The sequence below is a fragment of the Enterococcus gallinarum genome (assembly GCF_021496385.1).
Lineage (GTDB): Bacteria > Bacillota > Bacilli > Lactobacillales > Enterococcaceae > Enterococcus_D > Enterococcus_D gallinarum.
In genome coordinates this window covers 952,048-1,009,718 of sequence record NZ_CP050816.1, presented here as the reverse complement: position 1 = coordinate 1,009,718, position 57,671 = coordinate 952,048, and the positions used below count along the sequence as shown (strand labels likewise).

The 57,671-nt window shown below is 42.4% G+C and carries 46 protein-coding genes, 1 pseudogene, 1 riboswitch and 2 other annotated features; of the genes and pseudogenes, 7 read left to right on the top strand and 40 right to left on the bottom strand.

Translation table 11 applies throughout. The features are described from left to right. Positions 1–160: 160 nt before the first annotated feature. The 11 genes and pseudogenes from argB to HED61_RS04895 all read right to left on the bottom strand — a co-directional run bounded on the left by argB (position 161) and on the right by HED61_RS04895 (position 14,445). Complete coding sequence (gene argB, locus HED61_RS04950; protein WP_003128151.1) at positions 161–919, bottom strand: acetylglutamate kinase; 759 nt, start codon at positions 917–919, stop codon at positions 161–163. A gap of 94 nt (positions 920–1,013) precedes the next feature. Next, on the bottom strand, positions 1,014–2,204 hold the full coding sequence (gene argJ / locus HED61_RS04945; RefSeq protein ID WP_003128150.1) for a bifunctional glutamate N-acetyltransferase/amino-acid acetyltransferase ArgJ: 1,191 nt from the start codon (positions 2,202–2,204) through the stop codon (positions 1,014–1,016). Positions 2,205–2,248: 44 nt separating this feature from the next. Then, positions 2,249–3,271: an N-acetyl-gamma-glutamyl-phosphate reductase gene (argC, locus tag HED61_RS04940; protein WP_003128149.1), complete on the bottom strand. Its 1,023-nt coding sequence runs from the start codon at positions 3,269–3,271 to the stop codon at positions 2,249–2,251. A gap of 82 nt (positions 3,272–3,353) precedes the next feature. Further along, a complete protein-coding gene (locus HED61_RS04935; RefSeq protein WP_003128147.1) occupies positions 3,354–4,502 on the bottom strand; it encodes an acetylornithine transaminase in 1,149 nt (382 codons plus the stop codon). Between the two features lie 182 nt (positions 4,503–4,684). Beyond that, positions 4,685–6,565 (bottom strand): ABC transporter ATP-binding protein, encoded by a 1,881-nt coding sequence (locus HED61_RS04930; protein WP_021150566.1) that lies wholly within the window; start codon positions 6,563–6,565, stop codon positions 4,685–4,687. After that, entirely contained in the window at positions 6,562–8,289 is a 1,728-nt protein-coding gene (locus HED61_RS04925; RefSeq protein ID WP_003128145.1) for an ABC transporter ATP-binding protein, read from the bottom strand. Before HED61_RS04925 ends, HED61_RS04930 begins: the two co-directional genes overlap by 4 nt. Beyond that, a complete protein-coding gene (locus HED61_RS04920; RefSeq protein WP_003128144.1) occupies positions 8,273–8,962 on the bottom strand; it encodes a TetR/AcrR family transcriptional regulator in 690 nt (229 codons plus the stop codon). Before HED61_RS04920 ends, HED61_RS04925 begins: the two co-directional genes overlap by 17 nt. Positions 8,963–9,241: 279 nt before the next feature. Further along, positions 9,242–10,222, bottom strand: a complete 981-nt coding sequence (locus HED61_RS04915; protein WP_003128143.1) for an LPXTG cell wall anchor domain-containing protein — start codon at positions 10,220–10,222, stop codon at positions 9,242–9,244. Positions 10,223–10,512: 290 nt separating this feature from the next. After that, a pseudogene (locus HED61_RS16965) lies at positions 10,513–12,469 on the bottom strand (glucose PTS transporter subunit IIA). 13 nt (positions 12,470–12,482) lie between these two features. Next, entirely contained in the window at positions 12,483–13,385 is a 903-nt protein-coding gene (gene murQ, locus HED61_RS04900) for an N-acetylmuramic acid 6-phosphate etherase (protein ID WP_005470111.1), read from the bottom strand. After that, positions 13,372–14,445 (bottom strand): DUF871 domain-containing protein, encoded by a 1,074-nt coding sequence (locus HED61_RS04895; protein WP_021150573.1) that lies wholly within the window; start codon positions 14,443–14,445, stop codon positions 13,372–13,374. The genes murQ and HED61_RS04895 overlap by 14 nt, the downstream gene beginning before the upstream one ends. Positions 14,446–14,686: 241 nt before the next feature. On the opposite strand from HED61_RS04895, the gene def reads away from it, so the two are divergent. After that, positions 14,687–15,250, top strand: a complete 564-nt coding sequence (gene def, locus HED61_RS04890; RefSeq protein ID WP_219645203.1) for a peptide deformylase — start codon at positions 14,687–14,689, stop codon at positions 15,248–15,250. Between the two features lie 71 nt (positions 15,251–15,321). Here the strand turns inward: def and HED61_RS04885 are convergent, their stop codons facing one another. From HED61_RS04885 to HED61_RS04850, 8 genes are all read right to left on the bottom strand, one after another. Next, positions 15,322–16,524: a M20 family metallopeptidase gene (locus HED61_RS04885; protein ID WP_003128138.1), complete on the bottom strand. Its 1,203-nt coding sequence runs from the start codon at positions 16,522–16,524 to the stop codon at positions 15,322–15,324. Positions 16,525–16,623: 99 nt separating this feature from the next. Continuing rightward, positions 16,624–17,457, bottom strand: coding sequence for a MetQ/NlpA family ABC transporter substrate-binding protein (locus tag HED61_RS04880; protein ID WP_219645204.1), 834 nt, complete (start codon positions 17,455–17,457; stop codon positions 16,624–16,626). 51 nt (positions 17,458–17,508) lie between these two features. After that, the gene (locus tag HED61_RS04875) at positions 17,509–18,189 is read right to left on the bottom strand and encodes a methionine ABC transporter permease (protein ID WP_003128135.1); all 681 of its coding nucleotides are present in this window, start codon (positions 18,187–18,189) and stop codon (positions 17,509–17,511) included. Next, positions 18,190–19,266, bottom strand: coding sequence for a methionine ABC transporter ATP-binding protein (locus HED61_RS04870; RefSeq protein WP_005470105.1), 1,077 nt, complete (start codon positions 19,264–19,266; stop codon positions 18,190–18,192). Between the two features lie 303 nt (positions 19,267–19,569). Then, positions 19,570–19,808, bottom strand: a binding site (T-box leader). A gap of 75 nt (positions 19,809–19,883) precedes the next feature. Next, positions 19,884–20,132, bottom strand: a binding site (T-box leader). Between the two features lie 19 nt (positions 20,133–20,151). Next, entirely contained in the window at positions 20,152–20,706 is a 555-nt protein-coding gene (locus HED61_RS04865) for an isochorismatase family protein (protein ID WP_060813228.1), read from the bottom strand. Positions 20,707–20,717: 11 nt separating this feature from the next. Next, positions 20,718–21,236, bottom strand: coding sequence for a transcription repressor NadR (locus tag HED61_RS04860; RefSeq protein ID WP_003128132.1), 519 nt, complete (start codon positions 21,234–21,236; stop codon positions 20,718–20,720). Beyond that, a complete protein-coding gene (locus tag HED61_RS04855) occupies positions 21,236–22,129 on the bottom strand; it encodes a chorismate mutase (protein WP_219645205.1) in 894 nt (297 codons plus the stop codon). Before HED61_RS04855 ends, HED61_RS04860 begins: the two co-directional genes overlap by 1 nt. Positions 22,130–22,156: 27 nt before the next feature. After that, the gene (locus HED61_RS04850) at positions 22,157–22,855 is read right to left on the bottom strand and encodes an NAD-dependent protein deacylase (protein WP_219645206.1); all 699 of its coding nucleotides are present in this window, start codon (positions 22,853–22,855) and stop codon (positions 22,157–22,159) included. Between the two features lie 222 nt (positions 22,856–23,077). On the opposite strand from HED61_RS04850, the gene HED61_RS04845 reads away from it, so the two are divergent. From HED61_RS04845 to HED61_RS04820, 6 genes are all read left to right on the top strand, one after another. Further along, positions 23,078–23,380 carry a hypothetical protein gene (locus HED61_RS04845; protein ID WP_003128127.1) on the top strand — a complete coding sequence of 101 codons (303 nt, stop codon included), beginning with the start codon at positions 23,078–23,080 and terminating at the stop codon, positions 23,378–23,380. Positions 23,381–23,516: 136 nt separating this feature from the next. Beyond that, positions 23,517–23,689, top strand: a riboswitch (Lysine riboswitch). Positions 23,690–23,798: 109 nt separating this feature from the next. Then, positions 23,799–25,385: an ABC transporter permease subunit gene (locus tag HED61_RS04840; RefSeq protein ID WP_003128126.1), complete on the top strand. Its 1,587-nt coding sequence runs from the start codon at positions 23,799–23,801 to the stop codon at positions 25,383–25,385. Positions 25,386–25,397: 12 nt separating this feature from the next. After that, positions 25,398–26,132, top strand: a complete 735-nt coding sequence (locus tag HED61_RS04835; RefSeq protein ID WP_003128125.1) for an amino acid ABC transporter ATP-binding protein — start codon at positions 25,398–25,400, stop codon at positions 26,130–26,132. Positions 26,133–26,350: 218 nt separating this feature from the next. Then, complete coding sequence (gene brnQ, locus HED61_RS04830; RefSeq protein WP_003128124.1) at positions 26,351–27,712, top strand: branched-chain amino acid transport system II carrier protein; 1,362 nt, start codon at positions 26,351–26,353, stop codon at positions 27,710–27,712. 108 nt (positions 27,713–27,820) lie between these two features. After that, on the top strand, positions 27,821–29,326 hold the full coding sequence (locus HED61_RS04825; protein ID WP_003128122.1) for a helix-turn-helix domain-containing protein: 1,506 nt from the start codon (positions 27,821–27,823) through the stop codon (positions 29,324–29,326). 365 nt (positions 29,327–29,691) lie between these two features. Next, the gene (locus HED61_RS04820; protein ID WP_003128121.1) at positions 29,692–30,054 is read left to right on the top strand and encodes an iron chaperone; all 363 of its coding nucleotides are present in this window, start codon (positions 29,692–29,694) and stop codon (positions 30,052–30,054) included. Positions 30,055–30,187: 133 nt separating this feature from the next. Here HED61_RS04820 and HED61_RS04815 read toward each other — a convergent pair whose 3' ends face one another. The 21 genes from HED61_RS04815 to msrB form a co-directional block, all read right to left on the bottom strand. Continuing rightward, the gene (locus tag HED61_RS04815; RefSeq protein ID WP_005470095.1) at positions 30,188–30,550 is read right to left on the bottom strand and encodes a hypothetical protein; all 363 of its coding nucleotides are present in this window, start codon (positions 30,548–30,550) and stop codon (positions 30,188–30,190) included. A gap of 111 nt (positions 30,551–30,661) precedes the next feature. Further along, complete coding sequence (locus HED61_RS04810; protein WP_005470093.1) at positions 30,662–31,120, bottom strand: low molecular weight protein-tyrosine-phosphatase; 459 nt, start codon at positions 31,118–31,120, stop codon at positions 30,662–30,664. A gap of 2 nt (positions 31,121–31,122) precedes the next feature. Continuing rightward, positions 31,123–31,692: a TetR/AcrR family transcriptional regulator gene (locus HED61_RS04805; protein ID WP_005470091.1), complete on the bottom strand. Its 570-nt coding sequence runs from the start codon at positions 31,690–31,692 to the stop codon at positions 31,123–31,125. A gap of 174 nt (positions 31,693–31,866) precedes the next feature. Continuing rightward, positions 31,867–33,324 (bottom strand): helix-turn-helix domain-containing protein, encoded by a 1,458-nt coding sequence (locus tag HED61_RS04800; protein WP_219645207.1) that lies wholly within the window; start codon positions 33,322–33,324, stop codon positions 31,867–31,869. Next, complete coding sequence (locus tag HED61_RS04795; RefSeq protein ID WP_219645208.1) at positions 33,302–33,793, bottom strand: hypothetical protein; 492 nt, start codon at positions 33,791–33,793, stop codon at positions 33,302–33,304. The genes HED61_RS04800 and HED61_RS04795 overlap by 23 nt, the downstream gene beginning before the upstream one ends. A gap of 254 nt (positions 33,794–34,047) precedes the next feature. Beyond that, positions 34,048–35,109 carry a DUF916 and DUF3324 domain-containing protein gene (locus tag HED61_RS04790; protein ID WP_029486287.1) on the bottom strand — a complete coding sequence of 354 codons (1,062 nt, stop codon included), beginning with the start codon at positions 35,107–35,109 and terminating at the stop codon, positions 34,048–34,050. A gap of 70 nt (positions 35,110–35,179) precedes the next feature. Continuing rightward, positions 35,180–35,881 carry a WxL domain-containing protein gene (locus tag HED61_RS04785; protein WP_096710914.1) on the bottom strand — a complete coding sequence of 234 codons (702 nt, stop codon included), beginning with the start codon at positions 35,879–35,881 and terminating at the stop codon, positions 35,180–35,182. A gap of 56 nt (positions 35,882–35,937) precedes the next feature. Further along, positions 35,938–36,651 (bottom strand): WxL domain-containing protein, encoded by a 714-nt coding sequence (locus HED61_RS04780; protein ID WP_021150589.1) that lies wholly within the window; start codon positions 36,649–36,651, stop codon positions 35,938–35,940. Positions 36,652–36,959: 308 nt separating this feature from the next. Continuing rightward, positions 36,960–41,888 (bottom strand): hypothetical protein, encoded by a 4,929-nt coding sequence (locus tag HED61_RS04775; RefSeq protein ID WP_021150590.1) that lies wholly within the window; start codon positions 41,886–41,888, stop codon positions 36,960–36,962. A gap of 622 nt (positions 41,889–42,510) precedes the next feature. After that, complete coding sequence (locus HED61_RS04770) at positions 42,511–43,476, bottom strand: LacI family DNA-binding transcriptional regulator (RefSeq protein ID WP_003128108.1); 966 nt, start codon at positions 43,474–43,476, stop codon at positions 42,511–42,513. A gap of 12 nt (positions 43,477–43,488) precedes the next feature. Continuing rightward, positions 43,489–46,770: a GH36-type glycosyl hydrolase domain-containing protein gene (locus tag HED61_RS04765; protein WP_021150591.1), complete on the bottom strand. Its 3,282-nt coding sequence runs from the start codon at positions 46,768–46,770 to the stop codon at positions 43,489–43,491. Between the two features lie 16 nt (positions 46,771–46,786). Continuing rightward, complete coding sequence (locus HED61_RS04760) at positions 46,787–48,937, bottom strand: glycoside hydrolase family 3 N-terminal domain-containing protein (protein ID WP_219645209.1); 2,151 nt, start codon at positions 48,935–48,937, stop codon at positions 46,787–46,789. Between the two features lie 13 nt (positions 48,938–48,950). Beyond that, positions 48,951–49,718: an endonuclease/exonuclease/phosphatase family protein gene (locus HED61_RS04755; protein ID WP_003128105.1), complete on the bottom strand. Its 768-nt coding sequence runs from the start codon at positions 49,716–49,718 to the stop codon at positions 48,951–48,953. Positions 49,719–49,722: 4 nt separating this feature from the next. Further along, entirely contained in the window at positions 49,723–50,646 is a 924-nt protein-coding gene (locus HED61_RS04750) for an acetylxylan esterase (RefSeq protein WP_005470078.1), read from the bottom strand. Then, positions 50,633–51,241, bottom strand: a complete 609-nt coding sequence (locus HED61_RS04745) for a DUF624 domain-containing protein (protein WP_003128102.1) — start codon at positions 51,239–51,241, stop codon at positions 50,633–50,635. Before HED61_RS04745 ends, HED61_RS04750 begins: the two co-directional genes overlap by 14 nt. 361 nt (positions 51,242–51,602) lie before the next feature. Next, complete coding sequence (locus HED61_RS04740; RefSeq protein WP_003128100.1) at positions 51,603–53,204, bottom strand: type 2 periplasmic-binding domain-containing protein; 1,602 nt, start codon at positions 53,202–53,204, stop codon at positions 51,603–51,605. Between the two features lie 14 nt (positions 53,205–53,218). Beyond that, complete coding sequence (locus tag HED61_RS04735) at positions 53,219–54,100, bottom strand: carbohydrate ABC transporter permease (protein WP_021150594.1); 882 nt, start codon at positions 54,098–54,100, stop codon at positions 53,219–53,221. A gap of 13 nt (positions 54,101–54,113) precedes the next feature. Continuing rightward, positions 54,114–55,025 (bottom strand): ABC transporter permease, encoded by a 912-nt coding sequence (locus HED61_RS04730; protein WP_005470074.1) that lies wholly within the window; start codon positions 55,023–55,025, stop codon positions 54,114–54,116. Positions 55,026–55,375: 350 nt separating this feature from the next. After that, positions 55,376–56,386: a Holliday junction branch migration DNA helicase RuvB gene (gene ruvB, locus HED61_RS04725; protein WP_003128097.1), complete on the bottom strand. Its 1,011-nt coding sequence runs from the start codon at positions 56,384–56,386 to the stop codon at positions 55,376–55,378. Positions 56,387–56,398: 12 nt separating this feature from the next. Continuing rightward, positions 56,399–56,989 carry a Holliday junction branch migration protein RuvA gene (ruvA, locus tag HED61_RS04720; protein WP_003128096.1) on the bottom strand — a complete coding sequence of 197 codons (591 nt, stop codon included), beginning with the start codon at positions 56,987–56,989 and terminating at the stop codon, positions 56,399–56,401. Positions 56,990–57,083: 94 nt separating this feature from the next. Next, entirely contained in the window at positions 57,084–57,518 is a 435-nt protein-coding gene (gene msrB / locus HED61_RS04715) for a peptide-methionine (R)-S-oxide reductase MsrB (RefSeq protein WP_003128095.1), read from the bottom strand. Positions 57,519–57,671: the final 153 nt, after the last annotated feature.

Below are 57,671 nucleotides of genomic sequence, written 5' to 3'. Positions count from 1 at the left end.
ATCTATGCATTTGTCCTTATTGTACTGATAAACCGTTATACTAGCAAATGAAATCCTTTATCATTCTACCATTATCAAGCATTTTTTTTTGACAAAAAAATAGATTTAACGACAAAAAAGGTCACTGAACTTCTTTTTTTGTGGTTAAATCTACCTTTATTCATTGAAGGAAGGCTGTTTCTTTCATTCTTCTGATCTGAGTACCGTTTTTTTCTAATCGGTCGGTGATACTGACAGTTGCTACTCCGCTCATAAGCGCTTTTTTAGCACTGACTAACTTTGGCAACATCCCGCCAGTGATCACCTTCTCATTGATCAATGTTTTTATGTCAGTCAATGAGACTTGCTGCAGCCACTGGGAGTCTTTCTTGATTCCCGGTACATCTGTCAGCAGAATCAATCGTTCTGCTCTCAGACTGCTGGCAACTTTACAAGCGACTTCGTCCGCATTGATATTCAGCCACTGGCCTTCGGCTGTGATCCCAAGTGGGGCAAGGATCGGTATATGATTGCCTTTGATCAGCAGCTGAAGCAACTGCTGATTAATAGTCTTAGCCTTCCCAACATAGCCAAGTGTGGCGTGATTGATCATTTCCCCTTGGATCAACTGATCACAGCCAGCATTTAAGCCGATTGCCTGAAATCCAGCTTGCTGAAAATAAGTCGTGATCATTGGCTGGACTTGTCCCAGCAAAACCATGCGAGTGATCTCAAGAGTTTGCGCATCCGTTACCCTCAAGCCTTCTTTGATCTGAATCGGCAGTGACAATTTCTGCAGCATTTCCGAGATATAATGGCCGCCACCATGAACAATCACGATTTTCTTTCCTAGAGCTTGCCATTGTGCGACTTGTTCAAAAAAAACGGGGGTCAGATTATCTGAAGCAACACCACCCATCTTGATGACAATGATTTCCATATGTTCTTCCTCCTGTTGGATCTTGTGGCGATTTTTTGATTCTTACAGCCAATGATTCCGATTCTATTCGTTTGATACCTCCATGAGATAGGCATTACGTATGATAGAGTGCATTGATTTTGACATAATCATACGTAAGATCACAGCCCCAAGCTTTCCCGCGACCGGCCCCTTCTTGTAAAATGACATTGATTTTTACTTCTGAGGCTGTCAAGCGTTCTTCCATCAGTGTTTCATCGTAGTCAAGGGGGGATCCTCCTGCAAAAACCGGGATCGCCGCTAATTCGATCGCCACATTGGCAGGATCGATTCTTTGTCCGCTATACCCAATTGCACAAAGGATCCGGCCCCAATTGGGGTCTTTTCCATAGATTGCTGTTTTCACGAGTGGTGAACCTACGATCGTTTTACTGATCATGCGGGCAGCTAAGTCGGTGGGAGCCCCTTTTGTTTCAGCTTCAATCAGTTTTGTCGCTCCTTCACCGTCTTTAGCGATGGCTTTGGCCAATGTCGTTAAGACTGTCTGTAGCATTTTTTGAAATTGCTTATAAGCAAATGTATTTTCTTCAATCGGCGGATTGCCCGCTTGCCCATTTGCCAGCACCAATACCATGTCATTGGTGGAGGTATCGCCATCTACTGTGATTTGATTAAAAGTGACTTCCGTGAGTTTTCGCAGCAATGACTGCAGAAGGGACGGTGCAATAGCGACATCGGTAGTGACGAATGCCAACATTGTCGCCATGTTTGGATGAATCATCCCTGAGCCTTTGGCGCAACCTGCCATGGTGACAGTGTGGCCCGCAATCTCCGTCTGAATCACTTGATTTTTTTCAACAAGGTCTGTCGTTAAAATGGCCTTCTGAAATCCGGTAGGACTGCCAGAATGACTTAATTGACGAATCCCAGCAGCAATCGTTGCCATCGGTAGTGGTCGACCAATGATTCCCGTAGATGCCACCGCCACCTCTTCTGAGGCCACTCCGGCTTGTGCTGCAGCCAAAGCGATCATTTCTCTGGCATCTGCTATTCCTTGTTCTCCAGTACAAGCATTCGCATTCCCGGAATTCACGATCACTCCCCGAAGCTTTCCTGTTTTCAACTGTTCTCTTGTTACTAGGACGGGGGCCGCTTGTACTTGATTGGTTGTGAAAACTGCGGCGGCACTTGCCGGAACTTCAGAGAACAACCAGCCAAGATCGGCTTTTCTTTTTTTCACCCCACAATGGATGCCATCTGCATAAAAACCTTTTGGTGAAACAATTGTCCCTATAATTTCTTTCATGTTACACGCTCCTTATTCTGAACTAATCGAATTCCCAAGTATCGTTAAGGATACCAAGGGATCTGTCGTAATCCAGCTGTTTCCTCCAGCCCAGCCCATTTATTGACGTTCTGGATTGCTTGTCCGGCAGCCCCTTTTACTAAATTATCGATCACCGCAATGACTGTCACGATGTGGGTCATCGGATTTAAGACCAACCCAATGTCACAAAAGTTGGTTCCTGTCACCTGCCGCAGTTCTGGCAGCTTTCCTAACGGCTGCAAGCGAATAAATGGTTGTTCTTGATAGTCTTCTTGATACCTCTGATAAATATCTTCCGCTGTTCTTTCTGGCGCTACAGGCACATAAAGGGTCATCATGATCCCTCTGTTAACCGGAATCAAACTAGTGGAAAATTGGATGGCCGTCAATTCTGGATCCCATTGTTGAAACTGCTGGACAATTTCTGGGATATGCTGATGCTGATTCAATTTATATGTCTGCATATTTTCTGAAATTGTCACAAAATGACTGGTATCTGACAGTTTTTTCCCCGCACCAGAAAGCCCAGATTTGCCGTCAAAAATGGGAATGCCTGCCAACCATTTTCTTCTGACTAAAGGCGCAGCGGCTAAAATTGCGGCAGTGGCATAGCAGCCTGGATTGGCCATTAAATTTCCGTGGGACGTCTGAAACTCTGGCAATGCATATGTTGCAGCATGCAATAAACGATCCGCAGCTGGCGTCTGCTGATACCATTGCTGATAAACACCTGCTTCTTTCAAACGCAGATCTCCGGATAAATCCATCACAGGAAAGTCTTGTTCGACAAATGGCGAGACCAAATCTTTGCTAATACCAGCCGGTGTCGCAAAAAAGACCAATTCATTTTCTTGCATAATCTGCAGCGGATCAAACGGGTAAATCCTTTGGTTGACCAGTTGCTGCAGATGGGGATAAACATTGACTGAATTTTCTTGGACTGAATGACTATGTAACGTTCCTATCTCCAAGACAGGATGCAAGTGGATCAAACGAACCAATTCCAATCCTGTATAGCCGGTAAACCCGACGATTGCTGCTTTCACTTACTACACCCCTTTTTCACTTGTTCTCAAATTCTTTTTCAACAACCTTTCAACAACCAAAGCAGCTCTTCTTTCTTCATTCTCACCTTTCAGTGGTTTCTTCTTTCGTTCCTAAAACATGACGTAGAACAGCGAGTCCTTCAGCCATTTCTGCTTCCGTTATGGTCAATGCTGGCAGCAGACGCAGGACATTCGTTCCAGCTTTCAACACCAGTAACCCTGCTTGACGCAATTCTGTCATCGCCTGTTGGAGAGCAGTGCTATCCTTCAACTCTAAGCCAATCATTAGGCCCTGCCCTCGAATAGCCACGATCTGTGCCAGATCCGTTAAGCCTGCCATAAGCTGCTGATGTCTGGCAGCAACATTTACTAACACAGGGGAATCGGTTAGGACCGTACATACGGCATTTGCTGCAGCCATCGCTAACAAATTACCACCAAAAGTTGAACCGTGACTTCCAGGGCCAAACCCCTGCTGTAAATCAGTTTTTCCTAGCATGGCACCAACCGGCAGCCCATTGCCCAACCCTTTTGCTAATGTAAAAATATCAGGTTCGATCCCATATTGCTCAAAAGCATAAAAACTCCCCGTGCGTCCCATTCCTGTTTGAATTTCGTCTATGATCAGCAGTGCACCTGCTTCTTGACATAACGCGGCCACCTTTTGGACCCATTCTTTTTCAGCTGGGATCACGCCGCCTTCTCCTTGGACCAGTTCCATCATCACCGCAGCTGTTTCCTCATCCAACGCTGCTTGCAGCGGGGAAAATTCATTGAAGGGCAAATACTCAAAATCTGGTACGAGCGGACCAAAATCCTGATGGATGCTTTCTTGAGCCGTTGCTGTCATGGCACCAAATGTTCGTCCGTGAAACGAGCCCTCAAAAGTTAAAATCTTTGTCCGACCCGTTGCTTTTCGAGCTAGTTTTAAGGCTGCTTCATTTGCTTCAGCCCCACTATTGCAAAAATAGGCAAGATATGGACCTTTTGTTAGTTTTTGCGCGACTGTCTCTTGTAACGAATTGGTGTAGAGGTTGGGCGCATGCCATAATTTGTCCGCTTGCTGCAGCATTGCCTGCTGGATTTCAGGCTGCCCATAGCCAAGGTTGGCGACCCCAATACCGCTTGTAAAATCTAAATATCTCCGACCTTGAGTATCTGTTACATAGCTGCCCTTTCCTGCAGCAATCTCTAATGGCAAACGTGTATAATTGGGAAACAACTGACTCATCCATCAACGACCTCCTATGAATATTTATGTATTAATATACATTTTTAGCGAATAAATTGCAATATTTATTTATTTTATAACGAAAATATTCATTCCAACAAAAAAAAGAGAAGCTTAACGCTTCTCTTCATTCTTGTTTATATTCACAAAAATCGATTGAATAAAATCGTTGTCTTCTTGTATCAGGCCGCATCTTCTGAAAATTGGCTGTTATACAAGTCCGCATAAAAACCATTCTTAGCCATCAATGTGTCATGGTTTCCGGTTTCGACAATCGAACCATGATTCATCACAATAATATTGTCGGCATCCCGAATGGTAGATAAGCGGTGAGCAACGACAAAACTTGTCCGATTTTCCAACAATTTGTTCATGGCTTTTTGGATGAGAATCTCGGTCCGAGTATCCACACTAGATGTTGCTTCATCCAAGATCAACACATCTGGATCAGCTAAGAAGGCGCGCGCGATCGTAATCAATTGTCGTTGTCCTTGAGAGATATTGCTAGCTTCTTCATTGAGGACCGTATCATATCCGTCCGGCAGCTTGCGAACAAAGTCATCCACGTGAGCAGCTTTAGCGGCTTCGATTACTTGTTCTTTCGTCGCTTTGTCATTGCCGTAATGGATATTGTCATAGATTGATCCTGTAAATAGCCATGTATCTTGTAGAACCATTGATATGTTGCTACGAAGTTCATCACGGGTCAGATCTCTTGTGTCCCGACCGTCGTAGCGAATACTACCGCCGGAAACATCATAGAATCGTTCCAACAGATTAATCAATGTCGTTTTACCGGCACCGGTAGGTCCAACGATAGCTACCATTTCCCCAGCTTTGACGTCTAGATTAAAATCGGTCATCAATAAGTTGTCTGGTGTATAACCGAATTGAACATGGTCAAAACGAACTTTATAGTCGCTTTCTTCCACGGGTAATCCAGAAGGTTCATCTGACATTTCTTCTTCATCCAAGACCTCAAAGACCCGTTCTGCTGATGCAACAGTTGATTGGATCGTATTCAATAAACTAGCAATTTGAGTGATCGGTTGTGAGAATTGGTTCGTGTATTGCAAGAATGCTTGCACATCCCCCAAAGTCATGTTCCCATTCGCTACTTTGATCCCACCCAGAACTGCGACAAAGACATAGCCCAAGTTCTTGATGAAGTTCATCAATGGCATAATGATTGCGGAAATGAATTGTGCTTTCCAACCAGCACTATACAGACGATCGTTTTCTTCTTCAAATACTATTTGATCAGCCGCTTCATGGTTAAAGGTTTTGACAACGGTATGGCCGCCATAGGTTTCTTCAACCTGATTATTCAGTAATCCCAAGCTCTTTTGTTGCGCAGCAAAGAATTTTTGTGATTTTGGTGCGACGATCATTACGACGATCAAGCTTAGCGGCACCGTTGCTAATGCAACCAATGTCAACTGCCAGCTAATCGTTAGCATCATCCACAACACTCCGACTAAAGTAACAATACTGGTAATAAATTGGGTCAAGTTTTGTTGGAGGGTGCTGGCGATATTATCCATATCATTGATTGCCCGTGACATGATATCTCCGTTTGAATGGGTATCATAGTAAGAAATCGGCAAGCGATTCATTTTTTCTTCTAAATCACGACGCAGTTCATAGACGGTCCGTTGTGATACACGGGTCATGATGAATTGTTGCAAGAAATTGAAAATAGCAGAAATAACATACATACCGATAGCGATCATAATGATTTGTCCTACTTTATCAAAATCGATCGGAAATTCGGTGACAGTTTTTCCAGCTTTCATTTGCTCTGCACCAATCATAACACCTTTAAAGATTTCGGTTGTTGCTTCCCCTAAGATCTTTGGTGTTTGAATCTGGAAGATTACGGCGGCAATCGCTAAAACAAATACCGAAATGATTGCGATAGAACGTTTCGACATATAACCGAAAAGTCGTTTTACCGTTCCCCAGAAATTTTTTGCTTTTGGTCCTTTCGCTCCAATGTTGCGCCCTGGACCGCCACCCATCGGTCCACCGCCGCGAGGTGCTTGGTTTTTCCGTTCACTCATGCCACATCCTCCTCTCTCAATTGAGATGATACGATTTCTTGATACGTTTGGTTTGAGGCCATCAATTCTTCATGGGTTCCTTTACCCACCAATTGACCTTCGTCAAGGACAAGGATCGTGTCTGCATCCATTACTGTACTTACCCGTTGTGCGACTACAACCATAATGCTGTTCTTCATGTCTTTTTTCAATGCCGCTCGCAGTTGTGCATCTGTCTTAAAGTCCAGCGCTGAGAAAGAATCATCAAACACATACACATCGGCTTGTTTCACTAATGCCCGAGCGATCGCTAACCGTTGACGTTGGCCGCCGGAGAAATTTCCGCCGCCTTGTTCTACATGACTGTCTAAGCCTTCGCTCAATTCTGAAACAAACTCTTTGGCTTGTGCGATTTCCAGTGCTTTCCAGATTTCTTCATCTGTCGCATCTGGTCTACCGTATTTCATGTTTTCTCGAATCGTACCAGTAAATAAAACCGCTTTTTGTGGGACGAAACCAACTGAGTCCCGCAAATTATGCTGTGTTACTTCAGCGATATTCACTCCATTGATGCGGATCGCTCCTGATTCGATATCATAGAGCCGAGGCAGCAAATTGACCAATGTCGTCTTCCCAGAACCCGTACCACCAATGATTGCCACAAAATCACCCGATTTTGCTTGAAAATCAATGTCTTGCAGTGCTAATTTTTCTGCACCGTGGTAACGATAGTTGACGTGATCAAAAGCAAGTGTGGCTTGATCACCTTTTAATTGAATCATCTTAGGTGCTTTATCATCAACGATCTCTTCTTCTTCGTCTAATACTTCATTGATCCGATCTGCAGAGGCTTGTGCTCTTGGGACCATCACAAAGATCATTGACAGCATCATAAAACTGATCAAGATTTGCATGGCATACGTCATGAATGCAATCAGATTCCCAACTTCTAATGTCATTTCAGCAATATAATGTCCACCAAACCAAGTGATGGCAATATTGGTCCCACTCATAATCAATGTCATCAAAGGCATCATAAGTGCCACGATAGTATTTACTTTGATGGCCGTGTGGGTATAGTCTTTATTGGCTTCATCAAAGCGATTGGCTTCATACCCGGTCTTATCGAAAGCTCGAATGACCCGCACTCCAGTCAATCCTTCACGGAAGACCAAATTCAGACGGTCAGTTTTTTTCTGCATGCTTTTGAAAAGTGGCACAGCAAAATACATGATTCCACCAACCAAAACGATCATAATTGGAATAACGACTAAAAAGATTTTGGTTAACTGAGCGTCTTTTTGATAGGCCAAGAAGCTTGCTCCGATCAAAGTGATTGGTGCATTGATCATCATCCGCAAGAACATTTGTGCCACCATTTGAATTTGGTTGACGTCATTAGTCGTACGAGTGATCAAAGAGGCAGTTCCGAATTTATCAAAAGAACGTGCGGAGAAATTTTCTACTTTTTCATAAATATCTGTCCGTAATTTTTGCCCCAATTTTTGTGATTCTCTAGTAGCAAAGAATGTATTGCCTAATGCAGCCAGAATACTGATCAGTGAAAAACCGATCATTAAAAAGCCGGTACGCCAGATATAATCAATGTCTCCAGTTGCAACGCCATTATTAATGATATTCGACGTTAATGTCGGTAAATAGAGATCTGCTATTACTTGTACAACCATAAAGGCAACGGCCATCAGTGCCGAAACGAGTGAAACTCGTTTAATCAACTTTGTCATTCTTTTCCCCTCTTTCTTTTTGTGCGCCATCTCTTAGCCAGCTGATTTTGTTATTGAAATCAGTCGTTGCTAGCGAAGGATCATAGGCATGATTTTCTGCTAACTCTCGGTATGCTTCAGCAATCGTAGAAAAAACGGTGTGCATCAACAGTTGGACGAGCATTTTCAATTCATGATCATCCTTGACCCGTAATAAGTCTTTGTCGATCTCAGCAAAAAATTCTTCTTCCCACTTCTGTCTCGCTTCTTGATGCTCTTTGTGAGAGCCGTAGAGTGGTTTTTTGTGGATATCCGGCATCACTTTTCGCAAAGAACGATAATCCATACTCATGAAGAGATTGCGATAAAATTTTGCATTTTTTCCTTCTAACACTTCTTCGATCATCCGAGAAAAATACCATTCAAAGCCAGCAAACAGATCGCCCTTTTCGTGTTGAATGGAACGAATCAAATCCCGCTGACTGTTTTTTTTCAACGTATGAAAATAGTAGTAGTATAAGTCTTCCTTATTTTCAAAATACTGATAAAAACTTCCCCGAGGGATTTCTGCGTCTTTGATGATATTGGCAATCGAAGCATCCTTCAATGGGACCCGAGAAAATTCTTTCTTAGCAGCGCTTAAAATGCGTTTTTGCTTATCTAATGGCAAATGGAAAAACGTATCCGTTGGCATCGTCATCTCTCCTTTCAGTTCAAATGATAAATGACAACAATTATTATGACAGGTTGTCATATGACACTGTGTCATTATACACCCCTCATGAGAGAATGCAAGTAAAAAAGTTTGAATATTTTATGAAAGTCATTTTCTTTATAAAAAGGAAATTCGCTTAGTGATTTCATTTCATTGAAAATAGATTCATTGTCTTTTTCTGAAAACAAAAAAAGCAGCGGCTATTCCTTAAGAAAGGAAGCCACTGCACAACAGCCGTTTTTCGATTTTAAATAACATCTATTTTTTCTTTCTAACCCACAGGACACAGCCTACTCCGACTAACAAAACGACTCCAACGACTGGCAAAAACCAATTGACGGTCTCTCCCGTTTTTGGCAATGCTCGACTGTCCGAAGTAGCACTAGCTACTTCTGTTTTGCTAGTTGTTGTTTGTTCCGACGAAGTGTTGGCAGCAGACGTATCAGAAGATTCGGTATTCCCCGTTACTTCAGAAGCTGCTGGGAGATAATGACCTTGATTCACAGCGTAAATGATCCAGCCAATCCGACCTGGAAACAATGTTTCTGAACCACTGGTAGCTACTTCTTCATCTAAGTGTGACAAAATCGATGTCAACCATTCATCTGAAATTGGCTGTTCCGGGGAAATATAAACACCATTTGTTGGGTAAACAACTTGCAGATATGTTTTTAAGCGATCCAGTTCTGGAATCAACGCTGCAAAAGAAGAGTAGCTGCTTGGATCAAAGGCTAGCTGCGGTTCAATCTTCTCCCAAGATAAGAGATGATCGATAAAAAGAGCGCGAACGATCCGAGCAAAATAGCCGATATCCATTCCCATCACATCTTGGCTATATCGTAATGCTAGTGTCTCTGCATCTTTTAATTGCTGATCGGTCAATTGATCCAACTCATCTTGCGTGAAAGCTGTCACACTTCCATCAGTGATGCCTCTAGTAAAAGCAGAGCGCAAATCACTTTGTTCTGTAATGGTTTCTGACTCAGGACTTGCTTGAACGCCTGTTTGAGCGACAATGGCTTCTACCACATCCTCGGGCTGTGTCGTCACGGATTCACTACTTTGTGCAGTGTCAGCGGTTGATTCCATTTCAGTATTCGAAACCGTCGCTTCTGTCGAAATGATTTCTTCAGTTGATTGCGTAGATTGAATCGTTTCTGATGATTCCGTTGTTTCCTCTGCAATGGCAGTAATTGGTAAAAATAATAGACAGCTCATGAACCAGATACTCTTTTTCATTCCTTTACCTCCTCAGGATTCTCAGGATTTCTTTGTAACACGAATGTAACACAATAGTAAATTATTCGCAATGTAAAAAGGCACTTCCTTAAGAAATTTAAAAGATATTCAATGTCTTCCGATGCACTCCGCTTCTTCCCTAACAAAAAATCCCGAACCACTTCAGATGATTCACATTAACAGAAGCATTAACGAGATCATCATTCAGCAGTACGGGACGAAGCGTTCTTAATCACCGAATGACACATGGGTAGAAAAAATTGTACCATTCGAATCTAGCTGTTTTTTAACTATTTGACTTGTACAGTCATCACAGGACTAGCACTTGTGACAGTTCCTTTAGCAGTCATGGTTTCTGAGATAACTTGTTCCATATTGGTGAGTACCACAAGCATATCAGTTGCTTTATTGCTAGCTGCCAATTCTGCCAGATCAACTTCAGCAACTTGTGTAGCGGCAGTCACTTGTTGCCCTTCTTGGACGAGGATATTGAAAGGCTTGCCTTGTAGCTCAACGGTATCGACACCCATATGCAGCAGAATCTCAAGTCCATTTGGTGTCGTGATTCCAATGGCATGTTTGGTTGGGAAGATCGTTGTTACAGTTCCTGCAGCTGGTGCATAGATTTTTCCATTTGCAGGAGCTACATAATATCCGTCACCCATCATTTTTTGAGAAAAAACAGGATCCTTTGACTCTGTAATCGCATGAACGGTTCCTTCAGCAACTGCATATAGTTCAATGGTTTCAGGTGCTGCAGACGTTGCTGGTGTTGTAGCCGTCGTTGAAGTAGCCGCCGGTACTTCTTCATCAACAGCATTGACAGCAGCTAAACGGTCTTTAGGAATCCCAAAGAAGTAAGTAGCCACAAAGCCACCTGCATATCCTGCTAATAAACCAAAGACATAGCCTAACCAATGACCGTTCGCAATCAACGGAATCAAAGCTACTCCAGAAGGTCCAATGGCGGTAGCGCCGATATTCGACAATGCGCCGATAACCGCCCCACCGATTCCGCCTCCGATACATGCCGTAATAAATGGTCGGCCTAATGGCAGTGTTACACCGTAGATCAATGGTTCTCCAATACCTAAAATCCCTACTGGCAAAGCGCCTTTGATCATTTCAGAAAGTTCTTTATCTTTTCGCAGACGAATCCACAGGGCTAATGCCGCCCCTACTTGACCAGCGCCAGCCATTGCTAAGATTGGCAATAACTGTGTGCTGCCAGTTGCTTCGATCATTTGAATGTGGATCGGTGTCAAGATTTGATGTAGACCAAACATGACCATTGGCAAGAAGGTTGCTCCGAGAACAAAACCTGAGAATGCGCAATACCCAATTGATTGAGCCAACCAAACTGTCTGAAATAAACCCAGCTAATGGCATGATCAAAAAGATCTCTGCCAAACCGATCGCTAACAAACACAAAGTTGGGGTAACGATGATATCAATGGCTTCAGGAATCACTCGGTGCAAAACAGTTTCCAGTTTAGCCAGCAACCAGACTGCAAAGATCACACCGATGATCCCTCCTTGTCCAGCTGCCAGAGGATCTCCTGTAAAGAGGTTGGTGATTGGGGCTTCTGGATTCATTCCAGTCAATAAGACGACCGACCCAATGACACCACCTAGCGTTGGGTTCGCTTTAAATACTTGAGCTGCATTGACACCTGTGAAGATCACTAAATAAGAAAACATCCCGTTTTTTAAGATATTTAAAATCATGACATAATAATTCCACGTGTCGCCATCGATTTTTCCTGCAGTGATCAAGTTCGTCATAACAGAAGCAATACCAGCAACGAGACCAGCACCGACAAACGCTGGGATCATTGGGACAAAAATATTCGAAATATCTTTCAATAATGACTTGATTGGTGATTGTTTTTGTTTCGCTTTTTGAGCAGCTTTCATTTCTGCTGCTTTCGCATTCACAGCCTCTTTTCCACTGGTAGCTGCCACAGGAATTTCTTGCCCTAGATCAACACCCGCTTGTGCCGCCATGGCATTTGCTACTTTATTGACTTTTCCAGGACCGATGATCACTTGCAGTTGTTCATCATCCACTACTCCTAAGACTCCGGGAATGTTTTGTAACCCTTGCTTGCTGACCTTGTTGTGATCTCGAACCGTCATCCGTACTCGAGTCATACAATGAGTGACAGAGGCAACATTCTCGATACCGCCTGATTCTTGAAATATTTTTTCTGCTAGTTGTGTAACTGTCAGTTCTTCTTTTGCCATTGATTTTTTCCTCCTATCCTTCTAACGTTCCTTTAACGAACCCTTCTGATTGTACCAGCTTTGCAGCAGCTTCTTCTTTTTCACTATTGGTAAGCAGCATAACGATCGCTAACTTCACATTTTGATCGGCTTTTTCAAAGTAGTCTGCCGCCGTTTCATAATCTGCTTCGGTGGCTTGCATGATGATTCTCTTGGCCCGTTCAACGAGTTTGTCGTTCGTTGGTTTAACATCGACCATTAAATTATTGTACACTTTTCCGATGCCTACCATCGAAATCGTGGAAATCATGTTCAAAATCAATTTTTGAGCAGTCCCTGATTTCAATCGGGTAGAACCTGTCAGAAATTCTGGTCCGCAATCCACTTCGATCGGGAAGCTGGCATGTTTTGAAATTTCTGCTTGTTTGTTGCAGGCGATCGTTCCTGTGGTAGCCCCGATTTCATTTGCATAGTCTAGTGCTCCAATGACATAAGGTGTGCGGCCGCTGGCTGCGATCCCAATGACCATATCATTTTCCGTCAGCTTCAGGTCAATCAAGTCTTGACGCCCTAATTCAACAGAATCTTCTGCCCCCTCAACCGCTACAGTCATTGCTTCTTCACCGCCAGCAATCAAACCGATCACCATATCCGGTGAGACCCCAAAAGTAGGGACACATTCAGCGGCATCTAAAACTCCTAGTCGTCCGCTGGTACCAGCACCGAGATAGATCAATCGTCCCCCTTTTTTGAAAGATTGAATCGTTTGCTGAATTACTTTTTCAATGCTTGGCAATTCCTTTTCAACGGATTGAGCAACTTTCTGGTCTTCGGCATTCATTTTCTGACAAGCCTCTGCCACAGTCATTTCATCCAAGCCAAATGTTGCTTGATTTCGTCTTTCAGTCGTTAAGTTTTCTAAATTAATCATTGTCATTTCTCTCATCTCTTTCTATTTTGAATCGCATTCCTGCTTTGATTTGTTGGAGCAAGGGGAGATCTTCTTCAATCACTTGCGCAGCGACATTGACTTTGTCATCTGCGGGCAGGATTCGCTTACAAATTTGGATTTCCCCCATATAGCGCAAGTAATCTTGATTATCGATAGTCACAGCTCCGACAACCCGTTTTTGAGCAGTTTCTGGGGAAATCAATGGGACTTCAGCAAATCGGGCATTTGCACTGCGAATCACATCTCTTGCCTCATCTTGCCGGCTCTCATGCTCTCCTAAAATATGTTGATAATAGGCAGAACCAATATCCTTTGTGCGAAGAAGGACGGTCTGATCGGCTAGATAAGAACTGAATTGCTTCAAAGAAGCAGGGGTCACGATACCATCACCAATGTAGACAGCATCAACGGCACAATCCCTCAACAACTCCAGTGCTGCTGCGAAGGGGCTCATGCTGCGATGCGCTTCCAGTGTCGGCAATCCTTGGTAAAGAGGACCTCTTTTATTCGCATCCCCAGCAACAAAGGCCTGTACAAGAAAACCTTGTTGTTTCAACCACTGATTTTTGGCCTGAAACCATTCTTTGTCTAATCCCGTCTCCGGACGCGGATAGTAATTGTGCCACGCCTCTAGATTAGAAAAATCTGCCTGATAGGTGTTCAACTCGTTAATATCTTTTTCAGTCAATGTACTCGCATTTAAACTAATAGTTATTTTACGAGATAATTGAGCAATGGTCTGATTGTCGATCGCGTAATCCATTCGCAGCCCAGTGACTCCCCGATCCGTCAGTTCATTTAACTCTTTATAGGAAAATCCTGCTTTAGCCAATGCCTCTCCTGAAATATCTACCATTAATGACAACCGATTCTTTTTTGCTATTTCACCAAGTGTTGTCAATCGTTGGCGATAACTGGCGGCATCATCTTCTGGTATATGCATGGATGTAAAAATCCCAGAAAAACCTTGAAGCGCCATTTCTTCGATGGCATCGATGTCTGTGGTAGTCAAATCGGCATTCATAAATACTGAAAACCCAAACATTGTTGATTCCTCCTTGCTGGTACCGTTTTCTACAAAATGATTATACAACGGCCTGTTTGTTTTTGCAACTATATTTCGTAATATATAATTATAAAAAGAAATATAATTTCATAACGGTGTATTTTTTAAGAAAAAGTTGTCCCTTAAACTTTCTAATGCGGTTCGGCCATTAGTTGTGGTACACTTTATAAGGAGTCAACGAGCGCGTAATTTTTACATAGTAGGAGGAATCACATCATCAATGATTACAATGGATGATATTATTCGCGAAGGCAACCCAACTTTGCGGGAAGTAGCAAAAGAAGTCCCCTTTCCATTAAGTGAAGCGGACATTCAATTAGGGAAAGACATGATGGAGTTTCTAGAAAATAGCCAAGACCCAGTGAAAGCCGAAGAATTGAATTTACGAGGCGGAGTCGGTTTAGCAGCACCTCAACTAGATATTTCTAAAAGAATCACTGCTGTTTTAGTTCCTAGTAGCGATCCTGAAAATCCAGAACCTGAATTTAAAGATGTGTTGTACAATCCTAAAATCTTAAGCCACTCCGTACAAGAGGCATGTTTAGGTGAAGGCGAAGGCTGTCTGTCTGTAGACCGGGAAGTACCAGGCTATGTCGTACGTCACGCCCGAATCACGATCAGCTATTATGACATGCAAGGCAAGAAGCAAAAAGTTCGTTTGAAGAACTATGCAGCTATCGTCGTGCAACATGAAATCGACCATTTGAATGGTGTCATGTTCTATGATCACATCAATGAAAAAAATCCTTTCTCATTAAAAGAAGGAGTTTTAGTGATCGATTAACGATTAGCAAACAAGAGCGCACTCCCAAGTGGGAATGCGCTCTTGTTTACTTTAGTCGTCATTCATTAGGATTAATTTCCCTTTGCCAAGCTGGCTTGATGGTCCGCTTTGATTTGAGACAACAATTCTGGCTTTTGATAAAGATCTAATGCAGTCAATGCGAGTAATTCCGCTGCGATCGCAATCGAGTTCAGTCCTTTGGTACTACGAGCAGCCGCTTTAAATTCCTCGGAGTGACCAGCAATGTATTCATCCGAAATTGAGACAGTTGGCTGGATCGTGGGGATCACTTGGCTGACGTTTCCTACATCTGAAGAGCCTAAACTTGCTTTTGTTTCCACATCGATCTCTGCTTGGGGAACGCCAACTTCCTGAGTATGGGCAAAGAATAGTTCATCAAAACTTGGTGTTACGATCACATCGTCGACTGAATTCTGGAAGAGTCCAAATTCATAAGTCGTTCCTGTTGCTAAAGCTGCTCCTTTAACGATATTCTCCACTTTCTCATAGACTTCATCTAGTGTCGCCCGATTGGCTGCTCGTAAATAAAAACGTCCAGCTGCATATTCTGGAACAACATTCGCTGCCACACCACCATCAGTGATCACGCCATGAATGTTGACATCTTTCGGCAAATGAAGACGCAACCCATTGATCCCATTAAAAACTTGGATCAATGCCTCTAACGCATTAATGCCTTTCTCTGGTGCCGCTGCCGCATGGGATGCCCGACCATAAAATTTGATATCGACAGGATCATTAGCCAAAGATGCGGTGGTTTTGCCATAGCGATAAGCTGGATGCACGCACAATGCAGCATCGACATCCTCAAAAAAACCTTCACGCACAAAACTGCCCTTTGCTGAGCCATTTTCGCCCCCCTCTTCACCAGGAGTACCATAAACGCGGATTTCTCCTCCTAGTTCATCTACATAAGGTTGCAACGCACTAGCAGCCAATACAGAATAAGTTCCAAAGAGATTGTGCCCACAGGCATGACCGATGCCGGGCAGCGCATCATATTCTGCCAAAAAAGCTAATGTTGGTCCAGGTTTGCCGCTTTGATAACGGGCATCGAACCCTGTACGATGACCAGCCACTTCTTTTTCCACGGTGAATCCTTCTTTTTCTAATTGGGCAATCAGCGCATCTGCAGAATAAAATTCATAGTTGCTGACTTCTGGATGATCATGAATATCCAAAGCTAGTTCTTGGTATTCCGGTAAGCGTTGTGCGATAAATTCTTTAATAGAAGTTTTTACAGTTGTTGTCATATGATTTTCTCTCCCTTTAATATGGATAAATAAGTATGAATAGTCAGTGGTCTCACAGCTCCTGCCTCAGAAAGGTAGGCATTCTTGCTATACTCTTCTTTACTTCGCGCCAAATGTCTCCCAGGCTGGAACGCTAGAACCTTTCGATGTTTCTTCGATAACTTTCTTTGTTTCGTCCGTTTGATAAGCAGCAACAACTTTTTGATACACTTCGTTGTCTTGATCTTCTTTACGCGCAGCAATGATGTTCACGTATGGGCGAGCCGTTTCATCTACAGGCTCTAAGAAGATCGCATCTTCTGTCGGAACAAAGCCAGCATCCACAGCCATTCCGCTATTGATTACTGAAATATCAACATCTGATAATGCGCGGGCAGTTTGGGCAGCATCTAACTCAGAGATTTTCAACTTTTGATTGTTTTCAGTGATATCCGAAACGGTCGGCGTCTGGCCTGCTGCTTCATCAACTTTGATCAAGCCAGCGCTTTGTAGTAACAACAACGCACGGCCGCCATTGGTGACGTCATTTGGAATTGCTACTGTCGCGCCTTCTTTCAATTCCTTGATATCTTTCACCTTGTCTGAATAAATCCCTAGCGGCGCATTGACTGTATTGCCGATAGAAACAAGATCCGTTCCAAACTCTTTATTGTAATTGTCTAAAAAGAACTGGTGTTGAAAAGAATTTATATCGATAGAACCATCTGCCAACGACGCATTCGGTTGATTATAATCAGAAAATTGAACATATTCTAAGTTGATACCTTCATCTTTCAAACGATCTTTGACATCATCCCAAACATCCGTGTCGGCACCGATCACTCCAAGTTTGACGGTTACTTCTTTCTCTTTTGTTCCAGCATTGCTATTGCTGCACCCAGTAATAAATAATAATGCCGCACCTACCACGATTGCTTTAAGTAATTTTTTCATTTTCTTCCTCCAATAGTTTCTACTTAATTTTATTTGTTTTTTTTGTCCTTTTTAGTGGCTGACTTTTTTAACCAACAGATTGCTGACAAATTGACTAAAAAAGACCAAAATTAAAATGATCAGTGTCGCCATGATGGTGACGTCGTTTTGGAAACGATTATAGCCGCGAGTGATCGCCAAGTTCCCTAAACCGCCAGCACCAACTGCACCAGCCATTGCGGTCAGTCCAATCACATTGATGATCGTTAAAGCAGAGACGCGAATGATCCCAGCCAACCCTTCGGGTAAATAGACCCGCACAATAATTCCCAATGGACTGGTTCCCATTGCTTCTGCCGCTTCAATAACCCCAGGATCAACTTCTAATAGGGCAATTTCGATTTGACGAGCAAAGAAAGGAATGATCCCTGCAATCAATGGAACCAAAGCAGCTGTTTCCCCAATCGTTGTTCCTACGATCAAACGAGTCGTCGTTCCTAACAAAGCCAATAGGATAATAAAAGGAATGGAACGTACGATGTTGATGATTTTATCCAAAAGTTCAAATAATCCGCGGCTTTCCAAAATACCTCCTGGTCGGGTCACGACAAGAACAATGCCCAAAATGATTCCTAAAATCCCTGCAATCAGTGCTGTCCAAAAGGTCATGTATAATGTTTGGATCGTTGCTTCTACAAATTCATCAGAGATAGCAACGACATTGGGAAAATACCGTTCAAAAAAAGTGCTCATCTAAAATCCTCCTTCAATCACGTTATTCAATGGTTCCGCGTGATTTTGCTTAATGATATTCGTGTAAACACCTTGATCCGCGAGAAAATCTAATGCTCGTTTACGCTGCCCATATTCCCCTGATAAACTAACGATCAAACTACCGATGGGAACATCTTGCAGAATCTCTACGTTTCCGTAGAGGATATTCGTCGTAACTTGATAACGACTAAACAATTGTGCGATCAATGGTTCATTGGTCTGATCCCCAACATAAGACAGTTCCACCAGCCATTCGTTGGCAGCCAATGAGGAGAATTTCGCACTGCCGAGAATCGTTTCCAGCGCTTGATCAATATGAGTAGCAGTCCGAATAAAGTCTTTTGTCAGCGGTTTTGCCGGCTGGCTAAAAATTTGAACACTCTTTCCTTGTTCAATGATCTCGCCATTTTCCATTACAGCGACTTTATTACAGATTTCTTTCACCACTTGCATCTCATGAGTGATAATGACGATCGTCAACCCTAATTTACGATTGAGTTTTTTCAATAATGCAAGTATCTGTAATGTTGTCTTAGGATCAAGTGCGCTAGTCGCCTCATCGCAGAGCAAGATCTCTGGGTCGTTGGCTAATGCTCGTGCGATGGCGACTCGCTGCTTTTGTCCCCCTGAAAGTTGACTAGGAAACGACCTTGCCTTTTCTTCCAGTCCAACCAAGGACAGCAATTCTGTCACTTTTTGACGACGTTCCTGTTTGGAGATTCCTGCATATTTCAAGGAAAAATCCACGTTGTCAAAGACATTCCGGCTATCCATCAAATTGAAATGCTGAAAGATCATTCCGATCGTTTTCCTTTTTTCTCTTAATGCTTTAGCCGGTAATGCGGTCAATTCAGTCTGATTGACTACGACACTCCCTGACGTTGGCCGCTGCAATAAATTGATTACGCGTACCAGGGTACTTTTACCCGCGCCGGAATAGCCGACGATCCCATAAACATCGCCTTTATCTACTTCTAGTGACACATTTTTGACCGCTTGGATCGTCTCCTTGTTTGGTTGTGTAAATGTCACCGATACATCCTTTAATGAAATCATTTTTTTCCTCCTTATTATCGCCGATTGATTAACTAGTTGATTTTTTGGGGATGATCAACTACGCTTCCTCCGGTCACCTACTACTGCTCATCATCTGCTCGTCTACTCTATGCTTCGCCTACAGTTGCTTCTAAGCTGACGCTAAGAAGAACTTGCATGGTCTTTGACCAATCGCAGTGATTCGGGGTGAGGTTACTACGCTCCCTCCGGTCGCCTAGTACTGTTCATCATCTGCTCGGGTCTTTGACCAATCGCAGTGATTCACAGCAAAAAGGCGTCCTCAAGCAAGCCATAACTGGCTTGCTTGAGGACGCCTTTTTGCGTGTTACCACCTCAGTTTAAGCTATATTCACATATAGCTCCTCTTCGAGTACGATCATACTCTAGCAAGATAACGGATGCTGCCGTCGCCGCCTTGCATCATTGCTCGGGACGAATCACTCCTTGGCCATTTTCCAAAATTCGTTTCCTGCTTCTTTTCAGCTACCGAAGCTCTCTGTTTAGGAACATTCCTTTTGTACTTACCAATTCATCGTGTTGACTCTATTTTTTTATGCCGCTTTTTATTTTCAAAGATCGATGAAAACAAAAAAAGTCCTTTTACCAGCATCTGCTGATAAAAGGACGATCACTCGTGTTACCACCTTTTGTTCAGAAGGTTTCCCTTCCCTCAACCCAACGTCTATCAAGAAAATTCCATCAAGTGATTGGTGCTCCTTTTAACGGTAGAGCAGATTCCGTGATTGCCTACTTATCGACAATCAATCCTCCAAGGCCATTTTTCAACGTTTCAGACTTAACTCTTTCCACCAACCAGAGTCTCTCTTTAAAGTATCTACGATTACTTTCCTTATCAACGGATAGTTATTCTTGTTGAAATGTACTTTACCGGAAAAAGGATACCTTGTCAATCAGAAAACTATTTTTTTCAGAATTTTTTGGCAATGCTAGAATCTGGGCATAGCGATCTTGCCAGATCCGCTCATACCAATGAATGATTTCAGCAGCTGACCAGCCTTCGGATGCATAAGTAGTCGTTGCTTGCTGATACAACACATTCTGATACCCTAATCCATGGGCAAATTTGATCGTGCCATCCATACAAAATTCAGTTTGCGCACCGATCCATTCGATGCTGCGAACATGGTGCTTTGTCAACAAGGACTGTAAGGAGGTATTGAAAAAGCTATTCGCATGAGTCTTGCGCAAAAACAAGTCGGTTGCTTGCACAGCCAAATCTGGATGTAAGAGCCATTCATCTGTTTGGTAGCCGAGTTCTTCTTCCTCATGCTGCACAAATAAAACGGGGCGTTGTGCATGACGGTAAGTTTGGATCCGCTGGTTGGCAAACAACAGCAGCGAATCGAGATGATCCAGTTTGGTGCCATTGTTTGAACACACGCCTTTTTGTAAATCAACGATGATCAGAATATCTTGCATCCACTTCTCCTTTAGTTTTGGTATAAGATTCCTTTATCAGCCAACAATTGCTTTGCTTGCTCTAACTCTGCTGCTTCTTGGTAGCGTAACGTATGGAGATGGATCCCATTGGTCAAATCAGAAAGCAGGCGGGCTTGTGAATGCTGGTATTTCCGCATAAAGTCTGCGACATCTTGTTCCGTTTTGATCCGCAGATTCCCTGTTAATTCCCCATAAATCTCATGCTCAACGATCACATCAATCACTTCGATTCCGCAAGAGACAAATGTCAACAATTCTTCTTCTGTTTGTTCCGGACGGTGTTGCACAGCAAGTTTGCTGACATGACCTGTCTCACTTGCAGCTTCTAAGCGGTAACCGCGAGCGGTAGCCACGATAGCCTCTCCTGCTGCTCGCAACAAGGCAATGTCACCAACGATGATTTGGCGGCTGACACCTAACTTACCCGCTAATTTACTAGCACTGATCGGTTTCTCGGCGGTCTGCAACTGCTTGATGATTGCTTCCCGTCGTGTTGCTCCATCCATCATTATCCCTCCAATTGATTCTTTTGATAAGTGCGAGAATGTTCCATGATCGACTCAAAGGTTACGACAATCGTTTCTTCGAAGGCTTTATTGGAAACGGACTGGCGAACATTGTTCAAAACAGCTTCTTCCCGAGATTCATCCAGAACTGCTGTCTGTTTCTGTTTTTTCCATTGGACGATTTCACTGACTGCTGTCATGCGTTTTTCTAATAATTCTGTCAGTTCTCGATCAATCGCATCGATCGTCTCCCGTTGATGATCGATAGCAGCAACGACTTCTGTCGTGCTTTTAGTTGCGGGAACGACATCTTTTGCGATCTCTTCGATGGTTTCACCAGATTCAATGGTTTTGATGATCCGAGCTGGATTTCCAGCGATCACCACGTTATCAGGGAACGATTTAGTCACGACACTTCCCGCACCAACGACCACGTTATCGCCTAAGCGAACACCTGGAAGGATAACTGCACCGCCACCGATCCAAGCATTGTCGCCAACTGTAATTGGTGCGCCATACTCAAGGCCACTATTACGCTTGACTGGATGCAATGGATGAGAAGCTGTAAAGAGACGAACATTTGGTGCTAGCATACAGTTATCACCAAAGGTAATGGGACAAACATCTAAAAAGATACAATCATAATTGGCATAGAAATTTTTTCCAACTGAAATATTATAGCCGTAATCAAAGCGGACATTCGGTTCGATATAGATACGGCCAGCCACTTGACCAAATGTCTCTTTTAGCAGTTGTTCTTTGATCATCGGTTCGGATTCCCGATTGATCAAGTGCATTTGTTCTCTGGCAAATTTGCGATCGGCAACTAATTCTGGATCTGGTGAAAAATACAATTCACCAGCAATCATTTTTTCTTTTTCTGTACGTTCTGTCATAATGTGCCTCCATACTCCTTTTCAATTTTAGTGTGAGAGTTTTGCAAAAACTGTTTCCCCACTTGCTAAAACTTGAGGAGTCGTATTTTGTTCAAGCATTGTTTGGTTGATGATCAAGCAATTCTGGCTATTTTGATACTGCAACAAACCAGCAAAAGGATAGACTTGTAATGAGGTGCCTACCACGACCACTAGCTGTGCATTGGCCACAGCGTTGATAGCTGCAGTAATTGTTTCTTCGCTGAAACCTTCTTCATACAAGACGATCGCTGGACGAATCTGTCCACCGCAATCGGCATGATGCCAGTCTGTCAAATAGGTTTGCCAAGGAACTTCTGCACCGCATTGACGGCAGTAACAGCGGTAAAGGGTTCCGTGGAAATCAATACGCTGCTGACTCCCCGCCTGTTGATGGAGGCCATCAATGTTTTGCGAGACTACCCAAACGTTCCGTTCTTGAGCGAACTCTGCCATCGTCTGATGGATCACATTGGGCTTTGCTTCAGGATAGTAGAGATGTTTGACAAATTGATAAAATTTATCCGGCTCTCTGACCATACAAGTATGACTCAACAGATATTCTGGCGCTTCAATGCCATGATAAATCCCTTTCAAAGAGCGGTAATCCGGAATACCGGAAGGGGTTGAAACGCCCGCTCCTGTCAAAAAAGTGATAGACTCGGCAGCTTGAATCTTTTCGACAGCTGTTTCAATCGATACTAACATTTTGCTGAACTCCTTCCGTGATTGTTCTACTTTTTAATAGTATACCTAATTTCCCCATTTTTTATAACCATCATCCGCGATTTTTCACAAACCTTCCCTTGAAAAAGCCTCAACAGGAAGGAAATCTTCACTTGGAATTTTCAGCTCATTTCATTGATTCTTTCATGACATTCTACAAAAAACGTGGTAAACTATTCACGAATCAAAGTGAGGTGAAATACATTGGTAGCATCTATTATTTATTGGGCAATGATCATCATCAGTTTCGGCTGGTTGGCAGTTAGCTTATACTTCTCTATTTTCTATTTATCTCGTAAAGAAAATGGAAATCTATGGGCGTTTGCTTTCTTAAATGTCATCACAGCAATCATTCAAGCACTCGTTCTATTGGTTTATCGTACATTAGGTCAAGACTGGGGCGTTACACAATACTCAAGTCTCATTTATTTAGCTCTAGGCTTATTACTAGGTCTGACAGTTATTCAAGCTGTCTTAGGCCGCGAACCAAAAGCCAAAGTTGCTTAAAGTAGCCGAAAGTAAAGAAAAGCAGTTCCCTTTTCCAAAGAAAAGAGACTGCTTTTTTTGTTGAAAAGAATTGACAAATCCACCTTTTTCTTCTACACTCGATTAAGTATCATAATCAAATACGAGTATCCTTTAACATTTAGGTAGAGGTCGCGAGGTTCATTAATCCTGCTGAGTGAAGCAACACGTCAAAAGCAGAGCTAGGGAACATCGCCGAAACAAACTGATTCTTGCTTGAATTATTTTGTTGGGACGCAAGTGAACAACTTGCGTACTGTCTTAGCTTGGCTAAGTTGCGCTATGTTTTGTGAAAGGTTTGTCGACGAAATTGTCAACAGCCGTTTTCCAATCATGGAGTACGGCTGTTTTTTTGTTACCTTTGCCTGTCTGTAGTGCCACTCGTGAAAGGAAAGAGAAAATGAAGAAAATGAATTGGTTTTGGGCATTTTTCGCCCTCTGTTTCACACTTGTCAATGTATCGATGACTGCTCATGCAGATGATCAAACTCCAGCTGATCAGTTTCGAGTGGGGATGGAAGCGGGTTATGCCCCTTTCAACTGGACCCAAACCACCGATGCCCATGGAGCGGTACCTATTTCTGGCGAGAAAGGGTCTGCCTATGCTGGCGGTTATGACGTTCAAATCGCGAAGAAAATCGCTGATGGTCTTGGCAAAGAATTAGTGATCGTCAAAACACAATGGGATGGCCTGGCACCTGCATTACAATCAGGGACCATTGATGCGGTAATCGCTGGGATGTCCCCTACAGCCGAACGACGGGAACAAATCGATTTTACCGATCCTTACTACGAATCGAACTTAGTCGTTGTCGTTCAAAAAGATGGTAAATTCGCAAATGCGAAAAGTTTAGCTGATTTGACAGGTGCAAAAATCACCGCCCAATTAAATACATTCCATTACACAGTGATCGATCAAATTCCAGAAGTACAAAAAGAACAAGCCATGAAAGATTTTTCTTCCATGCGCGTCGCGTTGGCTTCAGGCATCATTGACGGGTACGTCAGCGAACGTCCTGAAGGCGTCACTGCTACAGGGGCAAATCCTGATCTGAAGATGATCGAATTTGCCGAAGGTCAAGGTTTTGAAACCAACCCAGAGGATGTCCAAGTTGCCGTTGGTATGCGCAAAGGTGACCCCGATGTCCAAAAGGTCAACGAGATTCTAGCGACGATCCCTCAAAGTGAACGCACGAAACTCATGGATGCGGCTATCGAAGAGCAGCCTGCGGACACCAGCGGAGATTCAGCGAATCAAGGTCTGCTGGCCGATTTCAAAAAAATCATCGATGACTATGGTTCTCTATTTTTACGAGGGGCAGGATTGACGCTTTTCATTGCGATCGTTTCTACTGTCGTCGGATTATTGATTGGTCTATTAGTCGGTGTCTTTCGGACGCTGCCAGCTGCTGAAAATCCTGTAAGTCGCTTTTTCCAAAAATTGATCAATGCATTATTGACGATCTATATTGAAGTTTTCCGTGGCACACCAATGATGGTACAAGCTATGGTCATTTTTTATGGGACTGCTCTAGCATTTGGTGTTTCCATGAATCGTACGATTGCGGCATTATTGATCGTTTCTATCAATACAGGAGCCTATATGTCTGAAATCGTCCGTGGCGGGATCTTTGCAGTGGATGATGGTCAATTTGAAGCAGCACAAGCAATTGGAATGACTCACTGGCAAACGATGTTCAAAGTTGTCTTGCCACAAGTTATGCGAAATATCTTACCAGCAACAGGTAACGAAATCATCATCAATATCAAAGATACTGCCGTGTTGAGCGTAATCAGTGTCGCCGATCTTTTCTTCCAAGGAACATCGGCTGCCGGAACAAATTATCAATACTTCCAAACATTTGCGATCATCGGTGCAATCTATCTCGTTTTGACAATCTCTGCGACTCAAATTTTACGTTTTGTTGAACGCAAAATGGATGGTCCTAGTTCTTATGTCAAACTAGAAGATATCAACCCAGAATAAGGAGGAAGACAGATGTCAGCAATTATCGAAATCGATCATTTAAAGAAAAGTTTTGGCGACAATGTCGTTTTGAAAGACATTAGTCTTTCGGTCAATAAAGGTGAAGTCGTAACGATTATCGGCTCCTCCGGTTCAGGGAAATCCACACTGCTTCGGTGTATCAATCTTTTAGAAAAGCCAACCAGTGGAAAAATCATTTATATGGGCGAAAATGTCCTAGAAAAAGGATACAGCTTACCAAACTATCGGACTCATTTAGGGATGGTGTTCCAGTCCTTCAACCTTTTTAATAACATGGATGTTCTGGAAAATTGTGTCACGGGCCAAGTCACTGTTCTAAAAAGAAATCGCGCCGAAGCAGAAAAAATTGCTCGGGAGAATTTGGAAAAAGTCGGCATGAGCCGCTACGTCAAAGCAAAACCGGCTCAATTATCTGGTGGACAAAAGCAACGGGTAGCCATTGCCCGGGCATTGTCAATGGATCCTGATGTGATGTTATTCGATGAACCAACTTCAGCTCTTGATCCAGAGATGGTCGGAGAAGTTTTGAAAACGATGAATGCGTTAGCTCATACTGGGCTGACTATGGTCATCGTGACCCATGAGATGGGCTTTGCTAAAGAAGTCTCTGACCGAGTGATCTTCATGGACAAAGGTGTGATCGCTGAAGAAGGCACACCAGAAGAAATCTTTATCCATCCAAAAGAACAGCGGACGAAAGAATTTCTATCGCGGGTACTTAATTGATCCTGTGCTGAACTAGGGTACAAGTTGCAGACAAAATGATTTAGACGAACAGTCAGTGCCTTCCTGTCTTACAAGAGGGCATTGCTTGTCCTTACCGAATCATCTTCTTGTCGCTTGTTCCCTGGTTTCTTTTTTTGGCCTTGGTCAACTAAGAGTTGCTATTTGATCATTTTTTTGTTATTTTTTTTAAAACTAGAGAACTATAGGAGTAAGTTGATATGAAGAAAAAGTTACGTATTCAAGACTATTTGTATGTTGGTTCTATGTTGTTTGGTCTATTTTTTGGTGCGGGAAATTTGATTTTCCCAGTGCATATGGGACAAGAAGCTGGTAGTAATGTAGCCCTTGCCAATTTAGGTTTCTTAGTGACCGGAATTGGGTTACCATTCTTAGGCGTTATCGCATTTGGTCTTTCCCAAAGTACGGGTGTCTTCGAATTAGCTTCACGGATCAACCGCCGTTATGCCATTATTTTCACTGTGTTGCTTTATTTAGTGATTGGTCCTTTTTTTGCACTCCCTCGGTTAGCCACAACTTCCTTTGAGATCGGACTTGTACCCTTTGTTTCCCAAGATCTCCAAGCACCCTTGTTGGCCGTATTTTCACTATTATTCTTTGGGGCTGCGTGGTGGTTCTCACGCAAGCCTAGTAAGATATTGGATTACGTAGGAAAATTCTTGAATCCCCTCTTTTTGGTATTGCTTGGCTTACTTTTAGTCTTTGCTTTTACGCAGCCAATGGGTACAATCCAAGAGGCGCCTGTTTCTCCGCTTTACCAAGAACACGCCTTCTTCACCGGCTTCACAAATGGGTACAATACGTTGGATGCACTAGCCTCATTAGCCTTTGGCATCATTATTGTGACTGCGATCCGTAACATGGGTATCACGAAACCTTCCGAAATCGCGAAAGATACGATTCTTTCTGGCTCTATCAGTATCTTTCTGATGGGGATCATCTACACATTGCTTTCCTACATGGGAGCGATGAGCCTAGGAAAATTTGCGATCAGTGCCAATGGTGGGATCGCTTTAGCACAAGTAGCCAACCATTACTTAGGCCGCTCTGGAAGTCTGCTCTTAGCATTGATCGTCATTTTAGCTTGTTTGAAAACTGCGATCGGATTGATCACCGCATTTGCCGAAACCTTTGCAGAATTGTTTCCTGCAAGAAGCTACTTGTTTTTCAGTGCTGTTGCCAGCATTCTACCGGCGATCTTTGCAAATATCGGTCTGACGAAAATCATTGAGTTTTCAACTCCTGTTCTGATGTTTGTCTATCCGCTGGCCATTACATTGATTTTGTTGGCGATTATTAGTCCATTGTTCCAGCATCGTGCCAGTGTGTACCGTATGACCACTTATTTCACCCTGGTGGCAGCCGTTATTGACGGATTAAATGCTTGCCCGGCATTGATTAGAGACACTGCTGTCGTTCAGCAGTTATTGAAATTTGCAGAGCAATACTTGCCGTTCTTCAAAATCGGCATGGGTTGGCTGGCACCTGCAATCATCGGTTTCATCATAGGTCTCGTTTGGGCTTGGTGCAAAAAAGAACCGAAATCCGTCAAAAATCATTAATTCAAAAAAAATGACCTACCATTTTTGAAAGGTAGGCCATTTTTTTTGATAAAAGACTGACAGTTGAAACAAAAACAGGTACAATAGACCCATTAAAGGAGGATATTTATGTTTTACGAAGAACTTATGATGGATCCGCAAACGTTGATCAAATTTAAATTATTCCGGCGCATGCTTACTTTACAAAATCCAAATCATCCAATCGCGCAATTAGCCAAAGAAATGGACTTGAGCTATCAGCAAACATTCATTGAGTTGACTGAGATCGATCAAGATTTACACGAGTTGACCCCGGATCACTTGTCAATACTTGGACGTGGTGGCAAGCTGCAGCCCCAAAATATTGCGGCAACGATTGATGAGTACCGGTTTTATCTTTTGAACAAGAGCGTACCATTCTTATATGTTCTTTATATGCTGAATGAAGAAAATCCTACCATTACGGATTTTTGCAAGAAATATGATGTCAGCCGTTCAACAGTATCCCGAAAATTCGAACATCTAAAAAACCATTTGAAGCAGTTTCAATTGCGTTTTACTTATACAGAATCGAATCTCGTTGGCGACGAGCGCTTAGTGCGTCTTTCCTTATTCAATATCATTTGGTTAGGCGTCCGGGGGATCAAATGGCCTTTTGCCGTTTCTGAGTCTGATGCAGAAGCTTTCGTCGATGAGTTTGCTAGCTATTTTCCTATCTCTCGTTCTTATCTAGGGAAGCTAGAGTTAAAATATTTTGCTGCGTTGGTCCTTTTACGCATTAGAAAAGCGAATTTTGCAAAATACGACCGCCGTTATAATTTTTTGATGAAAAACAATCGCTATTATGATTTCAATCGCTTGCGTACCACGTTGACTGCCGATACTGAATTAACAGAAAAACAGCTTAAAGGAGAATCAAGTTTTATCTATTTGCTCTCCCAAATGCTACCCTTCTACTTGTCTGAGGAAGATCCTTCCTTGCAACAAACATTGACATTCTATACGACTAAACAGAATCCGATCTATCCGTTAGTTTTTGATTTCCTTGCCCAAATGAAACAGACCTATTTTGCTGGACAGCAGGAACTTTTAGATGATCCTATCTTGATTGGTAATCTAATCAATGCGACCTTTGGCAACTACGTCTTTCGACAACCGTTTCCTAATATTTACCGGCTGCTCACCCTTTCCATGGGACATGGTCTGCCACAGGAACAATTGCATCAGCATATCGATCAATTCTTTACCGACTATCGCTCTTCCAATAATGTAGACTATATCAATGACACCAATCAAGAACAGTTAGCAGCGATGTTTACTCACGTCTTGTTACCATTCTATGATAAGATCCGCTACGCCAATCGGCTGCATGTCGGTGTCGTTTTGGAAGACAACTTTTTACTTGTCCAATCCTTGAATCAATTTCTGCAAGATCTGACCTTTGTGCAAGCGGATCCTTATGATCCGCAATTGAAGGAACCCTATGATTTAGTGATTAGTTCCAATCAATTGATGAAAAAAATGAACCCAACGATGGCAACTTATCTATGGGATTATGCAGCTGCTGATGCTCAATACATCGATCTTTATCGTACGTTGAAAAAATACTTCAATGAAAAAAATCAGCACGTGTAACCGAATCGTTATCTTTTCTTAAGAACTTCCGAAAACTTTTGTCACAGAATATTCATATTTAGTTAGTATAGTATAAGCATACCAACAAACAACCCTAACACTTTTTCATTTTTAACTCCTTCCCGCCGGCCACCCACCGGCGGGTAATTTTTTGTCTCTTTTTCTCTAGAAAGCAATCTTTAAAACTTTCCAAGCTTTTCTCCACAAAAAATTCACATTTGCCGACTATAGTATAAGCATACCAACAAACAACCCTAACTAACACTTTTCATTTTTAACTCCTAGCCTGTCAGCCACCCACTGACAGGCTCCTTTTTTTGTAAAATTCCTTTCTGTAGTACAATCAATACAAAAAGGGGAGCTTTATGACAAACACCATTGAAACGGTTGATCAGTATATTGCTGGCTTTCCGGATCATTCCACTGTATTGCAGGAGGTCCGAAATTTGATCAAAACAGTCCTGCCGGATGCCGAAGAGCGGATTCGTTATCAGATGCCAACCTATTTCCAAACAGAGAATATCGTCCACTTTGCCTGTGCAAAAGAGCACATAGGATTTTATCCAACACCCTCTGCCATTCTTGCTTTTGAAAAAGAATGGCAGTCTTATAAGACCAGTAAAGGAACAATCCGTTTTTCGTTTACAGAACCTATTCCTTATGATTTGATTGCTCGAATAACCGCTTGGCGTTTGCAAGAAGTTTTAGCGAAAACAACTACCGATTAACTAAAAAAGTGTAACAAAAAAGTCTGTGAGTGTAATAAAACAACGTCCTAAGATCAGCTTGATTGCTTCTTCCGCCTACATGGCTGCTATCTGCTGTTTTGGTCTCTTTTTTTACTTACGTCACAGACTTTTTTTACTTTTCGGGCCGCGTTGCTTTGACCTTTAATGTGCTGACCTTTAAAACGCTGGCTAAAGGGATCATACGAATTTGTTGCCGATCACTTTGCAGTTTCAAAACGACTTGTTCTTTCGCAACCGTTTTTCCAACGATCCAACCGGTAACGGTTTCAAAACTGCCAACCTTCTCGGTTTTCACTTGTAAGACGACCAGATGTTTGTCACTGGCCGCTTTTTGCAAAATTTGCCGAATCTCATTGATCTTTTCAGTTTGATTTTTTTTATCGGCATTGTCACTGAAGAAAGTATCCAACAAGGTTGTCGAAGTCATGACAATCAACTTGCCCAGCTGTCTGATGGGAGATGATTTCTTTTCCATTGGTCTTTCCTTTCTGCTAACAGCAGCGGGTTTCTCTAAAACCGCACATACGTTCTCGTTTATTGCTTTTATTTTAACAAATTTTGAGGAAAAAACAAGCGAACATTCCCTTTATTGGGCAGCATTTTTTATTTTTTCTATCCAAAGGGGCAGTCCTGCTTGAATCAAGCGGTATGTTTGGTTGAAATCTCCTGTGTAATAAGGATCTGGAATATCTTCTCCCTCTCCAGGAACGACACTTAAGTACGTGTAAAGCTTATGCTGCATACCTGCTGGAGCCATTGCTGAAAGGTCCTCATAATTGTTACGATCCATGCCAATGATCCAGTCATAGGTTTCAAAATCCTCAGAAGTGATCTTGCGGGAAACCATGTTCTGCCAAGAAATCCCCGCATCTGCTAATAGTTGACGAGTTCCTTGATGAGGCGGATTACCCGCTTCCCATGAACTAGTGGCTGCTGAATCGATCTGCCAAGGCAATTGACGTTCTGCTATTGCTTGCTTGAAAAGCCCTTCTGCCATCGGTGAACGACAAATATTTCCTAAACAGACAAATAAAACTTTCGTCATGATTATTGCTCCTCTTTTTGATAAATTTGATAAGAAAAAAATTCCACATCTTTTGCCAAGCGAAAGAGTTGGGTCGCGATTTCTAATGGCATTTCCGGAAAATCATCACGAATCCAAGTTTCTAAGATTCCACTACAGCCATAAGAAAAGAAACGGCTGTAAAAAGCAATGTCTTGTTGCGACAATTGTTGCTCTTCATCGACTTCATCAAACAAGCGCTGAAATAAAGGCTCCGTAATTTGATAAAACTCACTCATCAGAATATCCCGGTCATAAGTAACAGATTTCCGATAGAAGGTTCCGTTTTGCCGCATCGCCTTCAACATTTTCAAAGCTGCTTCTTCCCAATTGTCTAGCGAAATGTTTTCAGATGTTAGATAAATCAGCGCATCTGTTTTGTAGATCCAACGAATCAATGCTTTTTTATCCGGGAAATGATAATAAAAGGTTTGTCGATTGATCTGCGCCTTCTCAGCCAGCTCTTGAATGCTGATTTTGTTTAATTCTTTTGTCTCACAAAGTTCAACGAATGTTTGACCAATGACTGCTTTGGTTTGATTCCCTTCTGCCATGGTACACCTCTTTTTCAAATTCTCTCCTTATCATACCAAATTTCCAACTAAAAAAGTATTCTTGCAGAAAAAATCCCAGCTATTTCACTAGCTGGGATCAAAAAAAGAGCTGAAAACAATTTCAGCTCTTTTTTTAATAATGCAATCCTTCACGTCCCAATCGGTTGGGTGAACTTATTTCTCAAATTTTTTTTTCAAAAATTCTCTGCGGATGCCCACGACTTTCTCGGTAAAGTTGACCCAATCCACTGGACGCGGCGGCGCCAGCCACAAAATATGATTGATCCCCATTGCCCCATAAACAGGCATGTTTGAAAGAGTCAGATGAGTCTTTTCATCCGGAAAACTTTGAAACTGAATATTCAAATCGAGAATCTTTTCAATATTGTTGCGAATCATTTGATTATACGAACGACCATAAGAAAAATCGACACATACATAGAGAGGAACAGATATTTCTTTTAATGGGATCGTTGAGATCAATAAAATCAGATAGCGAAAGAATAGAAATTCCTTGTTGTTCCACAAAATGGGTCGGTTCCGGTTAGCTTCAAGGTAATTCCGACAAAAAGCCACATATTCAGGGTATGTTTGCAGGAAATAAGTGACGTCCAAATGTTGATACTCGCATCGCGAACTGAAAGAAAATGAAAGCAGTTGGTAATGAATGTTCGTCAATTCAGTTGTAAGCAGTGCTAGAAGCTCTTGGGAAAGAGCAAAACGACCACTAAGTTCTGTATAGAAATGTTCATTTAATTGGGTGATATAATGATTTTGATCAATGTAGCGGTCATTTTCTACTAACCAGCCTTCTACGATCAGAAACCGCAATATCTCCTTTGCTTCCCGCTCTAAGGTAGTCAGGCTCACCGTAGGCAAGATCTTCGCCAGCCAGTCTTTCAGCTCTTCAATGATTCGTAAGTGTTCAGCATTGATCAAACCATCCTCAACTGTATTTTGCAGAAAATGACCATTGCACATTCGGGTAATAATGATTCCTAAGTATTGTTCTTTGCGGATCTGCATTCGGGCAGATTGCTGAGGGTTCAACCAGCCTTGACTATTAAGCGCATCGAAAGTCTTTCTTTTTGTTTCGATTTCTTTCGGAAAAACCGACTGATTCAAATAGTATTCTTTCATAAAAAACAATAATATGAATTCCCTTATTTCATTTTCTTCACCGATCAATCGAAATTCCTTCGTCACCTCAATGTCATAATCATTAAGGATCTGCTTGAATTGTTTAAATTCTTTATACACAGGCGTATGGCTTAAAAAATGGTTCGTAGCGAATTCATAAAGTGAAGACAGTTGTTCAAAAAAACATTCTTTCAGCATGGAAAATTTCAGTGACTGGTCCAAATAATAGGTCAAGACGTTATCAGAGGTTGCCAAACCAGAAGCATTTAATTTGATCACGGTCCCATCAGTCACAATACCAAACTCTTCATCCAATCCAAATTCATAAAAGTCCGTGTTTAATTCTTGAACGGTCTTGTTGATCAAAAATTCGGACATTGTCAGATTATCCATCAATGCCTCTTTTGTCTCGGATAAAGAAACCGCATTTTCCAAGTATTGAAGCAGCACCAATTTTCGCTTATCCGCTTTATTCAAAAATGTCAAAAACATGCGTTTTCAGGCCTCCATCATTCTTTTGCCCATAAAGGACACTTCCGGTAAATAAATAGCACAAGCTTGTAAGATAAGACGGCTGATCATTGCCATCACCACCTGAATCATCGTCTGGCATTGCTAAGTCGACCGACAGACTATTTGCAAGGAAGATATCTTCCACCGTCACGCGTTTTGCCAGCTGCTTGCCATCAGCCAAAAGCGGTTTTGTTAGATTCAGTAACGGCTGTTCCTTTTGACTGTTTTCTTTTGATTTGGGTTCTTCCTTAGGCGATGCTGGTTCTGCTGCTTTTGGTGTCTTCTCATCAACAGGCGCCTCGTTGATTTCTGGAGGGTCTTTCGGAACGATTTCTTCTGAAGGATTCAGCGGATTATAGATGGTAGCGAATACGACCTGTTCGGTAACAAGGTCGATCATTCCGATAATAATATAGGCTCCTAAAACAAAGCTAAATTTGCGTTTCATTGATTATTTCACCGCCTTAACATAGTTCTATCTGGCATCTCACTTGGGCCTCTCCTCACGTACCATCAATAATCGATGAATCTATCAAAGACAGCCCCACACCATTAGGTGTAGCTGAAAAAGCCAGCTGTTCTTACTTGCTGCTAACTTGTTGTCCTAACTGGAGATCTTTCTCCATAAGACTTACTTTGAGAAACAGGAAAGAAAATGATTCCGCAATGAATCGGCTATCGCTCATCACTTTTCAAAACCAGTTACTCTCCTTCATTCTTTTTCTGACGATGCCAAACAATCAGAAATGCAATGATCACCAAGAGGAGTCCAATCAATAAATATTGCCACGTATGATCTTCTTCGATAGTGACATCTTTCCGATTGAGGTCTCGCGCAACATCGCCAGCCACTGTAAACTCTTTTTTAAATTCCCATCTGTATAAATATCTTTCTTCCTCATCACCATTCTTGACTTTATATTGTCCTTCATCGCTTTTTCCGCTGTAGGCAACAGATTTCAGCAGGTAAGTACCTGCTTCAAGCTTTTGTCCTTCTAATGAGATGGGATAAGAAAAATGGGAATTTGGTGCCATCTGCATACCAGAAGTATCAGAAGAATAGCGGCTGTCGTTTTGCCCTTTTTTAGTGACATCGTTGATCAAACAAAATGAATTCAAATAGGCAGCGGTCGGATTTTGAAAAGTCACATTGATTACATTGCGGGCATTCACTTGATCAGGTTCGACGGCTAACAACTTCAAATCTGGAACGATTTCATCCGTTGTTTGTCTCAACAAAATTGCGACGACATAGGCATATTCATTTTTGATCGCTAATCCTTGATCCTCGGACTGATCAGAGGCTTCTTCCTGCTTTTCTTTTAATGTCAGTCCACCGGAAATCACGCCTTTAAATGATTCTGAAGGCATGCTTACTTTTAAAGGCAAAGTCACTTGAGACTGTTTGGGAATCGTGATGGTCTCTGCGATGTCTACCAAATCCTTCAAATTGTGCGTTAAGGTTTCATCAGGTTCGATATCATTTTGACCATACTCAACAACGCCGTTTAGATTGGTGGTTGCCGAAGCGATCTTCGGCTCAATCACTACGTCCTTATCCGTATCATTTCTTAATAGAACCTCCACCGTTTGAACAGCACCTGGTGACATCTTCAAATCAAAATAAGTCTTAGATTTGTCTATTTGGTTCTCTGGTATGACTGGATTTACTGCAAAATTGAATTCAGAGGCCATGCCTCTTACCGAAATAAAAAAGAAAAGACTTGCCAAAACCAGTATAATGAGCTGTTTACTTTTTTTCATGATGGATTTTCCCTCTCTATCTATGTACCACCCTTACGTATCAAAACCTTACACTTAAAGGGACTGGTTGCTATGGATTTGTCGGGGTATCAGTTAGCAGCCAGGTAAATGTGGTACTGTACTTCACGGCATATTTCGTTGTTGAGCCAGGCACTTCTAATTCAATACTATCTACTGCTGCGAATAAACTGTCACCCCAGCTCATAAGATAAGTACCGGCTCCTTCCCCTTTTTGGGCACTCATGACTAATGATTCAGCCCCATTGGGATCCAGGGTAATCGTGCTTTTAAAATTAGAAGGTTTTGGGGATTCGGATGGTGTAACGATCGTCCCGTTAGTCAAGCGAATTTGAGCTGCTCTTAATTCTTGGTCTTTCCCTGTTTTAAATTGGCCATTTTGTTTGACATGCAACGTCCAGCCGCTTTCCGTTCCTCGGTTATCTGTGACTTGTACAAAATTTGGTCCTTCTTGTTCTGCACCTGCTGCATCCTCATATTTTTGCAATGAGGCATGGTAGACTTCCGTTTTTGAAGTGATTTTTTGCATGCCAAAATACAAACTGGAGGCAAAGTCGATCGATAACGGTCCGTTGGTTCCTGGTTCAGGTTTGCCATCTGGCGTGGTGGGATCGACTGGTTTGATTGGATTGTCTGGATCTGGGTCTATTGGACTGATTGGATCCGTTGGCTCCGTGTTTGGTTCAAAGACAATTTGACCATTTGAATGATAAGCTGCCACTTCTGCTGCTTGAGCAGTGATCGTGCTCGTCATTCCCAATCCTACGAATACTGCTGCGGTTACTATTTTTTTCACTTTTCTGCCCCTTCTTATTCAGTCTCTGGTACATTTTTGAGGTACCAAGTCAAGGTTGTTCGATATTCTTTGGCTAATTTAACCGAACGACCAGGAATGTTTAATTTTACAGCTGCCGCTCCTTCTGATGCATCAGCACCAAAGCGATAGATCCAAGTCCCCATCCCTTTGCCTGCCGGGACATTCACCAAGTTCATTTCACTATTGGGAACAAATGTGTGATTCTCTACTACTGTTGGTGCATACTGCTTATCTGTCACAGAAATTGCTGTTCCGGAAGAAATTGATAATGAAGCCCCTGCTAGCACTTCACTCTGTGCTGTCTTAAATTGACCGTTCTGTATGACGCTAAGAGACCAGCCTTCTTGAGTCCCCCGTTTATCTGTGACTTGCACATAATTCGGACCTGCTAAACTTGAAGTGAACTCTTGCAGTTTTGCATAGTAATCCATTGTTTCTGATGTGATCTTTTGATTGCCAAATTGGAAACTGGAGGCAAAATCAATTGACAACGGCCCAGCAGTTCCTGGATTTGGTCCCATTGGATCCGTGGGATCGACCGGGTCGACTGGTTTTTCCGGATCGGTAGGGTCGACTGGTTTAGTGAGATCATTATCCGTTTCAAAAATAATTGCCCCATTTGATGTATACTCTGCTGCAACTGCGGTGATCGGCAAGATTATTGAACTAAGGATGACGATACCCATCGTTATTAAACTCTTTTTCATTTCATTTGCTCCTTTTTGATAAAATACCTAGTGCTGCCAACAAGCAACCCCCATCGCGAGTTAACTGGAAGAGTCAGAACCCGTTGTGGGTAAGATTTTATGTCCTTGTTGGTCGAATGGCTGATTTCTCAGTACTTTCGCCTATGGTCTTGGATTTTTTGCTGGATATTCCTAAACGCCATAAAATGACGTTCCGCCATTGCTGTCATCCGCGCCTATTTCAGCAGCTAAGGTAGTTGCCAAAAACAAGAATAATCAGCCGAGCAAACTTGCATTAATGACTATTTTTATCTTTACTCTTCTGCCTTTTATGGATTGCCTGGAGCAGATACTAGTTGCCAGGATAACGTTCCGCTATATTCGCCTATTTTTTGCTTTTCTACCGGAACAACTAATTTAAGACCTTTATTCGCTGTTTCTCCCCATTCTTGATTCACATGATAGTCGCCGTTTTCGGTCAATTGCGTCTCTTCAACGATAATTTCCCCATTTGTTAGTAATTGCTCTTCCCCATTTTTTACAAAGAACAACGTATTTTCTAAATGATCTGTCCCATTACTCAAGCTCTGCTGTTCTTTCACAGTGAGCCGCCAAGGACTTCGTTCAGATCCTCGTGTATCTTTGACAATCAAATCTCCTTGAATGTCAGGCCAATACGTTTGAGTGGTGGTAGTGATTTTTTGTGCCCCAAAATCGATAGTTGTCGGTACACTGCTCAAGGTCAACTCACCAGCGATCGCCACATTCACTGTTTTTTCAGCAGTTTGCCCATTTTCGGTGAAATGATACGTAGTTGTGACATTTTTTAGCAGCTCTTCTTCGCTTGTTTGCTGGATCGATTCGAGTGCTTCTGGTGCAACTTGCGGCAACTGCTCGTCTCGACCATCAGCAAAAATCGTTGCGGCTTCCGTATATGCTGCTAAATCAGCTTGATTCGTGATAGCCGTTGCTTCCCCTAAAGTTAAGCGGCTATCTTTGGCAAAGACAGCGAATTGCCGATTGCTTGCCAAGGCACTCTCATTTTTCACGACTACCAGATTGACTGCTTGTTCTACAGATGATTGATTTGCTGCTCCTGCTTTGAATGAAACAAGATGCTTGCGAGAAGTTGCTGACCCCAATGGTTTTTGAATCTCTGCTATTGCTTCTTCCGTCAGACTATCTGTAAAGAATGGGCGTCCTTGTGCCTGCAAATAGTCCAGTGCATCTTCTTTAGTGAGGTTCTCAGCTTCTTGTTCTGTAATGATTGCGTTCTGAGCACGAAGTTCAGCTTGATTCGAGTAAGAAACCTTCACTTGATAGCTGTATTCACCATCGGGAATCTGCCAATCGACTGGATCTGAAGACGATTGTTCTGGGATTGTTTCTGTCGCACTAGCAACTTTGCTTGACTGGATCTGTCCAGCATAAAACCAAGAACCTTTATTCTGGGTTTCTGGTGTAAAGGTCAGTATCGGTAAATTTGACCCAGTATACGGAATAAGCAGCCGCCCTTTTTGAACCTGGATGCCAGCAATATCTGTTCCCCATGCTTGAATCACAAGTGGCGCATTATTTTCTTTAACGCCTGTCACGTCATGAGTGATTGAACCTTGCCCATCAGCGATACCGGGCATTTCGACTTCATAGTCGATCACTGAACCAGGAATCGCAATTCCGTAGCCATTGACTCCCGTCACATCATTGTCCCCAATGAATGTTTTACCAGTCGCTTTTTCGATGCCGCTAAAAGTGATCGGCGTGATCGGCGTCGCATTGTTTGCAACTGGATTGATAGTCAATACTTGGTAGCTTGTGACTTCTCCAAACCAAGTGCCCTGACTTTTTGCTCGTGCTGCAGCATCATTCTCCGTATTTTTGATCCAAGTCAAATGATCTTTTTTTGAATCTGGCACTTCAAAATCGGAAAGGTTGATCCGACCAGTACCCGGAGGAGATTCAATGGTTGCCTCATCTTCGATGGTTAACTTACTGCCTGAAATCATGTTGTTTGCTGAAGAAATTCCAATACCGGCATTTTTCGACAGCTGGATCGTCCCAAACTGGTGATAAGTCGTACTATGGTTGGCCGCTGTAGCTGAGCGCCCATTTTTTATATCCCCACCGGTAGCCATCAATGTCAATCCGTTAGTCACAGTTAATTCGGTAAAATTCACGAGACCTAATCCTGTCATAGATATGGGCTCATCTTGGTAAGCATTGGTTCCATCTACATTCTCGCCAAAATTCATTTTGACTTGATTGGTGCTGTTAGCAACGATTGCATTGGTGAAATTGTCCGTTGCATTTCCGCCAGAGATCCCATTGATACTTTTCGCCCCTTGAATACGCATCTCTACATCGCGCAAAATCTGATTAGAGGAAATATTCGAGTAATAGGTGGTATATAAATTACCAATACTGGAATCTTCCGCTTGAATGTTCATCATGATCTTGCCGCTTCTCGTATTGCTAGCAGTTCGGCCGCCATCCCCATAAATCGTGGCACCGTTCAAGACATCCGATCCTGGTTTTGTATAGATGTTCAGCGTAATCGTATTGGATGTATCTGTTCCGACAATATTTGTACTGTTGAATGGATTTCCGCCAGAAATATTGGTCCCGCTAGGCAGCTTAAACTCACCGTCATAATTTCTTAAATCCAATGTTAAACTTGCATTTCCCAATAGTCTGCCATTATTAGTCACACCGCCAGAAAAACCATTAGAGCCAGTTCGTGGGGTACCGGAAAAGTTCCCGCCGAAAATCCGATTATTCGAATTTCCGTTGATCGTATGAGAACTGGAATCTCCGTATGAAGCCCCTAGAGAGGCATTGATCACCCCATCATAAACCGTTACTGCCACGTTCCCACCAATCAAGAGATCGTTCCAGCCGCCGCCAGACAAGAACCAATCCACTTGTCCGTTATTGACTGTCGTTTCACCATTACCATAGACTCTTCTACCGGTATAGCCAGTACCTTCAAGGGTGTCTACGATCCCTGAGTTCAATGTATTCGATGCATTTCCTTCAATAACTCCAGAGAAAGAGCCGCCATAGGTCCAGCGAGCAACCGTATTATTTAGAATTGTTTTAGTATTCCCTTTGATGTAGATATTCCAGGTAGTTCCCGGATCTCCCCCACCGCCGACAATATCCCAGCCAGATAGTTCCCCTCGATTTTTGGTTGTTGTGGAATAAGCAAGGTTGGTCGGTTTTGATCCTTTATAAGCAATACCGTCTCCACCTGGACTGCCATCTGCTGTAATCGACCCCACTTCAATCGTGGTATTCCCATCAATATAACCGCCGCGACCTGCAGCTGTAGTATATGTTGCACCATTTGAAAAAGAACCGCTGACCAGATGGGAGGTAATATTGCCGTATACTTTGAAACTTGCTCCCGCTTCTGCTAATTGAGCCCGTTGTGCGGGAGTATAATTGTCGTAAGTCGTTGTATTCGAAGCTCCCATCGAACTTTGTGAGAGCGTGCTGACATTGTTCCCGCCGCCGCCATTGAAATCACCGATCCCACCGACACTAGCGCTAGGACCCGCTTTGACCGTATTTACGATGTTTCCATTGATTGTGCCAGAGTATCGATTACCACCTTCAAAAGTTGCCCGGCCTGTAGAATAGAGACTCGAATCAAGATTCGTTACGATGGCATCTTTAGCAGGTTCCGAGCCAATATTTCCATAATAGGAACCGCCGATAAAACGATTGGCTGTCCCAGTCCAGCCTCCACTACCGGAAACAGTGCTGTTGATTCTACCGTCGATCGTTCCATACTGAACCCCTCCGACAAACGTTCCCAACCGAAAATTGGCATTTTTCGTAGCAATCGTCGTTTCAACATTCCCAGTCACATTGGCTGCATTTGTAGCACTTGATCCAACACCACCGCCATAATAGTTTGTCAATGTGCCATTCAATTGCTTGATCGCTACTTTTGTATTGCCATCGATCGTTCCAACATTGGCTCCCCCTGCAATGGTACTTATCCCAGAGACGGTATTGTTTACGTTGATCGTTACATTCCCCTTCAACGTTCCGCCGCTTTGGTTGCCCCCATAAATATTCCAAGTACCTGAACCCGTGTTATTCACATGGATCGTCGGATTGCCTTCCAGATCCCCACTGTTTGTGCCACCATATATCGTAAAGCCATTTCCAACGGCACCCCCATTGAGGAAAAGACTGTGCCCGTTCATGTAAATCGTCGATCCCCTATAGTCGATATTGCGAAACACGATATCCGAGCCAAAATAATTATTCGTTGAGAAATCAACCCGTCGACTGCCTGAAGCCAATGTTGTCGCATCTGTGATGGGATCGTTAGCATGACCAGTTAATATCAAGCGACTAACTTTCCCTTGTAATGCATAAAACGTGATATTGCTACTGTCTACTGTGCTTGGTATTGTTTTGGCTGTCAGATCAGCCGGTAAAGTCAAGGTACCCCCTGATCCGACATACAAAGCAAACTCACCGCCATTGCCATTTTGATACATATCAAACAAGGCTTGCCGAAAGCCATCGACACTATTTGCATACTCAGCGTAAGTTTCCCCATCGCCTGCAGGACTTGGAACGGCAACAAGTCGTGAAGGATCTGCACTTGCAATAATATCTTTGATGGACAGGTCTACTAAGGAACCGCTAGACCGGACACTCACGCCCTGTTTAAAAACTGCTAGCAGGATCTGATCATGATCTAGGTCCACGTTTTGCAATGCTTCATTACTATAAATTTTTCCTTCTAGCTGCCAGCCTTCAAAGGATGCCGGATTTTTAAAGGAAGGAATGTCCGTTGCTGTAAGACGTTCCCCTTTTTTCTTGCTGATTTGAAGGCTTGTTTCTCCTGTTTCCAACAAACGCCCTTCAGCACTTTTGAAGGTTATCGTCAGTTCTTCTGACTCTTGTGAAGAACTAGTAACAGATTCTTGGGAATGAGATTCAGATGCTGAATGTGCTGGCGATTCATCCGATTCTGCTGTTTCAGTCGCTTCAGATGTTTCGTTTGTTTCGTTATCCTGACTTGCGGTACCTTCACTGCTTTCACTGCTACTTTCTCTGTTACTCGTGATACTTTCCTTATTATCTATATCGCTAAGCTTTTCTAACTCGTTTAAAGTATCCGTTGTTTCACTTTTTTGCGCGATACTTTCTGCATGTGCAACTACCTCTGTATATGAAAAACAAGGAGAAGATACTAATAGAAAAACAAGAAAATTGGTTAAAAAACGATTCACTTTATCCCTCCTGACTGAGTGAAAATGAGTAAAATATTGCGCAATACACGCATTATGCTATCCATAGTCTATATCCAAATAAAAAAAGGATTATAATTTTTTTTCATCCATTCCAAAATTATGATTATAAATTGACATCCTAACCGCTTGTTTCTTCTCATTTTTGGCCTTGTCAGGCAGTTTGTTTGACATTTACTTGAAATGCTTGGAAAGGATAAATTTAGAGTTAATTTCACCTAGCATACTAAAAAAACGTAAGAGTTCAAGAGATATAATTAGAATAAGATTATAAAAATCACATAATAAAGCAATCTTTACCACTGAAAAATTAATCTATTATCCGAATTATTTGTACTTGATGCCCCTATATAGAAATCGCTAACATCATTTATATTTCATAGAATTAATAATGTTATAACGAATAATAATTCACTGTATTTTCTAAAATAAAATAACTCAAAGTATAATAACCGAAAAAAAATTTATAATTTTTTCTAAACAACATTAGAAAAATAATACAATCATAAAAAATAAAATAACTATTAATCTAATTTAACAGCATGTATTTTTATTTCCGTGCGCAAAAAAAGCACCAAACAGTCCTCTGTTTGGTGCTTCATTTTCAATTATTTGGAAAAGAACGTCCATCAATAAATGTTGTATAGATATGCTCGTCCTCTACTTGCTCTCCTTGAATCGATTTGACGATTTTCTCTGAAGCAATCATTCCCCAACGATGCTTCGAGTAAGAAATTGTCGACAACCGCGGCTGTATAAACGCCCCTAATTCTGTATTGTCAAAACCAATGATGCGGATATCTTCTCCGATTTTTAAGTCTGTTTTACGTACATACTTATAAACCCCGATGGCCATTTCATCGTTTAAGGCAAAGATATCGATTGGTCTTAGCGGATTTTTTGCTAAAATTTCTTCTGCTCCCCGATACCCTGAGGGTTCAGTAAAATCACCAGCTATTACATCATAGGAAATGCCAAATCGGGTAAGCTCTTTGATACTGGCTTCTAACCGTTCTTGACTATCATAACTTTTTTCAGGACCAGCAAGTAAAAAGACATGTTGGCTGCCACCTGAAATCAATTTATCAATAGCCAGTGCCGCACCACCTTTATTATCCAAAAGGACTTGATGGATATTTTCATGATCGAGGATCCGATCTAGTACAACGATTTGATGTCCCCGCTGAGCATACCGCTCAATTTCCTCTGAAGGAAAAGTCCAATCTAAAATGATGGCTCCATCGATCATACGCTCTGGTATAAACAAATGGGATTTTTTGCCGCTGCAAACAATCATTTCGTAACCAAAAGTCTCGAGACTTTTTTTAATCCCGTCTAGCAACTCTCCATAGAAACTCCCCGCGTAGTCTGCGAGGTACACGCCAATGATGTTCGTTTGTCTGCGCTTCAGTGTACGAGCAGCCATGTTCGGAACATAATTCAAGTCACGAGCAATCGCTTGGATACGGGCGCGCGTCTCCTCCGTCACTTTAGGGCTGCCGTTCAAAGCATAGGATACAGTGGAAATAGACACACCGGCTTTTTTAGCAATATCTTTGATCCCTACCATGGCTCCTCCTTTCTATCGATAAATATCGATATGATTTATTTCCTTATTGAACAACGGCAGCACTGCTGATTTGTCTAAACAAAAGGCCCCTTTTCGATAGCTGTTTTCTGCTAGTGTATAGTCTACCGGTTGGCCATTGATCAATACCTGTTCTTTTGACGCTTCGTGAAAATGGATCTTAACCGGTTGATCAAAGACCCGGTAGGTCATCGTTAAGTCAGATAACTCAGTTGGCAAGACAGGATCAAGGAACAAATCATCTGCCATTTCGCGAATGCCCAAGACATTGCTGATCAATTGATTCAAATAGATACCTGGTCCGCTGGAGTACACGCGCCAACCGCCTTTTACACCGACGCTTCCATCTCTAAGTTTACCAAAATTCTCTTGGGCTTCAAGCCTTGTTTTGAAATCGCCGTCAGAGCTGCTGAAATAGACATTGGCTTGTCGCAGTTCTGCATTTGGCACGCGTTCTTGCAACTGAATAGGATTGATGACCCCTAAAGCATGCCAAGTTTCTTCTTTTTGTCCCAATTTGGCCATTGCTTCAGTAAAACGGATGTGGGCATGAACATATTGCAACCCGATTTCCCGACCAAAGTTCGCTGCTTGCTCTGCACGTTTGAAATTCGTACTGACCCCACCATGATAAGCCGCTGGACGATTCATCAAGCGAACGCCATCTGGATGTTGCAAGTGTTCTTTGATGATGCCTAAATGGTGCTCGGCTTCGTCCGGAGAAAGTAATTCACCGATCATGCTTTGCTGCATCGGCAACAATCGGTACTGAATCCCTGTCTTTTTGTCTTCTGGATGGATCATCAATTCCACATGTTCAGGGTCTTCCATATAAACAAATCCTGGGATGGTTCCTGAGGACAAAATGTATTTATCAAAATCTGTACGAATGCCGCTGACGATGGTTTGTAAATGATCAGCATAATTTGGATCATAGTCTTTCAGCTGTGCCGCTAGTTTCTTCATCACTTCATAAGTTAATGCAACTGTCCAACTGCTGGCCATCTGCTTTTTCAATTTGCTATTGTTTGGCTGCAGGGTATCATCCCAGTCCCCATCCCCATAACATGAAAGATACGTACCTTCCAAGAAATTCGCTTCGATATATGCAATCTCTTTCTGTAAATGATCATAAAGAGAAGCAGTTTGACTTGTCTTTAAGAACGTTTCGCGATCTGTATAAGGTATTTGCGTTTCTAAAATCGCGAAGTCCTTCGTTTTTTCCAAGTAATCGCTGACGACTTTCATTGGCCACACAATCACATCTCCATGACTTTCGTCGGCTTTTTGTTTTTCGTAGCGGTCAAACATAAACCATTGCGGCCAATTGCCATCGTCGGCAAATTGATTGGCAAAGAGGTGTTTGATGATCGACGCAACGATCTCTGGACGATTGACTGCTAAGAAAAATTCTGTTGGTCCTTGTGAGACATCTCTGGTCCCCCAAGCAGCACCGCCATACTGTTCCAAACCATGAGGAGACAAATAATGGACCAGCATGTTGTGCGTGTACCACCGAGAGAGCAAATTAAGAGTTTGGACTTCTGCTTGGTCATGGGTCAATTCAAATTGATTCAGCAGTGAATCAATGAACGTCACATATTTTGCTTCTTCTTGCTGCTTAGAAGACGCTTGTTCTCGGTAAGGATCTCCGGTCAACGTTCCTTGAATCTTAAGGGTAACTTCTGACTGATCCGCAAATGTCAGAACAGTTAGTGCGCCATCACTGTTTTCTTGTAAGAACAAGGAATCATCTGTCACATCAAAAGGCTGATCCGCCTGCAGATAATAAGTTAATTCTGGATACGCTTCTTTTACTGGTGACATAGTCCCGCTTGTGATCACTACTTGCTGCTCTTTTTTCACAACCGCTGTCGGTGCTTCTTCATCTGGTCCCATCAAAAACTGGTTGCTGATGGCCCATGAATAAGCCTTTTTGCTATGGATCGTCGTTCGGATCTCACGGCTGTCAAGCAGTGTATACGTCGTGACCGTGATCAAATCATCTGCTGTTTTGTAATACCACGTTGCAGAGTTCAGCCCCATCTCGAACGCAGATGGCATCGTCAATAAGCGCCACGTATCCTGTTCTTTCAAGTAGATCCGCTGTCCTGATCGTTTCATGACATTCAACGCATTACGGCTGTTACTCAATAATTTATTCATTGACGTATTCCCTAGAACGATCTGCGAATTGAAAATACCATACATATAAACCGTCGTACTAAGCAACGGCTGATCTACCACTAGATCACTGCCACTCAGCAATATATGCCCATGAGCCCGTTCCACGGCACTTTCTTTTTCCTTCAACACAACGTGACGGTAGTTTTCGGTAAAAAATGAATACATTTGGCCATCGATTCGTTCCATTGCTTCCTGTTTTGGAAATAGCGCGGAAATATCTGCTTCTGACAAGGTCTCTCCAGTCAATGCTGCTCCGAGTTGTTTTGCCGGAAGTAGCTGTGTCGTCAATGACTCAAAAGTCAATTTTTGAAACTGTTCCTTCAGAGAAGGGCGGTCGAATTGCGGACCGGATACTGCTTGTGGCTGATCTGCCTTGACAGCACTATAAAAAATGACTTCTGTTGTTTCGTCAGATAGCTGATAAGACTCGGACTGCAAAGCAATGTAGGCAAATTCATATTGATACACTTCATTCGCTAATGTTTCGTGCGCTAAGGCTTGCGGCAAATTAGTCACCTTGTATGTTCTGCCAAAAAATTGATACCCATCTGTTGAATAACTCCGCAAGGGTTGGAAACTTCCTTGTTCGACTAATGGAAATTTGCCGGATTGCGGTTGATTTTGACGAGAAGAGACGACGATCGTTCCGTTATCCTGAGTCACGTGGTGATCCAGATATTGAGAAACATACGCTTCATTGGACTGAACTGCTCCTTTTAGTGCATTGCCTATATCTTGACCATAAATGATATCTGCTTTTCCAGAACCCGTTAACTGGATTCGCCAAAACCAGCAATCTTCTGCCAGTTGCAAGTCCACTTGATAATGAACGTCCAAAAACTCTCCTGACCAAGACAACTGCTGTTGGGAATACCCAAACTTACTGGCTGAATTAGAACCGACCATCGGTGTCCAACGAATCCCTTCTGATGTATAGACTCGCAGATACAATTGATTCAAACTGCCGTCTAACGGATTGCCATTTAGTTGATTGATCATCATGCCATTGCTATCTATTTCATACAGATCCCCAGTTTTCAAAAATCTCAGGCGTGTCTGATTCTTTTCAAGAGTAATATATTGTGTCATATAAACCTTCCTATCCTTATCTTACGAATTTGAATGTAGCCATCTGCAGATCGCGACTGTTGCTGCCGACCATGGCTTGGAATGTGCCAGCATCACTGGATGTTTCCTGATTGCTGTGGACGTAACGCAACATATCTTCCGTAATTGAAAAAGTTACTTCTTTGGTTTCCCCTGGTTCTAACCATACTTTTTGGAATCCTTTTAATTCTTTGATTGGTCGGACAACTTCACCAACGAGGTCTCGCAGATATAACTGGACGGTTTCTTCACCAGCAAAGTCGCTATTATTCTTGATCTGAAGGGATACTGTCAGTGTCTCTTCAGCAGACAGTTGTGATTTATCTAAACTTAACTCACTATACTGAGCCTCGTGATAGCTCAAACCGAAACCAAAAGGATATTTTGCATAGTTGGAGACATCCAAATATTTCGAGACATATTTTTCATCAGGTGCACTTTCATAAGGACGACCGGTAGTTTCAGTATTGTAATAAACAGGTACTTGACCAACTGTTTCTGGGAAAGACATACTCAAACGGCCGCTTGGATTGTATTGTCCCCATAAAAGATTTGCTAATGCGTGACCACCTTCTGTTCCAGGGAACCATGCTTCAACGATGGCTTTTGCTTCATCAATGCCTTGAAGATCTAATGGACGACCATTATACAAGGTCACAACGAGTTGCTCATTGACTGCCTGCAATTGTTTGAATAATGCTAACTGCGCTTCAGGCAAGCGAATATCGCTGCGGCTCGCTGCTTCTCCGCTCATCCAGTCTTGTTCACCTAGTGCGAGAACCACTTTATCTGCTTGTTTAGCTAATGTAACAGCTTCATTGATCGCTGCTTCTGTTGGCGCAAAATAATCGAATGGTTCTTTTCCATAAAGAATGTTCTCTGAAACTGCTTTGCTCCCTTCGATCAATGAAACGGCTTCTTCTTGTTTCCCTTGCCATGACCATGCACCTAAAATATCTTTAGAGTGAGCCGCTGGTCCAATGATCGCGACCGTCTCCGTTGATTTAAATGGTAAGATGTTCTCATTCTTCAATAAAACCATTGATTTTTGAGCGATTTCTCTCGCGGCTGTTCGATGTTCTTGCGAAAGTACGACCCTAGCTTCAGCAGCTTCATCTGCCCCACGATGAGGATTTTCAAAAAGACCAAGATCATTTTTAAGGGTCAAGATCCGCAATACTGCTTCATCCAATAACTCTTCCGCAACAGCGCCTTCTTCGATCAATTCTTTCAAATAATCGTTGTAGCAAGTCGTCATCATTTCAATATCGACGCCTGCTTTGATCGCTAATTCTGCCGCCTGTTTCTCATCCTCTGCTGCGCCATGGGCAATGATTTCTTTGACCGCACCCCAGTCAGAGATCACTACGCCATCAAAACCAAATTCTTTTCGCAACACATCACGGAACAACCAGCGATTCGCTGTAGCCGGAATCCCATCTACCGTATTAAAGGAAGTCATCACCAATTTTGCCCCAGCTGCTAGTGCGGCTTGGTAGCCTGGTAAGTAACTTTCCCGCAATTGACGCTCAGACATATTGACTGTGTTGTAATCACGACCGCCAATTGCTGCGCCATACGCCGCAAAATGCTTCACACAAGCGGCGACCCGTTCAAAATCATTGGTCAAATCTTCTCCTTGGTAGCCTTTCACGAAAGCCTCCGCAAGTCGACTGTTCAAGTAGGGATCTTCTCCGGTAGATTCCATCACTCGTCCCCAACGAGGGTCTCGGACTAAGTCCACCATTGGCGAGAACGTCACATGGAGCCCAGACACAGCGGCTTCTCTAGCTGAAATTCCGGCCATTTGTTCCGCAGCATTCAGATCCCACGAACTACCTAGAGCCAATGGAATCGGGAAGATTGTTCGAAACCCATGGATAATATCTGCCATTAGAATCGTCGGGATCTGCAGGCGATTGTTTTTGATGTATTCTTGTTGTACTCGGATCGCTTCTTTGGCACCGGAAACGCCTAGCGTTGTTCCAGCGTTGTTGATGGTTTCTTGGGTCAGTCCCAGATCACTCATCGGTCCGGTTTTTTCTTCCGCTTTGTCTGAATAAAACGCAGCAGCCAGTTGCAATAATTGATCGATTTTTTCATCGATAGTCATTTGTTCAAGTAAGTGCGTCAATTTTGTCTTTTCCATTTTTGTTCCACCTTTATCGTTCATCGAATCGGAGATCTGCTTCCAACGGGAAATGATCGGAAGGAAACCGTCCGTCACAAGAATCCGTCAAACACCCGGTTTTAATGATTCGAAATCCTTTAGTATAAATATAATCAATTTCTTCTAACTGGTTCCATGGGAGTTGATAGTCAAAATTTTGATAGGAACCTCTGGGACCGTAATGTCCTTTTTCATTTTGTTCTTTTGCGTTAACAAAAATCGTTTGCAGGGATTCATGGACGCGTTCAACTGCTTCTGCATTGAGATCCCCCATTAGTAAAACGGGTAAAGCGGCGATTTTATCCGCTAACCGTTCCAAGATGACTTTCATCCCTTCAAAACGGGCGATTTCTGAAATATTGTCCAGATGCGTATCGATGACTAAAAAGTCATGTCCTTTTCTATCTCTTAGTACCGTCCACAAACACAGACGCAAGTATTCCGCTTCTGGATGAATACTTGGCACATCAGGTGTCAGAGATAACCAAAATGAGCCTGAATCTACTTTAGAAAACATCGTCTTCTTATAATAGATCCCGATACCTTCTCCTGTTCCATCGCCGTCTCGTTCAGCAGTTACCGACTCGTAATCAGTCAATCTTGCTAAATCAGCGACTTGCGTCGGCCGGACTTCTTGTACGCACAAAATATCCCAATCATGATAATCGATCAATGCCAATACTTTGTCCGCACGATAAGACCATTGCCACTCTTTATCGTAATCCGTATCCACACGTAAATTGTAAGTTGCCACTTTCATTTCTTCATATCCTTTTTAACAATTTTTGGATCTGTTGCATTTCTTTTCGAATCTGTTTGGCTTCACCGCCGCCATGCCCTTTGTTTAAATACACAGTTAATTGTTTTGGGGTTGAGATTCGATGGTAACTGACAAAAAAATCGGTCATTGGGCAGATAGGATCCTGGCTCCCTACTGAAGCAAAGACAGGGCCAGTGATTTTTGCTGCCAGATTTTTCAAATCATAGTAGGCCATTTGGTAATAGATGGTCTCCTTGCTATCTGGAAAGGTATCAATATATTCTTGCATCACATGATAGCTCCCAGTTCTGCTTTCGATGCGGTGAGAAATATTCGAGTGACTAGGAACATCTGCAAAAGTCGCAAAGATTGGCGTTTCAGCCAGCGCATTGACAATTAATGCAATCCCGCCGCCTTGTGACCCGCCTCTTAAAATCACTCGTTCAGAATCAATCTCCGGCAGCTCTGCTGCGACCTCTAGCAGGCGAAGACTATCTGCAATCATGCGTTTCATATAAAAATCTTCTTTTTTTAAAATTCCTCGACCAAACGGTGCCTCATGTTGCGTCGTTTCATAAGGATGTGTATCTTTCGTACGGCCGCCTTGCCCGCGATTATCGATCACCAAGCAGGCACAATCAATCAATGCCCAGTGGGCAAACTGAAAGGGTTCCTGTAGGTGATTCATATAACCTAAATAATCGATGACGATTGGAAGTTGGCTCTTATTTTTCGGAACTAAAAGATAGCCGTAAATCGTTTCATTGTATAAACTTTGGAAATTGACCTGATAGACATCGATTCCTGTCAGCAATGCTGGTTGTTGCTTTCGTTCAAACGCTAATGGAATCTGTTTGATTTCTTGTTTGACTTGTCGCCAAAAACGGTCGATTTCCTCCTGAGATGGTTCATTTCTAATTGATTTCATTGACGTCACCCTCTTTTGCCCACACCTTATGAAAGAACAGTACTTGCAGATAAGCGAATCCTGAAATACCTAAACATACGAATAAGAAAGAATTGATCTTATTCAGCAATAGAAATACGAATACTGGAATCACTAGCAAGATGATCGCATTTGCGGTACTGCTCAACACCGCATAGGCAGTTTCGTGTGCGGTTTGTTTGACTGTGGAAGAAAACAAACAAAACAGTAGGACAAACACCGTCAAGAATAAACCAGCTAAACTGCTGAGTATCACTGCCAACACCCCAAGATAAGTGGTGATTCCCATCAATCCATAAATGATCGCCGCGGTGACAGCAACATACCCCACGATGATCCCTTCAAGTACGATTCCACGTTTGATATTTGCTAGAAAAGCTCGACTATACCGTTGCCAAACTGGAACATCTTTTTCTTGGTAAAGCTGATCGATGGTTTGATACAAGGCGATCAAGGCTGGTCCTGTCAGTACAATCGTGACCGCAGGAACAAGGAACAAAAAACTTAATAGGATCATATCCGCGGCAAAGGAAAAGACACGATAGTACCATCCTTCATAAGAGAAAATTTGTTTCATCTCCACTCACCTGCTCCCTTTCTAGTTTCAATCCTACTGATTTCTTGTTGTTTTCTTACTCATCTCTTGTTTATTATCCTTTTGCTAAAGTAGTAAAAAGATCCTTTTACATATACTTTTGTTGGTACATTTCTACATCTGCTCGTCTACACTGCGCTTCGCCTACAGTTGCTTCTAGGCTGGCGCCAAGAAGAACTTGCATGTCTTGCTTTGTAAGCCAATCGCAGTGTTTCAAAGCACCGAGTAGGTACTTTTCTACATCTGCTCTGCCTTGCTTTGCAAGCCAATCGCAGTGTTTCAAAGCAAAAAGAGGAAAGGTCGTTGGGTCTCGCTTTCCTCTTTTCATCCTTTCTATAACTGATTATTTAAGTTTTTCGCGGTTTTCTGCCATTTTTTCAGATTTGACTTCTTTGATTGCATCCCAATTGTTGGAATCTAAAAAACTTTCAAAATCAGACAGTGTTGAATCAAACGTTTTTTCATCTTTTGAACGAATCAAGGAGATGACTGTGCTATTTAGTTTTGTTTTGATCGAATTATTGGAACGAGCTTCTGCAGTCCCAGCATCTGGATCTGTGTTCTCAATAACAAAGTGCGGATAAAGTTTTCCTTCACCCCATTCTTGCATTTGGGTTAATGCGCTCTCTGTTTCTACTTTCAATGCATTGACACGGTCATTGTTGAAGTAGTTGAAGCGACTGATACCATATTTCTTGTTGTACCCTTCGTTATCTGTTTTCTCCATTTCTTTTACTTCAGGTAAGTAATCGATTTTGCCTTCGTCATTGTATTCATAAGTGACGCCTTCAACACCGAATTTCGTCAAGATTTGTCCTGGTTCATCGATCAAGTAAGTGAATAGTTGAGTGACTTTTGCTGGATCGACTGCATCTTTTGTGATGTAGTTGATCAACCAGCCTGAGATACCGGTTTGATTCAATGTTGGTTTCCGGCCTGATGTGCTGGCTGGTCCATCAATAGCAATATAGCGAGTATCAGAATTCTTCATAAATTCAGTAAAGTTGCCGCCTTGACCACTAGTTCCTGCAACAAGCATCGTTGCATATTTCCCTTGTTTTACTTTTTCATCATAGGTCGGACCGTCATCTGTAAAGCTGTCATCACTGATGTTGCCTTCACGGTATACTTTGTTGAATGTTTTCAACCAATTGATATATTCTTCATCTAAGTTGCGGTCATAGTAATTACCAGATTCATCTTCTAATGGAACACCTAAGAAGTCTTGTAATTTATCTAAGAAAGGACCTGCTGTGTCACCGACAGTCGTGAAGCCCATTGGGGTTAGATCAGGATATTTCTCTTTGATTTGATCCATTACTTTGACAAAATTTTCTGGTTTAGAAATGTCTGGTTTGCCAAGTGCTTCATAGACATCTTCACGAATGACGAAGTTATCATTTACCGGAATATTGCCGCTTTCATAATCGGCTGCTGTATTCGAATAGTTTGGATAGCCATATGTTTTGCCATCGTCTAATGCAAACCAATTGAAGGTATCTTCTGTTACGACATTCAATAGGTAAGGATCATATTTTTTCGCTAGATCATTCAATGAGTAAGCCCAGCTATCTGCTTTAGTGGCTGCTTGACTGGTTTTGTCCATCAATGTCACGATGTCTGGCATATCGCCACTTGAAATAAGTGCATTCAACTTCGAGTCGTCTCCGGAAATAAATTCGATATCGATATTTAAATCTTTCTTGATCTGTGCGGTGGTAACATCTTCCCCAAAAGGTAATGCCGTCCAGTCTGAGTTGATGTACCAAGTGATTTTAGTTGGTTCTTTTTTGGTATCAAGTTTCCATGCTGGTGTTTTCTCATCAAGCTCATAACGATCTTTGATCGAAAAATCTGAGCTGCTAGCGTCATCCGAGCTGCCGCCACATGCTGCTAAGCTAAGTAATGCTGTTGCTGCCAATAAACTGCCTAATACTTTTTTCATACTGATCCCTCTTTCTATTCTTTTACCGCACCGGCCATCATACCGCCGATGAAGTGTTTTTGAAGTAATGGATAGATAATCAAAATTGGTACAGTCGTGATAACGATAGTAGCCAATTGCACCCCGCGGGTCGTTGCCTGCACGACAAAGTCGGTACTACCGCTTTCGGTCATCGTGCTTAAGTTGGACTGCACAATGATTTCATAGATCTTCATTTGCAGCGGATAGAGATATTCTTTGGTGATGTACAATTTTGTGGTCATAAAGTCGTTCCATTGTCCGACACCATTGAACAATATGATGGTAGCTAATGCTGGTTTCGTTAATGGTAGGAAAATCTTGTAAAAAATTTGAAATTCGCTGGCCCCATCGATTTTCGCCGATTCTTCCAAAGAAGGAGGAATCTCACGGAAAAAGTTCATCAAGATAACGACGTCATAATAGCTGAATAACGCTGGAATGATATAGACCCAAAATGAATCTAATAACCCTAACGATTTGATCAGCAAATAGGTTGGGATCATCCCCCCGCCGAAGTACATCGTAATGACTCCTAGCGTGGTGTAGATATTCCGGCCGATCAGCCGTGATTTACTGAGTCCGTATGCCACAACGGCACAAAACAGTGTATGTGTCACTGCCCCGATCAATGTTTTCAGTACAGAGATCAAAAATGCCCGTGGGATACTGTCATCGGAAAATACTTTCCGGTAATTCTCCCAAGTAAATCCCCGCGGCCATAAAACGAGACCGTTTTCAGCCAACCCTGAACTAGAAGATACCGATGAGACTAAGATATTCCAGATTGGAATAATGATCAGCAGCGAAAACAGAACGAGGATCACTGTGTTAAAGAAATAAAACCATTTGTTCTCTTGTGTTCTTCTTTTTATCACTTGGTCACCCCTCCTATAAGATAACTGAATTGCCATTGTTCAATTTGCGTGTCACACGATCGGTGATGACTAGAAGAATGACAGAAATGATTGCTATTCCCAAGCCAACCGCTGTTGCATATGAGAAATCGCCTTGTGTCAGACCCATTTTATAAACGAATGAGTTGATGACTTCCGATTTGTTTTGGTTTTGTGAATTCATCAAAACCAATGTCTGGTCTAAATTAGATCCTAAGATGCCGCTCACATTTAGGATCAGATTCAATGAAATGATCGGCGTCAAAAGTGGTAATGTGATTGTCCGAATCTGCGTCAACTTGGTGGCGCCATCGATTCTGGCCGCTTCATAAAAAGTTGGATCGATACGAGACATTCCTGCAAGATATAAAATCGTTCCCCATCCTACTTCTTTCCAAAGGTCAGATAAAACAGCGATCCACCAATATTTATCAGGATCCAACAAATGATTGACACCTTTATCCATCATTCCTAAAGACATCAGGACTTGGTTGATAAACCCATTGGTCGACAACCATGAAATCATCATACCGCCTAGGACAATCCAAGAAAAAAAGTGAGGGATATACGAAACGGTTTGAATAAATTTCTTCAATTTTCCGTCCCGCATCTCAAAAATCATAATGGCGAGAATAATTGGAATCGCAAAGCCTAAGCCTAACTTCATCATACTGATTGCTAACGTATTCCCAACTGCTTCCCAGAAAAAACTGTCGTGTAAAATAATTCGGAAATTCTCTAACCCTACCCATGGTGCAGAGGAAATCGTATCAATGACCGTATAATTCTTAAAAGCAATAATGATTCCATAAATTGGAATATAATTAAATACGATCATGAATGCCACGCCTGGTAGTACCATCCAATGCAGTTGCCGCTGCCGGTATATCTCTTTCAGCTTACTCATACGCAAAAACCCTTTCTGTTATCGTCTCAACGCTCATCCTATCTTTTTCTTTTTAGTGAAACGTTTCTACGAGTTGATTATAAATCGCGCTAGAAAGAAATGCAAGCCTTTACATCATTAAAGTTTTATCATTTTTCATTATCTCATTTTTAATGACTTACATATCCTTTAAAGATATTTTTCACAAACAAAAACCTTTAATAACAAGGTTCTCCGCTACACCAGATCACTTATTTTTGTTTTTCTACAGCTCTTGCAACTGTTTATTGCGTTGTTTCTTTTCTCGAAGCAACTAATTTTAGAACATGAACGATAGAAAAACGTTTCACTAAACCATAAAAAAAAGAGCTTTACAGCTCTTCAAAATGATTTTCATAGCCAAAATGGGTATAAGCAAGTGTGGTAGCGATCCGTCCACGTGGTGTTCGTTTCAAAAACCCTCTCTGAATCAAGTAAGGCTCATACATATCTTCCACGGTCTCTGTTTCTTCACCGATGTTTACAGATAATGTGCTGAGGCCCACAGGCCCTCCACCATACAACTCGATCATCGTTCGAATCAGCTTCTGATCCACATAATCTAAACCAGCATGATCGACTTGCAAAAGCAGCAAAGCTTTATCTGCGATTTGGCGGTCAATGATTCCATTCGCTTGCACTTGCGCGAAGTCTCGAACACGTTTCAGCAAGCGGTTAGCGATCCTTGGCGTTCCTCGAGATCGTCGAGCAATCTCAAATGCCCCTTCTTCCACGATCTCCGTCTGAAAAATATCCGCTGAACGTAAGACGATTTCTTTTAAGTCTTGGTCTTCATAATATTCCATATGAGAAATGATCCCAAATCGATCCCGTAATGGTGCAGAAAGCATCCCTGCCCTAGTCGTAGCTCCTACTAGGGTGAATGGCGGCAACGGGAAATGGACCGGATGCGCAGTTGTTCCTTGGCCAACCATGATGTCCACGAAGAAATCTTCCATTGCAGAATAGAGCATTTCTTCGGCAACTCGCGGCAAACGATGGATCTCATCAATAAACAAGACATCCCCCGGCTGCAATTCATTCAAAATCGCAATCAAGTCTCCCGGCTTTTCGATAGCAGGTCCACTAGTCGTCTTGATGTTGACCGCCATTTCATTGGCGATGACCATCGCCATTGTCGTCTTTCCTAATCCAGGTGGTCCGTAAAGCAGCACATGATCCAATGCTTCTTCCCGATTTTTGGCTGCTTGAATGTAGATCGACAACTCTTCTTTTACTTTATTTTGACCGATATATTGCGCGAGAAACTGCGGACGCAATGATTTTTCGATCAATTCTTCTGTTTCATTCGTTTCCGGTGAAACAATCCGTTCATCCGTCACCTAACTCGCTCCTTATTTTTTCATCATCAATTTTAATGCTTCTCGTAAGTATTCATCTGTTGATTTAGTCGTATTAGGCGCTAAATATTTCTCAGCTTTCTTGATTTCTTTTTCACTATAGCCTAATGCTTTCAAAGCTGCCATCGCTTCGTCCAACGCGGTATTCGCCACAGTGACTGGTGCCGTTGGCTCTTCACCGACTAATTCTGCGACTTTTCCTTTTAAGTCCAATATCATTTGCTGTGCTGTTTTTTTGCCAACACCTGGGAATTTGGTTAAATAAGTGACATCTCCGTTTTCGACAGCCGTGATCAATCCCGCATGGTCTTCATTCGCCATAATTGCCAATGCACTTTTAGGACCGATCCCAGAGACGCTGATCAGTTTTAAAAATAATTGCTTTCCTTCTAATGTAGAAAACCCGTATAAACTATGGGCATCTTCTCTAATTACTTGATGCAGATAAATCTTCACTTCTTGATTCAGCTTGCCGCTGAACGCATACGGATTGCCGAATGCCACTTGATAACCGATACCGTGCGTTTCAACAACGATATACGCCGGAAAGATATCCGTGACTTTTCCAATAATATATTCGTACATAACCGTTCCTTTCTATACATCTAGCTGTACATACGTTCCCTTTATTGTAGCATAGACTGAAAGACAAAAAAAGAAGCAAGCGAAGCTTGCTCCTTTACTCAACAAGAGAAGTATATTCTCCATATCCTTGCTCAGCCATTTCTTCCAATGGGACGAATCGCAAGGCTGCGGAATTGATGCAGTAGCGCAACCCGCCTTTGTCTTGCGGGCCGTCTGAAAAAACATGTCCTAAATGGGAATCTGCTTCTTTACTGCGGACTTCGACACGGTGCATGCCATGAGAGAAATCTGCTTTCTCTTTGATTTCTTTGCGGTCGATGGGCTTCGAAAAAGAAGGCCATCCACAACCAGCATCATACTTATCTGTCGAAGCGAATAGCGGTTCGCCGCTGACGATATCCACATAGATCCCTTTTTCATAAAAATCATCATAAGTCCCTGTAAAAGGACGTTCGGTCGCATTTTCTTGTGTGACCGCATATTCGATTGGTGACAATTTCGCTATCAAATCTTCTTTTGATTCTGACATTTTTCTCACCTACTTTCTTCTCTTATCTTGCCTTTTTTCCAATCGTTTGTAAACGAACTTGCTTCTTTACTTAAGAAGAGGGCAGTTCTGGCCACCTTCTGGTTCTTTCAGCAAAATGATAAAACGGCGGCTGGTCTTTCGTATAGATTTCTT

What these genes read in the sequence shown, in the direction of transcription:
- argB (WP_003128151.1), bottom strand. Translation starts at nt 919, where the DNA reads ATGGAAATCATTGTCATCAAGATGGGTGGTGTTGCTTCAGATAATCTG.
- argJ (WP_003128150.1), bottom strand. Translation starts at nt 2,204, where the DNA reads ATGAAAGAAATTATAGGGACAATTGTTTCACCAAAAGGTTTTTATGCA.
- HED61_RS04935 (WP_003128147.1), bottom strand. Translation starts at nt 4,502, where the DNA reads ATGAGTCAGTTGTTTCCCAATTATACACGTTTGCCATTAGAGATTGCT.
- HED61_RS04930 (WP_021150566.1), bottom strand. Translation starts at nt 6,565, where the DNA reads ATGAGTGAACGGAAAAACCAAGCACCTCGCGGCGGTGGACCGATGGGT.
- HED61_RS04925 (WP_003128145.1), bottom strand. Translation starts at nt 8,289, where the DNA reads ATGACAAAGTTGATTAAACGAGTTTCACTCGTTTCGGCACTGATGGCC.
- HED61_RS04920 (WP_003128144.1), bottom strand. Translation starts at nt 8,962, where the DNA reads ATGCCAACGGATACGTTTTTCCATTTGCCATTAGATAAGCAAAAACGC.
- HED61_RS04915 (WP_003128143.1), bottom strand. Translation starts at nt 10,222, where the DNA reads ATGAAAAAGAGTATCTGGTTCATGAGCTGTCTATTATTTTTACCAATT.
- murQ (WP_005470111.1), bottom strand. Translation starts at nt 13,385, where the DNA reads ATGACAATGATTAATTTAGAAAACTTAACGACTGAAAGACGAAATCAA.
- HED61_RS04895 (WP_021150573.1), bottom strand. Translation starts at nt 14,445, where the DNA reads ATGTTTGGGTTTTCAGTATTTATGAATGCCGATTTGACTACCACAGAC.
- def (WP_219645203.1), top strand. Translation starts at nt 14,687, where the DNA reads ATGATTACAATGGATGATATTATTCGCGAAGGCAACCCAACTTTGCGG.
- HED61_RS04885 (WP_003128138.1), bottom strand. Translation starts at nt 16,524, where the DNA reads ATGACAACAACTGTAAAAACTTCTATTAAAGAATTTATCGCACAACGC.
- HED61_RS04880 (WP_219645204.1), bottom strand. Translation starts at nt 17,457, where the DNA reads ATGAAAAAATTACTTAAAGCAATCGTGGTAGGTGCGGCATTATTATTT.
- HED61_RS04875 (WP_003128135.1), bottom strand. Translation starts at nt 18,189, where the DNA reads ATGAGCACTTTTTTTGAACGGTATTTTCCCAATGTCGTTGCTATCTCT.
- HED61_RS04870 (WP_005470105.1), bottom strand. Translation starts at nt 19,266, where the DNA reads ATGATTTCATTAAAGGATGTATCGGTGACATTTACACAACCAAACAAG.
- HED61_RS04865 (WP_060813228.1), bottom strand. Translation starts at nt 20,706, where the DNA reads ATGCAAGATATTCTGATCATCGTTGATTTACAAAAAGGCGTGTGTTCA.
- HED61_RS04860 (WP_003128132.1), bottom strand. Translation starts at nt 21,236, where the DNA reads ATGATGGATGGAGCAACACGACGGGAAGCAATCATCAAGCAGTTGCAG.
- HED61_RS04855 (WP_219645205.1), bottom strand. Translation starts at nt 22,129, where the DNA reads ATGACAGAACGTACAGAAAAAGAAAAAATGATTGCTGGTGAATTGTAT.
- HED61_RS04850 (WP_219645206.1), bottom strand. Translation starts at nt 22,855, where the DNA reads ATGTTAGTATCGATTGAAACAGCTGTCGAAAAGATTCAAGCTGCCGAG.
- HED61_RS04840 (WP_003128126.1), top strand. Translation starts at nt 23,799, where the DNA reads ATGAAGAAAATGAATTGGTTTTGGGCATTTTTCGCCCTCTGTTTCACA.
- HED61_RS04835 (WP_003128125.1), top strand. Translation starts at nt 25,398, where the DNA reads ATGTCAGCAATTATCGAAATCGATCATTTAAAGAAAAGTTTTGGCGAC.
- brnQ (WP_003128124.1), top strand. Translation starts at nt 26,351, where the DNA reads ATGAAGAAAAAGTTACGTATTCAAGACTATTTGTATGTTGGTTCTATG.
- HED61_RS04825 (WP_003128122.1), top strand. Translation starts at nt 27,821, where the DNA reads ATGTTTTACGAAGAACTTATGATGGATCCGCAAACGTTGATCAAATTT.
- HED61_RS04820 (WP_003128121.1), top strand. Translation starts at nt 29,692, where the DNA reads ATGACAAACACCATTGAAACGGTTGATCAGTATATTGCTGGCTTTCCG.
- HED61_RS04815 (WP_005470095.1), bottom strand. Translation starts at nt 30,550, where the DNA reads ATGGAAAAGAAATCATCTCCCATCAGACAGCTGGGCAAGTTGATTGTC.
- HED61_RS04810 (WP_005470093.1), bottom strand. Translation starts at nt 31,120, where the DNA reads ATGACGAAAGTTTTATTTGTCTGTTTAGGAAATATTTGTCGTTCACCG.
- HED61_RS04805 (WP_005470091.1), bottom strand. Translation starts at nt 31,692, where the DNA reads ATGGCAGAAGGGAATCAAACCAAAGCAGTCATTGGTCAAACATTCGTT.
- HED61_RS04800 (WP_219645207.1), bottom strand. Translation starts at nt 33,324, where the DNA reads ATGTTTTTGACATTTTTGAATAAAGCGGATAAGCGAAAATTGGTGCTG.
- HED61_RS04795 (WP_219645208.1), bottom strand. Translation starts at nt 33,793, where the DNA reads ATGAAACGCAAATTTAGCTTTGTTTTAGGAGCCTATATTATTATCGGA.
- HED61_RS04790 (WP_029486287.1), bottom strand. Translation starts at nt 35,109, where the DNA reads ATGAAAAAAAGTAAACAGCTCATTATACTGGTTTTGGCAAGTCTTTTC.
- HED61_RS04785 (WP_096710914.1), bottom strand. Translation starts at nt 35,881, where the DNA reads ATGACGAGCACGATCACTGCTCAAGCAGCAGAAGTGGCAGCTTATCAT.
- HED61_RS04780 (WP_021150589.1), bottom strand. Translation starts at nt 36,651, where the DNA reads ATGAAAAAGAGTTTAATAACGATGGGTATCGTCATCCTTAGTTCAATA.
- HED61_RS04770 (WP_003128108.1), bottom strand. Translation starts at nt 43,476, where the DNA reads ATGGTAGGGATCAAAGATATTGCTAAAAAAGCCGGTGTGTCTATTTCC.
- HED61_RS04765 (WP_021150591.1), bottom strand. Translation starts at nt 46,770, where the DNA reads ATGACACAATATATTACTCTTGAAAAGAATCAGACACGCCTGAGATTT.
- HED61_RS04760 (WP_219645209.1), bottom strand. Translation starts at nt 48,937, where the DNA reads ATGGAAAAGACAAAATTGACGCACTTACTTGAACAAATGACTATCGAT.
- HED61_RS04755 (WP_003128105.1), bottom strand. Translation starts at nt 49,718, where the DNA reads ATGAAAGTGGCAACTTACAATTTACGTGTGGATACGGATTACGATAAA.
- HED61_RS04750 (WP_005470078.1), bottom strand. Translation starts at nt 50,646, where the DNA reads ATGAAATCAATTAGAAATGAACCATCTCAGGAGGAAATCGACCGTTTT.
- HED61_RS04745 (WP_003128102.1), bottom strand. Translation starts at nt 51,241, where the DNA reads ATGAAACAAATTTTCTCTTATGAAGGATGGTACTATCGTGTCTTTTCC.
- HED61_RS04740 (WP_003128100.1), bottom strand. Translation starts at nt 53,204, where the DNA reads ATGAAAAAAGTATTAGGCAGTTTATTGGCAGCAACAGCATTACTTAGC.
- HED61_RS04730 (WP_005470074.1), bottom strand. Translation starts at nt 55,025, where the DNA reads ATGAGTAAGCTGAAAGAGATATACCGGCAGCGGCAACTGCATTGGATG.
- ruvA (WP_003128096.1), bottom strand. Translation starts at nt 56,989, where the DNA reads ATGTACGAATATATTATTGGAAAAGTCACGGATATCTTTCCGGCGTAT.
- msrB (WP_003128095.1), bottom strand. Translation starts at nt 57,518, where the DNA reads ATGTCAGAATCAAAAGAAGATTTGATAGCGAAATTGTCACCAATCGAA.